Here is a 44,176-nt window from a genome sequence, read left to right as displayed (position 1 = left end):
CAAGATACGTCCGTAAGGACAATACGATTTTATATAAATCCAACCGCTATTCAGTTCCTCTCGGAACATACAAAAAAGATAAAATCATCTATTTAACAATTAATGAAGATAATCGTCTCGAGATTAGAGAAAATCATGATGGTCCAATTATAGCAGTCCACACACTTGATAATGGACGAGGAAAGCTAATTCAAGACCGGCAACATACTCGAGATAGAACCAAAGGTATACCAGAGTATATCGCTACTATTGCCTCGAAATTTAGCAATTTAGAACAGGCAACGTACTTTTTGGAAAATGTTCATCGAAATTATCCACGATACATTCGGGACCAACTTCAATTAATAAGCAGAACAATTGAAGGATTAGAAGAAACCCTAAAAAATGAGGCACTTCAGGAATGTATAAAACGAAAGTTGTTTAGTGCAAATGATTTTAGCGATGTCATTCAGTATATAAAACGACACCGCTCATTGAACACTGAACAGTCGCATCAAATTTTAACAGATACGCTTATAAAACCTTTGCACGAAATGGACAAAGCTTTGATTGAAGCAAAACCTGCAGTTCGAGATTTGGATGACTACATGAACTTTTTTAAAGGAGTACAGTAATGCATAACAATATAGTTTCTATTCAACAGCAATTAAAGTCGTTAAATTTTGCAGAGACAGCCAAAATTGTACCCGATTTAATTCAAAAAGCAGAATTAGATGATTGGACCTATCACCAATTCCTTCGGGAATTATTGGGCTATGAACAAAAACGAAGAGAAGAGAAACAAGTTGAAAAGCGCTTAAAATGGGCTGCTTTCCCTTTCCATAAAACATTAAATGAATTTGATATTGAAGAGCAGCAATCCTTAAGCCGAAGGCAATTTAAGCAATTAGGAGAGCTATCATGGCTTGATCAAATGTTTAACCTAATCCTACTTGGACCGCCAGGTGTAGGTAAAACTCACTTGGCCGTAGGGCTAGGTCTAGAGGCAATATATAAGGGCTACAAAGTTTCTTTTATCTCTATGGGAGAACTAGTACACACTTTAAAAACGGAGGAAATAACAAGGAAATCCCAAAACCGTTTAAAAAGAATTCGCGGTTCAAATTTAATCATCATTGATGACCTTATGTTTATGGCTATGGACCAAAGAGAAGCAAACTTATTCTTTCATTTAATCAATGACCTTTATAACAATGCATCAATTATTCTAACTTCAAATAAAGGTCCATCTGATTGGGGAGAACTGATAGGAGATCCAGCTATTACAACGGCAATCTTAGACCGAATTGTTCATCGTTCAGAAATTCTGTATTTAAATGGAGATAGCTATAGAATGAAACATCGTTCTTCCATTTTTGAAGAAGAAACTGTTCAAAATTAATTAGCAAAAAGTGTTCAATTTCACTTGACGCTTACAATGTATGAAAAAGGTACAAAGTTATTACTCCAGAAGGGGTTAAAAGATGAAATTAACTCTGAATTTCTGGATAGTTTAGAAATAAAGTTGAAAGAAAATAGGATTAATTTAATTCATAATGATCAATTGATAGACACAGAACTATTAGAATCTTTTGCAAAGATATTTTTAAAACATATTTGGATTTTTGCTGTTAACGAAACAGATAACTTATTTTATACATCCGACAATCCATTGGTCTTGTATGGTCATGAAGAACATCAAGGGATAGGCAGTAAAGGTGTAGAAATAATTTTTCCTATTACACCGAAATTAGCTTTAGTGATGAGAGAAGTTGAACATTTTCAAAGTGATTTGTCTTTATACAATAGATTTATTCATATTCCTGAAGATTACATAAATTTCTATAATGAACTTCAAGTATTTCAATCCTATAAGTATATTTTTTCAAAAGATGAAAGCTTTAGTTTGGCGTTAGAATTGATGGAAAAATATCCAGAACTTAAGGATATTAATAGGAATAGGTTTCTAATGGGATGATAACCATTTTAATAAACATCACGGTGAACCGTACCATAATTAGAGGCAAAAAAGGTTGAAGATAAGGTGATATTTTGTTAACGGAAGCGGATATGAATGTAGAAGAAAGATCTTCTCTATCCGTCGATACAATAAGTGAATAAGCGTGAAGGTCTTTGAAAGGTTAACTTCTGAAAAGTCAAAATTTAATTCATTTCATTGACAGTACGTGACTTTCCTACTTCTTGCTTAATAGTGACTTTGTGAACCAGGAGATGGAGCAGTTGCTTTTATTTTTCCTTTGATATGCCTGTCTGTATTCTAAAATGAACCACCAAGAGCATCTCAATAAGTTCTGATTGAATGAATACTGATTTAGAGGAATTAAGTTTTAAGGTAAATTTGTTTTTCCTATTTTCTAACTCAGTATTTTCATGAGCAATCTTTTGCAAACTACATTGTAAAATGGCAGTTGGAAATGTGTTCTGTTCAATGGCTTCACGGTATTTATCCTGAAGGACTTGTATCTCGGAAAGACGATCCTCACCTGCATTAGTTCCTGTTGAAGTTCGGTTAGAGAATCGTCCGTGGATGAATTAATTGCCTGAATTTTATTGTAGAAGTGTTCTTTTTCCTTCAAAAAACACTCAATTTTCTTTAACACAAAGTTCTCTGCTTCATAAGCCTTTACAGAGTTAGCTTTACATGCTGCAACACCTTTATTATGGAAATTAGAACAAACAGAATAACGGTACTTTATTTTGGTTCCATCTTTTCTTTTAGTTGTAGTAATGGATGGTACCATTCCTTCAGAACAGCGTAAAATACTACTTAGTAGGAATGGTTCATTTTCTTGCATACTAAATAGATAGGTACAAACTTACAGAAATATATGTTAGAAGGTGAAATGATGAAAAAGCCAATTGATTTAAATTCTTTGATAAGTAGTTATAGAGACTTACCAATAGAAAATTTTGAACTTTTGCAAGATTTTTTTAGTTTTTCTATGAAAAATGATGAAATCGACCAAATTGCTTCTTTTATCGAAAACTTATCTGTAAAAAGCAAATATCTGGGCTATTTTTTGTAGGCTATAAAATACCACAAATTGATAAAGAGTTTGATTTACTGAGGTTAGGAAAGGACTATATTTTAAATATAGAGATTAAAACTATTTTAAATATAGAGATTAAAACTATATTAAATGAAGAAAAAGCTCGAATGCAATTAGTGAAAAATAAATATTATTTATCCTCTTTAGGCAAAGAAACTAAGTTGTTTACATACGTTGCAGAAGAGAATAGGTTGTATTTATTAAATGACGATGAGCTTTTTCAACCAACAGATTTCTCTACTTTAGAACTACTTCTAGTTAGTCAAAAATTAGAGCACCATACAAATATAGATGAGTTATTCGACCCATCTGAATTTTTAGTATCTCCATTCAATGATTGCGATAGGTTTATTAGTGGATCCTATTTTTTGACCAAGCAGCAAGAACAATCTTTTTGAGTCGATTTTACTATGCTTAAGGGAACTTTTTGATATAATGATATTAAGAGTGTATACGATTGCTTTTGTTGTGAAGGATTCGGACTTTCATACTTCTTATATGCAATCGCCTTCACATTTGAAGTTTGACTTTTATCAGGCTTCCTTATCATTTTTTCAGGAGGAACTAGGCATGGCTAGAATTTTAATTGTTGATGATGCCAAGTTTATGAGAATGACGTTATCAAATATCTTAATAAAGGCGAACCATACAATCGTTGGAGAAGCAGAAAATGGAATAGAGGCGGTTGATCTTTTTGTTAAAGAAAAGCCAGACTTAGTAACGATGGATATAACAATGCCAGAAAAAAATGGACTCGAAGCACTTAAAGAGATTAAGCAAGAATATCCTGATGCAAAAATTATAATGTGCTCGGCAATGGGTCAGCAAAAAATGGTTGTCGATGCAATTGAGGCTGGTGCTAAGGATTTCATTGTAAAGCCCTTTGATGAAAGCCGTGTGATCGAAGCAGTTAAACGTGTGCTAAATTAAGAGGACATTTGAGGCTGTCTCAACAGGGGTCTAATCCTATTAATGAACAATCATATATGGACTCATCGCGGTTCAATTTATGTTGTTTTACGGATCTGACCTTTTGGTATGAGGCAGTCTTTTTAACTGTCTAAAAATCAAATAGAAATATGTGTAGGTAATTATGGAAATATCGTTTATACTAAGACTAGTTAGTTGTTGAGTAAAGGATTGATTTGTTTGTTTACAATTATTTCTTCCTTTGTTGCCATAGGAATGGCTTTGCTCGTTTTATTCGTTCGAATGAAATCAGCTAAAAAGCCTGCAACCGCAAAGAAAATTATTTTGCCGCCAATTTTTATGAGTACTGGTGCACTTATGTTTATCCATCCAATGTTTCGAGTAACTGTTGCTGAATTTTTTGAAGCTCTAATAGTAGGAATGCTCTTTTCGATCTTTTTGATTAAAACTTCGAATTTTGAAATCAGGGAGAATAACATTTATCTGAAACGCTCTAAAGCGTTTGCATTTATACTAATCGGATTGTTACTCATTCGTATTATCATGAAATCTTATTTAAGTAGTACGATAGATTTTGGAGAGTTAAGTGGTATGTTTTGGATACTTGCATTTGGGATGATTGTTCCATGGCGAATCGCGATGTATATTTCTTATAAACGAGTTAAGGAACAGCTTGATTCATCGACAAATATACCAACGATATAAATTTTTGCAGGCTCTCACACGCCCAAGTGTTCGAGATGAAGTATCTAGCGTCTTTCGCTCCGATTATCTTAGTTGCTTACACATGAAGAAGAGGCTGTCTCAAACCCTTTAAAAAAGGAACCCCTTTGAGACAGCCTCTTTTTGCTATTATAGACTAAACATATCGAGTCTAAAAGAGGGCTTTATATGCTGTGTAATCGATTTGCTTCTCTTTCAATCGCTTAATTAGAAATTTATGATCACGTTTTGGGGTTGCCATAATATATCCTCTGATCACTAAATCCAATGTTATTTTTGAGGCATTTTCATTTAACGCAAGCTCCCCAATTTTGCCGGCGATTTTTTGCCGGGCAACATCCCGAAAAAGCTCAGGAACAGGTTCTACTAGTTCCTCCAGCAATTTTTTCTCATCCTGATTCCATAAATGTCTTGTTTTGTCTAAATAATAATCCTGCCAATCTAAGTCTGATTTGCCATCTTCTTTTGGCAGTCTTTTAAGAAACTTTCGGAACATGAAAAATCCGCCGATTGCTAACATCGAGAGTAAAAAAACGGTCCAAAACAGGATAAACCATAGAAACCAGCCTTCCAGCAATTTTATCACCTCGTATGAAAAAAACTTGTACCATATTAACAGGCAGCTTGTCTCCGTCTTTCGAACAAATGGTTCTAAAAGGGGGGGACAAAACTGCCTTGTTTTTCTCGATTAATTCTTATTATACACATGGATAGTAAAGGTGAAAACTATTCTTGATGACCATAAGCATGATGTTCTTTTGCTAAGAGGAGCAATGCTTTCTTGACTGCTTCAACCTTTTTACGGTCATAGGATGAAGTCATTAATTCATTTAATTCAGCTTGAACATGGAATATTGAATGTTTATAGTAAATATCAAGTCGTATTGTCCCAGCATCTGTGGGCAGATAAACAAATTCACAAGTACGTACCATCATCGGCTCCTCCTAGAAATCCACTATTATGTACAAATGCATAAATTTTTTTGAAAAAAAAGGATATCTACTTCAATAATAGCAGATAGCACAAAGATTTTCACTCTATATAAATAAAAAAATGCCTGATTTAAAATCAGGCACCCGTTCCTTCCGATCCGTACATGGTTAAGTGTCCCGCAACAAGCGAATGATTCGGAAGGAACATTAATACTTTATACATTATCATAGAGGGTTATGCCAGGTAAAGCCCAAATATTTATTAAAAGGTAAGATATCAAACTTAACGGGTAATAATCCCGACTCAAGGAAGTCTTTTTTAAGGTTTTAAAATAATTTTTAAACAGTTATTACTCCTATTATTAAACATCTGAAAACCTTCTTCCGCTGCTTCAAGTGATATTCGATGGGAAATGATATCACGTGGATCCAATTTTTCATTGTTTAGCATTGCATAAAGAGGTTGAAAAGATGGCTTAACAGGTGCAAGCCCCATCTTTAAGGTAATATTCCTGATGTAGAAATCACCTAATGGAAATGTGTTATACCTTGTCCCGTAAATTCCGATAAGCTGAACAGTTCCACCTTTACGAACTATTTGTGAGGCTAATTCGATGGTTTGTAGAGAGCCGCCTTGTAATCTTAAAGCCGTTTCTACGATTTCTACTAGTTTCATCTTGCCGCTCATTCCAACACAATCAATTACAACGTCTGCTCCACCATTAGTTATCTCTTTAAGAATGAATGGTAGTTACTTCGTTTTGTCAAAGTGATAGGTTTCGACCTTATTGGTATTTTGGGCATGTTGTAAACGATAGTCAACACGGTCCACTACAATGACTCTTTCGGCTCCTTTTAGCCATGCAAGTTTTTGGGTGAGAAGGCCGATCGGTCCCGACCCTAGTATAATGACAGTGTCCCCAGACTTAAGGCCAGAATTTTCAATCGCCCAGTAGGCAGTGGGGAGCGCATCTGTCATTAACAACAACAAGTCATCATCAATTTCACAATTATTAGGGACTAAGATTGGGTTAAAATTAGCAAATGGTACTCGAAGCTGCTCTGCTAGACAGCCGTCAAAATCACCTAAAAGCCGAGAATATCCATAGCAAGCTCCAATCTCACCCTCTATATTGGCATTATCACATTGGCTATCCAATGAATGATGACAATAAAAACATTCACCACAACCTATGGTGTAAGGAATAATGACTTTGTCACCCTTTTTTACATGGTCAATAGCTTTGCCGACCTCTGAAACAATACCGATTGTTTCATGACCAATAATATAATCTTTTTCAAGACTTGGGATTAATCCATGATATAAATGAAGATCAGAACCGCAAATCGATGTAGATGTAACGTTGATTACAATATCATCATCTTTTTCTAGCTTAGGATTCTGAACCTCTTTTACCTTAACATGTTTAAATCCTTGATACGTAACAGCTTTCATAACATAAGCCTCCATGAAAATCAATCTGTCACTCGGAGCAAATAGTGAATAACCGCAGCCTGTTCCTACTTTGTAAAACCTGTCGTTACATCGATGTAAAAGTCATGACCCTTTCCGGAAACATGTGCCGAGGAAAGCTGATCATTTTCAAGATTAGCCTTGATCACCTTTTGACGCAGCTTGGAATCAAGCAATGCTTTTAAGCTGTTAACAGGGTCAGGATGAATTCCTTTGAATAAGGTATTAGGGATGCCCAATTCTAGTGATGGCCCAACAGCTACACCCCCATCATGTAAATAAGGGGCACTCCAGTATAGGCCATATAAGCTTGGAGTTTTATATACTCCAGAAGAATTTCCATGCGCCCATGCTTTTTTTAGTGACTGTTTTTCTTTGTCATTCATCTCTACCGCTATTGTTTCTGGGTGTTTAGGTAGCGGGACAGGTGTATTTGGTGCAAAGATTTCAGGCTTTGTAAAATAATGTTCAGTTACATGAAAACCTTTAGCACGGGAAGAGTCTGTTTTGATTTCTTCTGTACTAATAAGTTGATTATTTGTTAAATAGGTTCCTCCATGACAGGATATGCATCCAGCTTTTGCAAAAACGGATCTTCCTTTTTCAAATGTTGCCTTATCCTTTTTTAATTCTGTGGCTGGCGGTGCTAGTGTATTCATGTATGCTGACATTGCATTAACCTGCTCCCAAGCCTTATAGTTATCTGAGCTTGAGAAAAGGCCGATACTTGTCATATAAGATATTTTAGGAAAGGTTGGAGCTTTAATTAATCGATTTACACCTGGAGCATTTGGTGTCGGGTCGACCTGTGCAAAGAACTCAGATGGTTTAATGCCTGAATTTATATCATAACGATATTTTTTAGATGCAGCCCGTTGTAATAACGTTCCCATATAAACCTCTTTATTGATATGAAAGACAGGTTCACTGATTTCTGATTAAGAAAGTGCATCCATATTTTGTGAATGAGCATTATTTATCGCCGCACTTAACCCTTTAAAAGGACCGATTTGTCCTTGGCCGCTCCAGCCAAATGGATGATCGCCAAATGTATAGGAATCAGGAGTTTGAACCGGGTTATTTGCAAAATCGATGGTCGTGTCGACACTTCCTGTTGGATATTTCACTATTTCTTGATCAACAAATTGCTCCAGTAAATCTGGATCAGGAAGTTTTTCTTTTTGAGTACCAGGAATGACTTTTCCATCTTTTTTTATAAACTCTTTAATCGATTCCATTTCTGTGTGGGTAAAATAAGCGGCAGTATTGGAGCCCATTGCAAGCATCAGTCCCATATTTAAATCAGTATTTGGTGCACCTGCAATCACCTTTCCAGATTGGTTTACTGTAGCATGGCATAAGGCGCAGCTAATCCCGGCCTTTAATCTTCCTTCATCAAACACGACCTTTACACCAATCGGGATATATGTATCCTTAGCCACATCAATACCAGTATTAATTAAATCACCTTTGTTTATTTTCGTTTCACCAGCTTGAAAATTCTCTTCCGCTTTTACTTGCAGATTTGAAGTACCTTTACCATTAAGAGCTAATATGGCCTGAGTGATCCCCTTTAGTGTGACTGGCCCTTCAAATATGCCCATAATATCTGTGAAAAAAACTTCATTTCCAAACGTCTCCTTGAAAAACATTTCTTTTCCTAAATCAATTTGTGTAGATGTGCTATTGTTAGTTGATGCTGTGGAAAGGGGCAAGAGAGTTCCGTCATGCTTTTTTGAACAAGCATTTCATCGGAAGGCAGTAAGGCATATTCTAATGATAATTTACTTATTCGATATAAATACTAACAAGTACTACTGAAATAATCGCCAAGATCGTAAGTAAGCGTCTCATAATTCCTTACCTTTCTTATAGGATGATGTTATTAGTATGTTTTCCTTTGCAGCTATCATGCACATTAACTAAGATGTGTTTCTAAATTAAATCTATCCTTTCTTAGATTTTGTAAAGGACTTTTATGAATTCAGGGAGAATAAATTATATAAGGTTAAGCAATAAAGCTAAAGAAAAATCGTGAGGGGATCTTATGATTGTATATGAAGACAAGACTTCCTTTATAATGACTGAACAACATGAGCATGCATTATTAGCTGAAGGCTTTGCACAAAACTGGAAATCTGAATGTTTTCTTGGCGAAGAAAAAAGAGAGTCAGTTTTATATGCAATAGCTCAGCATGATCGTTCATGGATTGATGTCGATGTGTCACCTGTATGGAACGATAAAGTCAATAAACCTTATACCTTTATTGATTTTCCACATTCCATGAAATTGCATTTTTATGAGAAGGGAATTGATGAAATTGAAGAGAAGGACGCTTATGCGGCATTGATGTGCAGTATTCACTATACACAATTTTTTGATGGAATGAAGTTAGATAAACGAATGACCTCCTATCTTAACAAGGAATATAAGAGACAAGATCGTATATTTTCTGCTTTAAACCTTATAAAAAACGATAAAAATATGATGTTTCATTATCAACTACTTAAATTTTGTGATCATCTATCGCTATTTGTATGTATGCAAGAGGCGGGCGCTGTTGAGGAAAAGGTTCACAGTTGGTTTAAAAAGGGGATTTTACAGCCATTTTCATTTTTTAAAGAAGACATGTTTATGGTAAAATGGAAAAACGAAGTTGAAATCAGTGTTCAGCCATTTCCTTTTAGAGGCGAATTTGAGGTTTCGATTCCAATGCGAAAGGTTACGAAAGAGCTTTTGAGTCATAATGGGATACTCGAAGCGTTTCATCAAACGCCTGCGCATGAAAGAAAGGTAACAATTACTTCAAAGTAGAAATAAAATTCAAAAAATAAAACGTTTTCAATTGATTATCGGAATTTTTTTGGTATGATTATAACGAATACTATCCTAATTGGGGAAAGGAAGTACATAGATGAATAATAGAATTGCAGTTCAATTGTATACTTTACATGGAGAATGTGAGAAAGATTTTTACGGTACATTAGAAAAAGTTGCTGAATTAGGCTTTAATGGAGTAGAATTGGCGGGTTATTGGGGAAAGGATGCAAAAGATTTAAAGGCTACGCTTGATCGCCTTGGACTTAAAGCTGTTAGCAGCCATGTACCTTTAGAGAAAATGGAAGAAAATCTCGAAGGTGAATTAGAGTATTTAAAAGTTCTTGACTGTGCAAATATTGTAATCCCTTACTTAGTTGAAGAAAGACGCAGCGATTATGCAGGGTTAGTTAAGCGGTTAAATGAGATTGGTGAAAAAAGCCAAAAGGATGGAATTTCGTTAAGTTATCACAATCATGATTTTGAGCTTGAAAAAAATAATGGGAAATCAAATCTTGAGTTCCTTTTTGAAGAAACAAACCCTAAGTTTGTGAAAGCAGAATTGGATGTTTATTGGTTAACGTTGGCAGGCGAAGATCCGCTTGAATGGATGGATAAGTATTCAGACCGTATGTCATTAATCCACTTGAAGGACATGACGACAGATAGTGAAAGAACCTTTGCCGAATTAGGTACTGGTGGAGTTAATATTGAAGGTGTTTTAAGAAAGAGCAAGGAAACGCAAATTCAATGGTTTGTTGTTGAGCAAGATCGATCAAAACGCTCTCCTTTTGAAAGTATTGAAATAAGTATGAATTATTTAAAAGAGACTTTACCTAAAATCGAATAAACAATGATGCAAAGGGTCGGGTTCCAAAACAGGGACTGACCCTTTTATATAGGTTGCATCTATTGCTTGCCCTGACCGTTATTAATTTTTCGAAATGCTGAAGGGGAGATCTTTTTTTGTTCCTTAAAAACACGTGAAAACGTTTGAAAAGACTGATAACCTACCTCCAGTGCAATTTCTGTAACCGGAATCGTCGTTGATGTTAATAAACTGCATGCATGGCGAATCCGAATTTCATGTAAAAAATGAACGAAATTAAGTCCAACATGTTCTTTAAAAAGTTCACTTAAGTAAGGGACGCTAACATGAAATTGCTTTGCTAATTTTGATAGAGTAATATCTTCTTGATAATGTAAATGGATATATTGAATAATGTCCCAAATGATGCCCTTTTTTGCTGAGTGATTATTCGAAATAGAATGTATTTGCTTCCCTTTTCTGTTCCGTTCAAATAATATAAGTACTTCTGTTAATTTTGCCTTAATTACAATTTCTTTATATGGTTTGTTACCGTTATATTCTTCATACATTTCTTCTAAATTACGCTTTATTTTATAAAAATACTCATCATTTAGCTTAAGGTAAGGGTTGAGTTCACTTTCTCCTGTTTCAGATAATAAACCTTGCAGACCAATATCATGGATAAGTCCTAAATCAAATATGCAATTAAATAAAATTAGAGGTCTGTCTTTTTCGGCTACAATCTCATGAATTTGATAAGGCAATATAAACGTAAATGTACCAGCTTCCATTTCATGCTTCTTTCCATTTAACACTTCATGGCCTTGCCCCTCAATCACTAACGAAAATTCAAGATAATCATGGCGGTGGGAAGGGAAGGATGATTTTATCTCATTAATGGATAGGTGAAACGGAAAGGTGGTGTCCATATTGGGATAAGTAGATAAGTACATTGGAAAAATTGTCATATAAGCCGTTCCTCCTTTACAGAAAAAATGAGATAAATAGATGAAAAATTGATCAGTTTTTTTACTGCTTTTATTTTATCATATTTGTAAGCGTTGTTATCATTTCTTTGGAGGTTGCAACCAAAAAGGGCTTCATACTAATAAAACAATTAATAAATGGAGGTACATATGAAAAATAAAATTAGATTAGGAATGATTGGAGCAGGGGCAATTGGAAGTGTCCACTTAGAGGCATTTAATCGGTTAACAGAAGATGTTGTACTTCAAGGGATTACAGATGTTTACCAGCCTTTAGCTGAAAAACGTGCAGAAGAATTTGGAATTTCACAAGTTTTTACTAGTGCCGAGGAATTGATTCACGACTCGCAAATCGATGCTGTTATTATCGGTGTACCGAATAAATGGCATGCCCCGCTTGCGATTCATGCATTAAAAGCAGGAAAGCACGTTCTTGTAGAAAAACCAATGGGAATAGATAGTGAAGCAGCTAAGGAAATTGTGAGAGCACAACGTGAGTCCGGCAAAGTTGTAATGGTCGGACATCAAATGAGATGGCAATGGCAAATTCAGCAAGTGAAGGAACAAGTTGATAAAGGTGCATTAGGAAAAATCTATAATGCAAAAACTGGATGGTTTCGCAGAAAAGGAATTCCAGGATGGGGAAGCTGGTTTACGCAAAAATCCGAAGCAGGCGGAGGGCCATTAATTGATATCGGTGTTCATATGCTGGATTTAGCTCTTTATTTAATGGGAAATCCAAAGCCGGTATCTGTATTCGGCTCAACATATGCTGAATTTGGACCGAAGAAAAAAGGAATTGGAACATGGGGAACACCGAACTGGAATGGTCACTACGATGTGGAGGATTTGGCGACAGCTTTAATTAAAATGGAGGATGGTTCGACGCTGTCTCTAGAGGTTAGCTGGGCTGTTCATATGGATACGAGCAATGAACCGTTTATCCATTTAATGGGCTCAGAAGGTGGTGCATCACTTAGCGGCAGCCGTGCGAAAATTTTAACTGAACAATTCGATCGTGCCCTTGATATAGACCTATCTCCTACTGAAAATTATGAAGATGACCGCATCCGTTTAAGCAAGCATTTTATTGAATGCATTCATGAAGGTAAGCAGCCAATAACCTCAGCAATGTCGGGGTTAACAAATAATCTAATACTTGATGCAATCTATGAATCTTCAAAAACTGGTCGTGAAGTGATATTAGATTGGAATATTTAATTAAAATTAAGTTACGGTCTTGAATTCGGGTACCGTTCAGCTATGGTCAAGTTCCATTGTTGAATTTGCCAAGATGTTGATTTACAACCGTTACTTAATTGCTTCCAGTTCAATCACAAAAAACGTGAGTATCTGTGGACTGAGATCAACCGTTTCATAAAGCCTCGATTATAAAAATACAAAGGGTGTGAACGATATGTTAAAAGGAATTACTAAAGCGGGATTAGGGGAGATCACTGATGATAAAAAGTTCATTGAATTAGCGGCAGAATTCGGTTTTCAATCCGTTGATCTAGATGCAAAAAGCCTTATTGATAAATATGGCTTGGAAAACGCAAAGGAAATTTTACACAAAAATAATATCGTCATCGGGGCGATAGGACTGCCTGTTGAATGGCGTCAATCAACTGATCAATTTAATGCTGATCTGCCTAAGCTAGTTTCTGCAGCAAAAGCGGCGAATGAACTAGGATGTACTCGTTGCTGCACCTATATTTTGCCGTCAACTGATCTTAAGGCCGCAAGTCTGATGAGTTTAGCAGTAAAACGGTTAAGAATCTGTTCGGAAATTTTAGGGACATACGGGATTCGCTTAGGTTTAGAATATGTTGGTCCACATCATTTAAGAACTGCATGGCAAAATCCATTCATATGGACACAAGCAGAAACATTGGATTTAATCGATGCCATTGGTCTACCTAATGTTGGCTTGTTGCTTGATTCCTATCATTGGTATACAACAGGCTTATCAGGTGAGGATTTAGTAAAATTAAACGAAAATCAGATTGTTCATGTCCATATTAATGATGCTTCCGAACTACCTATTGAAGAATTAAAGGATAATGACCGTTTATATACAGGTGAGGGTGTAATCGACTTACCAGTGTTTTTACGAAGTATAAAACAAACCGGATATAAAGGTTCTGTGTCACAAGAGGTGTTAACTCAAAATATACCAATGCAATCAGCTGAAGAGCTTATGAGAAGGTCAAAGATTGGTTTTGATAAGGTGTTTGGGGAATTGTGATATCAAAAAAGCAGTGGCATACTATTTCCGCTGCTTTTTTATAGTTAATTGGGTCTTAAATTAAAAATCAGCCAGCATTTTTGCGAGTGGCCCTTTTTTATCAATGATATCGAGAATGTTATATATCGAAATAGGAAAAATTGGATAGCCAGTCGGTCGTGGTGCAATTTTAAAACGTTGAAAATAAATAACGAGCGTTTTGTCAGCAAGATAAAAGTCTTGGTTGGGACGGATAGTTTCAAATGGATGAAAGGTGTTTATGTTTCTGTTAGATATCTGTTCCTTTACTAAAGATGAGAGACGTTGCAGATAATCACTATTTGGTTTAAAGAGGTCGGATAAAGCGAAGATTTTACCTGTTCGAATATCGGCGGTGAAAGAAGAAAGATTGTCAAATGGATGTGCCAGCTTAGGGCCTGTAGCAACATTATTTAAGCTAATACTGATAATCCCGCGCAGATTATTTTTTACTTCATAATCTCCGGCTAATTCTGTAATGTATGTTTGTTGATAGCTTTTATTAAATAAATGGTTTACCTTCCTAAGAAGCGCTTTATTCAACTTGTTTTGGATCACAGGGTTTTTTGGCCATTGCACCTGGGGATAATAAATGATACCTGTCGGCGCTAAAATCATCATTGTTTGGATTGGGACTGGCAAGCGTACTTCTTCAATTAAAACACAACCCTTACCTGAATATATTTGGTAATAAGATATTCATAATCGGATTTTGTGTTCGGTTGAATGTAGAGGATTCCTGAAAATAGTTAAATCATAATATCTTAAAACTCATAAAAAAGCTGTTACGATCTAATCTATGACTCTAGCTTTTCCTTTTCATAGAATGATGGTATTCTTTATTTAAGAACGCAAGTGAGGGATGCTGTTACATCGTCATTAATGGGGTGAACCATTTTGGGGTGTGAAAACGTTCTCAATGATCTTTTAAAACGAGTGGCATGGGAGGAAATCATCGTGACAACGAAATCAAATCTAAGTCTAGTAGAAAGTTTAGAAGTTCCAACAGTTATGAAAGCAGCAGTTATGAACAAGCCTTTTGACATTGAAATTCAGGAAGTTCCCGTACCCGAGATTCAAGGTAATGAAGTGTTATTAAAAGTAATGGCTGTGGGGGTTTGCGGCTCAGATATCCATTATTATGAACACGGTAAAATTGGACGTTATGTCGTGGAAAAACCAATTATTTTGGGACATGAATGTGCCGGAATTGTTGTAGAAGTTGGAGAACATGTAACAAAAGTGAAGGTTGGAGATCGTGTAGCAATTGAGCCGGGCATTACTTGCGGACGTTGTGATTATTGTAAAGAGGGCAGATATAATCTTTGTCCAGATGTTCAATTTTTAGCGACACCGCCTGTTGATGGGGCGTTTGTACAATACATAAAACATCGTGAGGATTTTTTATTTCCAATTTCCGATGACCTCTCATATGAAGAAGCTGCATTGGTAGAACCATTCTCTGTTGGTATCCATGCTGCAAATCGAGCAAATCTGAAACCTGGATCAACTGTCGCAATTATGGGAATGGGTCCTGTTGGATTAACCGCAATATCAGCGGTAAAAGCGTTTGGTGCCACAAAAATTATCGTAACAGACCTTGAAGATAATCGTTTAGAGGCGGCAAAAAAGCTTGGTGCGACACATGTGATCAATGTGTTGGAGCAGGACCCTAATGAAGTTATTAGGGATATTACCGATGGCAAAGGGGTAGACGTTGCTTTTGAGACAGCTGGAAATCCTAAAGCATTGCAGTCAGCACTTAAAGCTGTAAAACGAGGAGGAAAAATGGCCATCGTAGGTCTTCCTCCGCAAGATGAGATTGCTATAAATGTCCCACTTATCGCTGATAATGAATTGGATATTTTTGGAATCTTTAGATATTCTAACACTTACCCTCAGGGTATAGAATTTTTGCAATCAAAAAATGTGGATGTAAAGAGTCTAATAACAGATAAATTTTCGCTAGAAGAAACGAAGGAAGCAATGGAAAGAGCTCGCCTAAACAAAAAAGCAAGTTTAAAGGTGATGGTTTATCCAAATGGAGTACTTTAACAGAAAGTTCTCCAAACGATTGTTTATATTTTGACTATCCGTGCTTTGCACTGTGATCCTAGCCCTACCGAAAATAGAATGCCTTCTATTCTCGGCATGGCTTATTTTCAAGAACCAGAACTTGTGATTTTTTAAAGTTTAAGAAAGAAATTTTCAACTTAGTTTTGGTGTCTAGCTCCAGGCGCCATCGGCTCTAGGGTCTAGTCATACAGGTAAAGAACACCTTCTATTCCTGTTCGCCTTATGCTTGTCGCCGAATGCTAAGCGCCTTGCGATTTTCTTATTGACCATCTGCACCATTTTGTGTCACTTTACGGACGTGATCATCTTCAAAATTATTATTACGTAATTTTTCAACTTTGTCATTGATTATTTGTTTTTGATCAACCTCTTGAGACGGTGTTTGTTTATCCTTCGGCATGTTAAAAACCTCCTTTAATCAACATTAGTAACTTGCTTAGTTTTCCTATATCCAATAAAAATATGATATTTACTAAAAAATTTTCTCATTCAATTATTGCTGAATTACAAATAGGGGTATATTACCATCCCTTTCACAGACTCTTTTTTGTTACTATTTTATAGACTAAAGGTTAGTGAAAGGATTGAACAAGATGAAGAACCGCTTTCTCCTCCTAACAATTCCATTCATAATAATTTATTGGAGGATTTTTATCAGGAATATTCTATTCTAATTTCAAAATAGAGCATTTGAATATGGAACAGGCTCCTAAATCAGCTAAACAACCAAAGCAAAAGCAATTACCTAACATTCAACAGACACAACCAAACGTATTGATTGGCTATGTTCAAGATTTTCGCGATCCTTCCGCAATTGATTATTCAAAATTGTCACATATTATCTTTTCATTTGCTCATCCAGAAAAAGATGGCAGTGTTTTAATGAACGGTGAAAGTGCTTTATTCTAATTTTGAAAAAGGCAAGCTGCTATATTCTTATGGACAAAAAACGGGGTTTTTATTAGATGCATTAAGTAAGCTTTCGGTAAAGCAGTCTCTTGTTTATCGGCCATATTATGAAATTGAACATACACATCCTAATTGTGGCATTGATGTTGTTGTAGATTGGTGTAAACATCCCCCAAAGGTATTTGAAGAATATCGATCAAAATTAACATGGATTGCAGAACAATTGGTAGCATTTCAACAATTTGTACCGCAGTTAAAAGCATTACCACACCAACTGATACATGGAGATTTAAATGAATCTAATGTATTATGTATAAACGGGACCATCCATGCGATTTTAGATTTTGAATTTGTAACAAACGATGTACGTGTAATGGAAGCAGCAGTTTGTTTATCAGAAATAATAATCAAAGAACAAAACGAATCACAGCTTTGGGAGAAAATTCGTTCATTTATTTCGGGATTTTCAACTGTCATTACGTTAACAAAGCTTGAAATAGAGGCACTGCCTATATTAATTCAATTAAGAAGATTAGATGTTCTTGTTCATTTTTTAGGAAGATATATGGATGGAATTGATAAAGAAGAGATCCTTAAAGAGCAAATTGATAAAACAGCCGCAAATCCTCATTGGATGCGCGATGGCGGAGAAAAGCTAATTCGTTTATGGAGAAGGATAGACAAAGGTTTAGGAAACTAAAAAAGACAAATTCTTTATTAGTTTCCTCTTTTGTTTACTTATTATTCATTTCTTCCCTTATTCGCTCTTCTTCCTCCAACACACAAATACGAGTAATTTGCTCATTAAGCATATGATGTAAATAATCTGTTTCCTCACAAATGATGTCGTCCTTGTCTTTCATCGTTATTAAATCTCCTCTTGTTTTAACAATTATTTTGCTTTAAAAACCTTACATGTATACATCAAGAATTGACTCCTAGTATGTACTCGATTTTGTTAAAATAAGGGTAAAGCAAATAAGCCACCATCATGATGTGTTCATGAAAGTGGTTTATTAAAGAAATGAGTTTATCATAATGTTTATAATGTACATAGGTTTTCAGAGCCTGCTTGGGAACAAAGGATATGTTTTAATTCTTTTTCAGTAGCTTCATAAAATTGGCGGCCATCAGGCATTTTGTATAAATTCTTATGTAGGAGGGCATCGATGATTTCACTTTTGGTGTTATTTTTTTGTTTTGTGATTTCTGACATGATTATCACTCCTTACTGTAAGCGTTTACAAATAATATTTTAAACAATTTCAATAGAATTGTCAAATAGTGAAACGCTCATTATTGTATGTTTAACATGAAACATTAAAAATGAAAGCAATCAATGGAGGTGTTATGTCTGGATGAATGAAGATTATAAAACATACGGGTTTCGTTTTCTTGACACGGTAAACGGTCCATTTTGTCAGTTATTTGCAGTGGGACATGAATATGTGAATGACCATAAGTATTATTGGGATGGATTAACAAGGATTGATGGACCATTATTCTTGTTTCAATATACGATTTCGGGATTTGGGTGTGTCGAAATGAACGGTGAAACATTTCAAGTTGGTCCAGGTACGTGATAATGATGAGTGGACATTGTCATTATTAACAAACAAGGACGTGCTTGCTATGCATCGAAACAGTCATAGCAATAGGCTGGTTTATCGTGAAAATGACAAAATCGTTTGGGCAGCAAAGGATGAACGTTATACGTATGCTGCACTGTTTAATGCGGGAAATGAAACGAGAACTGTCAGCGTGACACTTGAGCAATTGGGATTATCCTCTTCTAAAAATGCAATTGATATATGGAACCGTACAGACGAAGGGAGAATTGAACAAGTTTTTGAAGCGGCTATTCCTGCACATGGTGTGAAGCTGGTAAAGCTTTCTTAATAAAGCAGTTTTATTTTCATTAGAAGAACGAGCTCTTTGGCAGCTGGATAAAAAATTTGTTAGTTATCTTCGTTTTATAAAGAGGAGTTTTTCAGCGAAGAAAGAATCTTATAAAAATGAAAACGTTAACGAAGGGGTTGTAATATTGAATTCATTGCAAAATAAACTAAACCAGCTGCTAAAAAGTTTCGTTGAAAAGGGGCCGGCAGGATGTGCATTGTCAGTTACCCATCATGGTAAAACAATTGTTGAAGACTTCGTTGGTCTTGCAGATATTGAAACGCAAAAATCGATCGCTCCGGATACGATTTATCGCATCTATTCAATGACAAAGGTAGTAACTTGTACTGCAGCACTTATGCTTTATGAAAAAGGACTTTTTTTACTGAATGATCCTCTAGAAGAATATTTACCGGAGTTTAAAAACCCTCACGTATATCGGGAGAATGAAAAGGGAGATATTGTTACTGTCCCTGCATCAAGATCAATAACAGTAAAAGATCTCTTTACCATGACATCTGGGATAACCTATCCGGGAGAGTCGAATGAAACGGAACGGCAAGTTGCCAAAGCCATGCATGCTATGCAACAGCAAGAGGATCACGGTAAGAAAATGACGGCCCGCGGAATGTCAAAAGCATTAGCATCCATTCCTTTAGCGTTCGATCCCGGAACAAGGTGGCATTACGGTTTGAATCATGATGTGTTAGGGGCGTTTATTGAAGTACTTTCAGGAAAATCGTTCGGACAATTTTTACATGATGAAATTTTTGAACCTCTTTCGATGAAGGACACGTTCTTTAGAATTCCTAGCGATAAAAAACATCGTCTTTGCAGCGTATACAACCGGAATGAAGAGGGACTATTAACAAAAAATACTGCCATGGATGCACATATTCAACAAGATGCAGCATTTGAAAGCGGTGGTGGCGGATTACTGTCAACATTAGGTGATTATAGTACTTTCGCACATATGCTTGCTAACGGCGGTGAGTTAAATGGGGAGCGCATCATTGGAAGTAGAACAATTAAGCTTATGGCTTCGAATCATTTAACTGAAGAAAACGCGAAGAATTATAGTTGGAACTATCTCGGCGGATATGGTTATGGATTAGGTGTAAGAGTCATGGTAAATCCGGCATTAGGTGGAGCCAATAGCTCAATCGGGGAATTTGGCTGGTCTGGACTACTTGGAACTTGGGTATTAATTGATCCGAAGGAAAAACTTTCAGCAGTCTATATGCAGCAAATGATGCCTAACTTTGAGGCATATCATCAGCCGCGATTACGATCAGTAATTTATGGCGGCCTAGAATAAATAGGAAACAATTTGATAAATGCACACGAATAATTTGATAGTATTCGTGTACATTTATCATTTGCTGAGCTGTTTCTTTTTACTCTTTTATTCCGATGACTTGAATTCTTTTATAATCAGCAAGCCAATGACCATTTACATACATACGGTTTTTTAATTGCTTCTCAATTTTTTTCATCATCATGTCTATCTGATCTTGGTCAATCTCCTCAAAAAAAGCATCGCAAAACATGTTGATCCAACCTCTTAATCCCTCTCTATCATTTAAGGGAGTAGGCCGATCATAAAGCTGAGCATATACTACGGTAAATCCGGCTTTCTCCATTATCGTTGTATATTCGCTAATACTTGGAAAATACCAAGGGAATTTGTCTTGTTGATAATCAAAACCTGCATTTTCTAATTGATTGATGATTTCATCAGTAATCATTTTAACATTCCCTTTTCCGCCAAATTCTGCAACAAATCGTCCTTTCTGTTTTAAGCTGCTATAAATATTTGTGACGGCTGCCTTAGGCGGCTTTATCCAATGAAGAGCTGCATTTGAAAAAACTGCATCAAATTGCTGGTTGAAAGCTAGATTTGTTGCATCTCTTATTTCAAAATGAATATCTGGGTATTTGCTTCTAGCTTGTGCAATCATATTTTCAGATTTATCGACCCCAACAACATCTGAACCATAATCAACGATTTTTTGGGCTAAATCTCCTGTTCCACATCCAAGGTCAAGAATTTTTTCTTTTGGCTTTGGAGCTAATAAATCAAGAAGATCCTCACCATATTTTGAGACAAAGGAATGTTTACCATCATATAAATCCGCATTCCACTGATCCTTTTTGCTATAGGTTTTTTCCATGTTTACTCTCTCCCTCTTAATTTTGTTTGAAAAGAAAAAATCTGTATATTTCTGTTAATTAGATTATAATTGAAACGATAAATAATAAAAATTAACGAATTTAAGCAAGATTGATAACGAAGTGTTATTAGAGGAGATCGTAATGGAGATAAAATGGCTCAAAACATTTATTGTCGCAGCAAGCTATGAAAATTTTCGAAAAACAGCAGAAGAACTTTTTCTAACAAGCCTGCGATCACAAAACATATTCAAAGACTTGAAGAAAGCATAAGTAGTAAGTTGTTTGAAAGAAATGGAAAATCAATTATTCTCACGCCAGCCGGTTATCGATTTTTACCAATAGCAAGGGAAATTGTAAAGAAATATGAAGAGGGATTAGAAACATTTGAATCTTGGAAACAAGGCTATCAACAAAAGGTCATCATTGCAGCAGCCCCGCAAATTGCATCGTCGATCCTGCCTGCAATATTGCGGAGATTTATGGAAAAATATCCTGGGATTGAAGTGTTAATAAACATAATTCCTTCTTTTGAAATTGGTGAAGAAATTAGTAGTGGGAGAGCTGATATAGGACTTTCTAGAATAAGGACGATCCACCCAAATGTACATTGCAAAACTATCCATGAAGATTCAGTCATTTTAGTTGGGCCTGCAAACGAAAATATCACGGACAATAACGAAAGTAATGTATTACAAAAATACAGGCTAATCACCCATAATCACCCTGAATATTGGGACGGTCTTTTAAAGATAATTAAAAATAGCTATCCGTTCGTTCGAACAATGAAAGTTAATCAAATTGAAATTACGAAACGATTTATTGAACAAGGGCTGGGCATTTCGTATTTACCGACTACAATGATCAAGGAAGAACTAATGTTAAAAAAATTAGTGGAAATTAAAGCAGATAAAATTAATCTTCCTACTTCTTCAACTTATTTGATCACGAAACTGCAAACCAATGAAGTTCTTACTTTTAGCGAATTTTTAGAAGAAGAGATGGCAGCTTTATAACGCGAACCTCCTTTTCAGAAAACAAGGGTGCACAATAATGTGTACCCTTTCCTCATTAACAATCCATTCCTTCATTTTGTAATGGATCTGTACGTATTCATTAATTGATCTAATCTTTGACTTGCATGTATAAGTTGAGGATGCAAAAGATTTTCATTGCATTCCCGGTAAAGATTAAGTAATTGAGTAGACATCTCTTCAATTTCAATAAGTAAAAGGTCGTTAATCTCCACTTGACCACCCTCCTCCAAAGATAATCACTTTCTATTTTTTTAAAATAAATGCTTGCAAATAGTATGCCAAATTGACTTGAAGGAAAAATGACTTATCTGAACTTCAAATATAGTGTAATGCTTTCGTTCCTTCTCTATTTTCTGGATAAAAAAGTAGACAAAACGAGACATCTATCTCATTTTGTCTAAAAGATAAAAAGTAAATTCTATAAAATTCACTTTTGCTAGTGGTACACAACTTTGGCACGGTTTTTGCATTGATAAATGTGTAGAGCATTCTATGTTAAATGCCTCACAGTAAAAATGTAAACGATTTACTAAAAACAGGAGGGGAAAAATCATGGAAAAAACAAGGGAAAAAGTAAGCAGTATGATCACAAAAGAAAAAGTAGAGTGGATCTATCAAAAAATGCTGGAGATTCGCTATTTTGAGGATGAGGTCCACAATATATTTGCAAAAGGAGTTTTGCCTGGATTTGTCCACCTTTATGCAGGTGAGGAAGCGATAGCAGTTGGTTGTTGTGCACATTTAAATGAAAGGGATTATATTACTAGTACACATCGCGGTCATGGACATTGTATAGCAAAGGGTTGTGACTTAAATGGCATGATGGCTGAGTTGTTTGGTAAGGCAACAGGACTTTGTAAAGGAAAGGGGGGATCCATGCATATTGCTGATTTAGATAAAGGAATGCTTGGGGCAAATGGAATTGTTGGCGGAGGCTTTCCGCTCGCAGCAGGGGCAGCCTTAACTGCGAAATATAAGAAAACAAATGCTGTAGCTGTATGCTTCTTTGGCGATGGTGCAAATAACGAAGGGACCTTCCACGAAGGAATAAATTTAGCAGCGATTTGGAAGCTCCCAGTTGTTTTCGTTGCCGAGAATAACGGCTATGGTGAAGCAACGCCATTTGAATATGCTTCGGCATGTAAACAAATTTCAGACCGTGCAAGCGCTTATAATATTCCTGGTGTTCGGATAGATGGAAAAGATGTAATGGCTGTTTATAAAGCGGCAGGAGAAGCGATCGATCGGGCCAGACGTGGAGAAGGTCCAACATTAATTGAGTGTATGACGTATAGAAATTACGGACATTTTGAGGGAGATGCTCAAAAATATAAGACCGATGAGGATAAAGCGCAGCATCGTGATGAACGAGATGCGATAAAGCTTTTTAAGGAGTTTGCTATTGAAAATCAGCTTCTTACTATTAATGAGATTGAAAACTATGAGAATAAGGTAAAAGAAGCTGTGCAAAATGCGGTTACATTTGCTGAAGAAAGTGATTACCCTGACCCATCTGAATTGTTAACAGATGTTTATGTATCTTATTAATGATAAATCTACTAAATAAACAGGAGGAATTCGTATGGGAAGAATAATCAGTGTATCAAATGCAATTAATGAAGCGATAAAGCTAGCAATGCGTAAGGATGAGAATGTCATTTTATTAGGTGAAGATGTTGCAGGAGGAGCTGCAGTGGATCATCTACAAGATGATGAAGCATGGGGTGGTGTACTAGGCGTGACGAAGGGATTAGTTCAAGAATTTGGAAGGGACCGTATTCTTGATACACCAATTGCCGAAGCGGGATATATGGGGGCTGCAATGGCTGCAGCGGCAACTGGTTTACGTCCAATTGCAGAATTAATGTTTAATGACTTTATTGGAAGTTGCTTGGACCAAGTGCTTAATCAAGGTGCCAAGTTTCGTTATATGTTTGGCGGAAAAGCTCAAGTTCCAGTGACCATCCGTACTACCCATGGTGCAGGATTCCGTGCCGCTGCACAGCATTCGCAAAGCTTGTATGCATTATTCACAAGCATGCCAGGGATTAAAGTGGTTGTTCCTTCTACGGCCTATGATGCAAAAGGCTTATTGCTTGCTGCTATTGAAGATAATGATCCAGTTATCTATTTTGAGGACAAAACATTATACAATACGACAGGTGAAGTACCTGAAGGCTATTACACAATACCATTAGGAAAAGCAGATGTGAAAAGAGAAGGTTCAGATGTAACAATCGTTGCTATCGGCAAACAAGTTCATACCGCTCTTACTGCTGCAGAGCAACTGGCGAAAAAAGGAATTGAGTTGGAGGTAGTTGACCCTAGAAGCTTGTCACCGCTAGATTCAGAGACAATTTTAAATTCTGTCGAGAAAACAAACCGACTTATTGTCATTGATGAGGCAAATCCTCGATGCAGTATAGCAACAGATATCGCAGCAATGGTGGCTGATGAGGGTTTTGATTTGCTAGATGCACCAATAAAGCGAATTACTGCTCCGCATACGCCGGTTCCCTTTTCACCTCCATTAGAAGATCTTTACCTGCCAACACCGGAAAAAATCATTGCTGTAGTCTCAGAAATGCTCGGAGATAAATCGCTGCAAATCGTTTAAAGAAGAAGGAGGAATGCCCATATGGCAGTAGAAGTTGTGATGCCTAAGCTCGGGATGTCTATGAAAGAGGGAACTGTTAGCTATTGGAATAAACATGTTGGGGATGTTGTTAACAAAGGGGAGTTACTTGCAGGAATTAGCTCTGAAAAAATTGAAACAGACCTTGAGGCACCAGTCGATGGAACTCTTTTAGAAATAGCAGTTCAAGAGGGAAATGGCGTTCCTCCCGGGACTCCGATCTGCTTCATTGGTAACCCGGATGAAAAGCTTGCTACACTTGTAACCCCGCAAACAGAAGCAGCTGAAAATATGGGAACAAACGTTGAGGAGGAAACTACTTCTATACAGGATACAAGCAATGAAAAGCAGTCAATAAAAGCTTCACCTATTGCGAAAAAAATGGCTGAAAAAGCGGGATTGAATCTTGAACAAATAAAAGGTTCAGGACCAAATGGAAGAATCACAAAAGAAGATGTTCTCCATGCTATAGAGGAAAGAAAAAAACAAAAGCTTGAACAGGAACAACCCGTCAACACTCATGACCCAAGGAGTGTAAATAAAACAACGATTTCAGGAATGCGGAAGGTGATTGCGACACGAATGCAGGAAAGCCTTTTACATTCAGCACAACTAACAATCAATATGAAGGCAGATGTAACGGATCTTATCCATTTACAAAAGTCACTTCGCGAGGAACTTCAAGACGAAAGTAAACTATCATTAAATGATTTTATTTCACGTGCTGTGGTTCTAACCTTGATGAAGCATAAAAACATGAACAGTGCGCTTATTAATGATGCCATTGAAAGCTTTGAGCATGTTCATCTTGGTATCGCAGTGGCGCTGGAAAACGGCTTAGTAGTACCAGTTGTTCGTCATGCTGAAACATGTTCTTTACTTGAGCTTTCAAAGACAATTAAAACCCTTGCAAAACAGGCAAGAGCAGGTCAGTTGACTACAGAACAAATTTCAGGTTCTACCTTTACGATTACGAACTTAGGTTCTTATGGGGTAGAACATTTTACACCAATCTTAAATACACCAGAGACAGGAATTTTAGGGGTTGGAGCTGTAACAGAAACACCCGTATTTGTTGGAGAGGAACTACAAAGAAGAAGTATTCTGCCTCTTAGTCTAACATTTGACCATCGGGTACTTGATGGTGCACCTGCTGCAGAGTTTTTAAAATCAATCAAACAACTGCTTGAAAAACCTTATCAAATTCTTTTATCTCAATCTTAACGGGCTGTAAAAACCCAAACTTCAAGATTCAAGGTAGCTAATAAGAAAAGTGGAGGATAACTGCCAGTAAAGATCAGATATGTTCGCAAGCCTTCAGGGGGGACGCCGACTAACCTTCGCCATGTCCTTTGGCAATGTCGGCACTTATATATTTTGTACTCAAGGAAAATCCCCACTGATAGCATTCTCATTTTATAAGGGTGGTGAAATCGCTTGTCAAAGCTTGTCATTATTGGAGGAGGTCCTGCTGGGTATGTAGCGGCAATTGTCGCTGCCCAGCAGGGTAAACAGGTAATCTTAGTAGAACAAAAAAGTTTAGGTGGTACTTGTTTAAATGAGGGGTGTATGCCTACCAAATCTCTTTTAGAAAGTGCGGATATTTATGGGAAGGTAAAAAAAGCCAATAAATTTGGGGTGCAGCTTGATAACAGGAGTGTCTCAATTAATTGGACACAAGTATTATCATATAAAAATAACATTGTAAATAATCTCGTAAATGGAATTGGCTACTTAATGAAAAAAAATAAAATAAATGTGATAAATGGTTCAGCTTCATTTCTTACAAGCCATCGACTTTTAATCGATAAAGGTGTTTCACAGGAAGAAATCGATGCAGATAATATTATTATTGCCACTGGCTCAGAACCGATCCAGCTTCCTTTTGCTCCTTTTGATGGAGAATGGATCATAGATAGTCGTCAAGCACTTGATTTGCCTTCAGTCCCAGAATCAATCATTATTATTGGCGGCGGGGTAATTGGCTGCGAATTTGCAAGCATTTTTAGCCGGATGGGAACAAAAGTTACGATTATTGAGATGGCAAACCAGCTCCTGCCTGCAGAGGATCCGGATATTGTTTCATTTTTAACACAGGAGCTTGAAAAAGAAGGTGTCACAATATATACAGATACAGCATTAAAGCATGTTAATAGAAATTTAAAAGAAGTGACAATTCGACAAGGAGAAGAAAATAGGACTTTTGGTGGGGATTATGTGCTTGTATCGGTAGGAAGAAAACCGCGTGTGAACGAGCTTGGACTCGAAAAGATCGGCGTTTCTTTTTGTGAAAAAGGAATTCATGTAAATGAATATATGCAAACCTCTTATTCTCATATCTATGCGTGTGGTGATGTTATAGGAGGAATACAGCTTGCACATGTTGCTTTTCATGAAGGAACAGTTGCTGCTAATCATGCTTGTGGTCACGAGACTAGTGTAAATTATCAAGCAGTGCCGCGCTGTATTTATACAGCACCTGAAATAGCGAGTGTTGGTTTAACAGAAAAGGAAGCGAGAAATCAATTTCATGACTTGAAAATCGGAGAATTTCCTTTTGCAGCAAACGGTAAAGCACTTATACTTAATGAGCAGAACGGAAAAGTCAAGATCATCATTGAACCAGAATATCAATCGATTATTGGGGTATCCATTATTGGTCCTCGTGCTACAGAGTTAATTGGACAAGCGACATTAATGTTACATACCGAGTTAACAGTTGATGTTCTAGAAAACTTTGTAGCTGCACATCCATCTTTGGGTGAAGCTGTTCATGAAGCGATTCTTGGTTCGGTTGGCCATACCGTTCATTTCTAGGAAACTCCCATACTTTTAATATGTAACATGAGAGCAGGAAAATGCCCAAGCATGTAAGTATTATCAGGGCATTTTACCATGCTTTATTTGTTCGAAAAGTTTATAGAAGAAAGAAAGATCACTAACTATATTCAGTTAGGTAAATTTACTGAAGTCCTATTATTTAAAATAATAAGATGATACGGAGTTGATGTTCATGAAAGCTGCAAAATGGTATGGAGTTCGAGATATTCGGATTGAAGAAGTAGAAGAACCAATGATTCAGTCTGGTATGGTAAAAATTCGTGTGAAATGGTGCGGTATTTGCGGTACAGATTTACATGAATATCTTGCAGGTCCCATCTTTCTACCCACCCAGCCTCATCCTTTAACAGGAGAGGAAGTCCCGGTTATATTAGGTCATGAATTCTCTGGTATAGTGACTGAAATAGGCGATGGTGTAACAAGAGTTAAGGTTGGCGATAAGGTAACAGTAGAGCCCATTTTCGCCTGTGGTATGTGTAAGGCTTGTAAAGCGGGAACATATAATGTCTGTGAACAATTGGGGTTTTTAGGATTAGCTGGCGGTGGAGGCGGCTTTTCAGAATTTGTCACAGTAAACGAAGAAATGGTTCATATTTTGCCAGATTATATGACATATGAACAAGGTGCATTGGTTGAGCCTACAGCTGTTGCTGTTCATGCAGTTAGGGAAAGTGCCTTAAAAGCAGGTGATTCTTGCGTTGTTTTTGGTGCAGGACCGATAGGATTACTGATTATTCAGGCAGCAGTTTCAGCAGGTGCTAGTAAAATAATTGCTGTTGAAATTTCTGAAGAAAGACAAAAACTTGCAAAAAATGTTGGAGCACATTTTGTTATTAACCCTATTAAGGAAAACGTAATAGAAGCTGTTAATGAGTTAACCAATGGCGGGGCAGATGTTTGCTTTGAGGTAACGGGTGTGGATGTTTGTTTAAACGATGCGATTGAATGTGCAAAAACGAGGGGACAGGTACTTATTGTAAGTATATGGGAAAAAGAGTCAAGTATTTCACCAAATAGTCTTGTCTTAAAAGAACGGCAATTGAAAGGGATCTTGGGTTATCGAAATGTATTCCCAATGACGATTCGATTAATAGCTGAAGGGAGATTACCTGTTGAAGAGGTTATAACCGAAAAAATAGTTTTACAGAATATAATAGAAGGCGGGTTTGAAGAATTAATCAAAAACAAAAACCATATTAAAATTCTTGTTTCCCCAACATGATTTTGGAGCTATTATAGCATTACGTAATAGAATTACCTGTACAATCTTGAAGATTGATAAAAATGAAAAATCAGTTGTAAGTGCTTACATATATCGTTATAATAAACTTATTAACGAATACCGATAGCTGAATCAAATTGTACAGGTAATTAATGACAACAATTGTTAAAGTATAAACCCTCATTGTTTTAACACTTTAAATGAACATCCACCTAACTTAACTCCTATAATATACATCCTTGTAACATATACTTTTGAAACAAATCTATTTTTAGGATTCTCATTATGAAGAAAATAATAGAGGAGAGATTTTAAATGATGGACACTGTACTCCCATTAAACACGTGGAAACGGTTTGTTAATGAAGGTACACTTGATTCATCACGTATTTCTAAGCAAATTAGCGAATCCTGGTACCGTTGTAAGAAAGCTGATGTCAATCCATATCAACATGAAGGGACAACTATTCTTTCGAAGGAAGAGTTTGAAACACAAAAGGAAAAAAATAAATCTCTTTTGAATGTCGCACAGCCTCACATTCATCGTTTATATGATTCTATTACATCCTTAGGAATGATGGCTCTTATTATAGATCCGGATGGTTATGTATTATCGGTTTCCGGTAATAAAGAGATACTCCATAGGGCGAGTGCCATTAATTTTGTCGAAGGGATCCGCTGGACGGAGAATGAAGTTGGGACGAATGCGATTGGAACTGTTCTGCAAATTGGAGAACCAATCATGATAACTGGTTCAGAGCATTACACAATCGCTTCGCATTATTGGAGCTGTGCTGCTGCGCCCATCCGGGATGCTGGTGGGAAATTGCTGGGAGTTATTGATGTTTCTTGTCCAGTTGAGCGCTCCCATCCGTTTATGCTTGGAATGGTAACTTCTGTTGCATATGCGATTGAACGTGAATTAAGTTTCAATGTACATAAAGATGAATATGAATTAATGCAAAAATCAATTAAATATACGGAAACCAACGAACTAGTTATTATTTGTAATAATCAACATGAAATAGTGTTTGCAAGTAATTCATTGCGGGAAAGATTTATGACTTTCATAGGTACTAATCTTGAGGATTTACAGGAATTCGGCCTGACCATTCAATTAGACATACCGATTTATTCTGATTATAGACATGCTCATTTGATCGGCCGGGCCATTTATTTAAAAGATCAGTTAACAACGAGGGCCAACTCTTTTTTCATTCCTAGTGTTGAAATAGAAAAGTTTCATTTTAAAGGTGAAACAGGAACAAGCAATGCTTTTCAAAAAGCACTTGTTGAAATGAAGCTTGTAGCCAAAACAGATGCGAGTGTTTGTATTTATGGGGAAACGGGAACAGGCAAGGAACTTTGTGCACGATCAATTCATGAAAATAGTTCAAGAAAAAATGGACCTTTTGTTGCGGTGAATTGTGGAGCCATCCATAAAGAATTAATGGCAAGTGAGCTATTTGGTTATGTAGAAGGAGCTTTTACAGGTGCGCGTCGGCAAGGGTATAAAGGTAAATTTGAACAAGCGAACAATGGAACGATTTTTTTAGATGAAATTGGTGAAATTTCAGAATCCATGCAAGTGTCTTTATTAAGAGTCCTTCAAGAGCGGACAATAACACCTATTGGCGGTACAAAGGAAATTCCTCTAAATATTAGGGTAATTGCAGCTACTAATCGCGATCTTTACCAAATGGTTTGTGAAGGAACCTTCCGGGAGGACTTGTATTACAGACTTCATGTCTATCCAATTACTGTACCAGCGTTACGAGATAGAAAAGAAGATATTCCATACCTAATTCGATATTTTTGTCAAAAACATGCTTGGGATTTCGAGATTCCAGAGGAAATTCACCTTGCAATGATGAAACACGATTGGCCAGGGAATATACGAGAGCTATTAAATGTCATTGAGAGAATAAATATTTTAGTTAAAGGAGGAGTAAAGCAAACCGAACAATTACAGCATTTTTTACCTTCTTTATTTGAAAGTAAGCAAAAAAATCTTATTTTTGATCGTAACTCTCCAAGTTCACTAATAAATTCGAATTCAGAAAAATTAACCCTACGTGAAAAAATCCAAAAAGAACAGATGATTCAGGCATTGCAGAAAACAAATGGAAATGTAACATTAGCAGCTGAATACTTAAACATTCCAAGAAGTACATTTTATAAGCGGGTACGAAAATTTAATCTTTGATAATATAAGTAGAGGAAAGTTTCTTCTACTTTTTTTGCGAATTTTTTCTCAAATTTTTTATTAATTTTCATTGACCAATTCCAATAAGTTCACTATAATCAAAAACAAAAGGAAATAAATAAACAAAAAGGGTAGTAAAAGAACAAAAGAAAAGAAATTTTTGAACTAAAACGGAATTACTTTCAGGGAAAAGAGAAAAGAAAAGCTATGTTATATGTAATTTGAAAACGTTTAATTGGGCATGTTTTAAGTAAGCACTCAATTTATTATTCAGTTGGAGGGAATATACATGATTCAAAAAGAAGTTTTTATTCAAAGAACAGAAGTCATCGATCATATTGATAAGCTGATGGATAATCTTTCTCAAATAAAAGATAATACAGGTGAATTTCTATTAAACTTCGATGGTTTGGTTGTTGATGATAAGAGCTGGAACGTTTGGAACTGGCCACAAGGTGTTGGGTTATACGGAATTTTTAAATATTGGAAGCTAACAAATAACCAAAAGGCTATTAAGATTATTACAGATTGGTTTAAAGCTAGATTTGAAGAAGGAGTCCCACCTAAAAATGTAAATACAATGGCTCCGCTATTAACTTTAGCTTTTTTATATGAAGAAACGAAGGATCAGACATTTGTGCCTTATTTAGAAGATTGGGCAGAGTGGGTTATGTATGATATGCCGCGTACAAAGGAAGATGGTCTTCAGCATATGACATATGGTCCTGAAAATAAAAACCAGCTTTGGGATGATACATTGATGATGACTGTGCTTCCCCTAGCGAAAATTGGAAGGCTTTTCAACAAACCGGAATATATAGAAGAAGCTAAGAAACAATTTTTAATTCATATTAAATATTTAAGTGATCGTAAAACAGGATTATGGTTCCATGGATGGACCTTTGAAGAAAATCACAATTATGCTGAAGCATTATGGGGAAGAGGAAACTGCTGGATAACCATTGCCATACCAGAAATTATTGAAATTTTGGATTTAAAAGAAGGGGATTTCTTTAGAGAGTTTCTAATTGATACATTAAATAGACAGATTGAAGCGTTAGCAGCTTATCAAGATGAGAGCGGATTATGGCATACCTTAATCAACGATAAATCATCTTATTTGGAAGCATCAGCAACAGCAGGTTTTGCCTATGGAATCTTAAAATCTGTCCATAAACGATATGTTAGTCAAGAATACAAGGAAGTAGCATACAAAGCCATTCAAGGAATTTTAAAAGAAATTAATGATGAGGGTGCCCTGCAAAAGGTGTCTGTAGGTACAGGTATGGGTGACAGTTTAGATTTCTATAAAGAAATAAAAATTACCACTATGCCGTACGGACAATCGCTAGCTGTGCTTTGTTTGTCTGAATTTTTACATTATTATATTTAATTTCATTATTAAGTTGATTTTTTTGATTTGCAGGTCCGTTACCTAGTAAATTTATTTACTAAAACCATTTGACATTAAAATAATTAACCCCTCGTGAAATACACGAGGGGTTAATTATTTTAAAAAGTTAATGTAAAACAATAAGTAATAATATAGTTTAAATTATAAAAAATGAAACAAAATAATGAAAGAAGAGTAGAGGAGGCTGATTTGTTTTGAAGAAAGAATCGATTCGTAGGATCGAAAATCATATTGTAGCAGCAATAATTGCCATCGTGATCGTTTATCTCATTTGTTCGATTGTTTATGGATATGATGTACCTGGAGGAATATTATCTCCATTAATTGATATTATTTCTTGAAGAGTTCATTTTTGCAAAAAAATAATATAAAAAATTTCATGCAAACGATTGCGCTTAATCAGTAATTATGATACTTTATTTACAGGAAAAGAAAACCCTTTAAAAGTAAAGAGCACACTTCATTTAACTATAAATGCAAACGGTTGCTCATCTTTAATATTATTTATTTTAGGAGGCTCAGCTCTATGAAAATCACATCATTTGATTTTTGGCAAAAGTTTGGAAAAGCTTTATTAGTAGTTGTTGCAGTTATGCCTGCAGCTGGAATTATGATTTCTCTTGGAAAGTTAGTAGGAATGGTCGATGTTGATTTGTCTATTGTGCAAACGATTGCACTTGTGATGGAAGAAATCGGTTGGGCGATTATTGGTAACTTACATGTTTTATTCGCAGTAGCTATAGGTGGATCATGGGCGAAGGAACGTGCTGGAGGAGCTTTTGCCGCATTAATTGCCTTTGTGTTAATTAATCGGATTACTGGGGCTATTTTTGGTGTGAATAGTGACATGTTGAGTGATCAATCAGCAACAGTAACTTCTTTATTCGGCAGCGAATTAGTTGTTAAGGATTATTTTACATCGATACTAGGTGCTCCAGCATTAAATATGGGCGTATTTGTGGGCATTATTTCCGGTTTTTTAGGTGCTAATATCTTTAATAAATACTATAACTACAGTAAACTGCCACAATCACTTGCTTTTTTTAACGGAAAACGCTTTGTTCCATTTGTTGTGATTGTTGGATCTGTTATTACAGCGATCATTTTGGCGATCATCTGGCCATTTGTTCAAGGATTATTAAATGATTTTGGAAAATGGATTGCATCGTCTCGAGATACTGCTCCTGTTATCGCCCCATTTATATTTGGTGCGTTAGAGCGGTTATTGCTTCCATTTGGTTTACATCATATGTTGACGGTTCCAATGAATTATACGGAGCTTGGAGGAACCTACACGATCTTAACAGGTCCAAGTGCCGGTCAGACGGTTGCAGGTCAAGATCCCTTATGGCTTGCATGGATTGCGGATTTAAATAATTTCCTTGCCGCTGGTGATATCGAAGGTTATAAAGCTTTATTAAATGATGTAACACCTGCCCGCTTTAAAGTTGGACAGATGATCTTATCTTGTGCCGCATTAATCGGGATCGCATTAGCGATGTATCGGAATGTTGATAAAGAAAAGCGAACAAAATACAAATCGATGTTCTTATCTGCAGGATTAGCTGTATTTTTAACAGGGGTAACGGAACCAATTGAGTTTATGTTTATGTTTGCAGCACCAGTTCTTTATGTTGCTTATGCGGTCATGACAGGATTTTCCTTTGCCATAGTAGATATAATTGATATACGAGTTCATTCCTTTGGTATCATTGAATTATTGACAAGAACACCTATGATTATCAAAGCTGGTTTGTGGCTGGATCTGGTTAATTTTATTATAGCATGTCTTGTATTTTTCGGTTTAAACTTTACTGTTGCCAACTTTATGATTAAAAAATTCAAAATGCCGACACCAGGACGTTTAGGAAATTATATTGAAGAAGAAAATAGTGACCTAGCTCATGTAAACGAAAACAACGATAAAAACAAAACAGATGATTCTCTTGCAACAGCGATCATCGGCTTATTAGGCGGAAAAGATAATATTGAAGATGTTGATGCATGTATGACTAGACTTCGTGTCACAATTAAAGATGTAGAAGCGGTTGCTTCTGAACAAGAATGGAAGAAAAACGGTGCATTAGGATTAATTATTAAAGATAAAGGTGTACAAGCCATTTACGGGCCAAAGGCTGATGTCCTCAAATCAGATATTCAAGATCGTTTGGAGCGTAACCAATGAAACTTTTAACATTAAATTGTCATTCATGGCAAGAGGAAAATCAGCTGGACAAAATAAAATGTTTAGCTAAAACAATTAAGGAAATATCTTATGATGTCATTGCTCTTCAGGAAGTAAGTCAGTTAATTGGTGAAGAAAAATGTGAAGGAAAGGTTAAAAAAGATAACTTTATTGCGGTTCTTTTACATCATCTTAAGGAAATTGGCGTAACAAATTATGAGTATGTCTGGGATTTTTCTCACATCGGTTATGAAAAATATGAAGAAGGCTTGGCATTATTAACAAAGCATCAAATTGAAGAAGAGGTTTCGTTTTTTATCAGTCAATCAGAAGACACGAATTACTGGAAAACGAGGAAAATTGTTGGGGCAAAAATTCGCTATAACAATGAGCTGATCTCCTTTTATTCCTGCCATCTAGGGTGGTGGCGGGATGAAGAAGAACCATTTCAAAGCCAAGTAGATTCATTGCTTTCCCAAGTTCAAAAGGATCGCAAGTTTTATTTAATGGGTGACTTTAATAATCCTGCCAATGTAAAAAATGAGGGGTATGATTATTTACTAAATAAAGGATTATATGATACTTATCAATTAGCGAATATAAAGGATAACGGGATAACTGTCAAAGGAAAAATTGCGGGATGGGATGTAAATAAACAAGATTTGCGCATTGATTATATTTTTACGAATATGCCTATTGCTGTGAACAAATCTACTGTTATTTTTAATGGGGAAAATAAGCCTGTCATTTCTGATCATTTTGGAGTGGAGGTTGTGATTAACGAAGAAGGGTGACGATTTAGTCACCCTTTTTTTAAAAGATAAAGTATAAATTTTTACTTAGTTTTAGTGTCTAGCTCCAGGCGCCATCGGCGAAGCACAGGACGTGCCAGTGCAGTTAAGAGATAAGGCCGCCCTAGTTTTTAACTGCCTCTAGGGTCTAGTCAAATAGGAATAGAAGGTAAAGAACACCTTCTATTCCTTTTCGCCTTATGCTTGTCGGCGAATGCTAAGCGTCTTGCGCTTTTCTTACCATACATCCGGCTTAACAACCATAAACCATAGCATGGCCATTAATAATAAGATATAGATCCAAATCGTTCGGTTGAGTTTTGCTGTTAATTTTTCTCTTAATTGGTCCTTTTCTTGAAACTTTCTAAGTGTCGGTGAAAAGGCACGGGCCAAAAAGAACAAGGAACAAAACAAAATTATAAGTGTCATGATAATCCAGGGAGTACCCCAAGTCCAGGGGCCAAAAATAACAAGTAATATTCCTGATCCAACCAATACATGTCCTGAATGCTTTGATAGACTGACAGCATATCGAAATGTATTTAAGTATGTATCTAACTCAGCTTCTCGTGCTTCATTAAGTTTTTGTACTAAAGGCAAAAGGATAAAAAAAGGACCGATTGATACGATGACACTTACTACATGAATAAAGATGAGTATTCGGTAGAAAAAATAGTCCATTTCTGTTGCTAGTTATTCTTGAATAGGACTGAACTCATGGACCCAAACTTTCATATGGGGAAGCCAAGGCATTCCTGGATGATAGGATAAGATCGCTTGCTTATATTCTTCTACTGTTTCATATCCTTCCTGTTTTGCATGGTCATCGGTTAATTCACCTAAGCTCTGTGAATAAACGCGATCTACTTTGAATTTTTTGCCCTCTAATACCATGATCTCGCCGACATCAGCATATCTTCCATTTCGTCGCGTTGCCGTTTTCTCTCCTTTGAGGACTTTTTTTACATCTTCCTTCAATGTTACTAGGCGGTCAACTGAGCATGTTTTTGGCGGTAATGTATGTTGTTCTTCTTGTTTCGTCATATAATATACTCCTTCGTTTATCATTTCTATCTAACTATATCATAACTTTCCCTTCGCTTAGTATCCCTGGTAGAAAAATAAAGCTGAATGATACTTGCGAAATTGACTAAGATCGTTAAGATTATAGTAGTGATAGTAAGCTAAAAATAAAAAGGAATGAAAAATGATGATCAAAATAGTAAAATCTCTTTATATTTTCCTTGGCTTTTTCTTTTTTGGACTTGGTCTATTAGGAATTATTCTTCCGCTATTGCCTACAACTCCATTTCTATTATTAGCCTCATTTTTCTTTGTCAAAGGCTCGGAAAAATTTGAGATCTGGTTTAAAGGTACCGATGTCTATAAAAACCATCTAGAGGGTTTTGTCAAAAACAAAGCAATGACGCTAAAACAGAAACTAACCATACTTATCTTTGCTGATTGTATGATCGCCATCCCATTTTTTTTGGTAGATAGCATACTGATCAGAGTAATCTTACTTATAATAGTAGGATATAAATACTATTATTTTATCTGGAAAATAAAAACGGTAACGTAAGTAATTCCATTAACGTTACGCTAGCTTCGATATGTTTGACTCAAATAGGTAGTTGGTGATACCCCGGTTACTTTCTTGAATACTCTGCTAAAATAAAAGGGGTTTGAGAACCCTAATGCATGACTAACCTCTGATATATTAACAGATTCCTTTTTTAACATCTTTATCGCTTTTTCAATTAATAGCTCATCCTGGAATTGTGTAATACTTTTCCCTGTCTCTTTTCGAAATAAGGTTGATAAATAGGCATAATTCATTCCGAGCTCATCTACAATTTCCTTACTTGTTAATTTTGTAGCAGCTGAGCGGCTAAAAAGTTCAATCATTTTGCCGACAATCCTGCTTTGTTTTGTCTGTTTCATCTCTTTTAATCGATTCATATATAAATCAATAAAAAATTGATAGGTCATGAGACTTAAATAGAGTGGGCGAAGCGGGTGCGGGGAAATAAAATCCTCATTAAGCTTCTTAAGCTGCAGTTCGGTATACTCTGGGTTTATTACAGACCCTTGCTTAGGTAATTTTAGATGTGAATGATAGGTTTCTTCTAAGATCAAAGATGATTGCTGGTAATGAGAGAATTCCGGCGAATCCTCCAAGCCCATCTCATCTAATGTGTCGTGAAAATGAATATAGTACCATTCTGTGCCTGGTGAATATAAGGAGGTACCCCAATGCGGTACATTTTTTCTAAGAAAAAGATATTCTCCGCCGGTTAATGTATATTCCGTTCCGGCCTCTATCACTTGTATATTGCCTTTTTTTACATAAACAAACACATTTATCGTTTCCATATGACGATCTGGATGACCGCTTGTTCCATTGTCATCCCACATATGACCGATTTCTCTTATAAGAGGAAGACTGTATGACAATAAATTGACCTCATTCATTTATCCAACACACCCTCTACTCAAGTTTTCTATATTTTATCACAGAAAAACCAAAAAAAAGATATGGAATTAGTTGTATTGTGAATTCCGTTTTCTCCATCGCCTTGTAATAATAAGGATATGACAACATGTGTTGGATTCAAGGAGGAAATGAATATGGAAAATGTTCGATTACTAGATGGCATGTTTAAACAATCACAAGAAAAAGGAAAGGAATATCTTCTTTATCTTGATGTTGATCGATTATTGGCACCTTGCTATGAGGCTGCTGGGAAAACACCAAAAAAACCCCGTTATGGCGGTTGGGAAAAAACAGGTATTAGTGGTCATTCAATTGGTCATTGGCTTTCGGCAGCAGCAACGATGTATTCAATAACAAATGAGCAGAAACTGAAGGAGAAACTTGATTATGCAGTAAAAGAGCTATCACTTATCCAGGCCTTTGATGGTGAAGGGTATGTAAGCGGGTTTTCAAGAGTCTGTTTCGATAAGGTTTTCACCGGGGATTTTGAGGTAGAAAATTTTAGCCTTGGCGGAGGATGGGTCCCATGGTACAGCATTCATAAAATTTATGCGGGTCTTATCGATACGTATCAGCTGACAGGAAATGAACAAGCACTAGACGTTGTAATGAAGCTAGCCGACTGGGCGAAAAAAGGTACAGACCAATTAACAGATGAGCAGTTTCAAAGGATGCTTATCTGTGAACACGGCGGTATGAATGAGGCGATGGCAGATCTCTATCTTATTACTAACAATCGCAACTACTTGGATCTTGCCATTCGTTTCTGTCATAAGGCTGTGTTAGATCCTCTTGCAGAAGGAATAGATGATCTGCAAGGAAAGCATGCAAATACACAAATCCCGAAAGTAATCGGTGCTGCAAAGCTTTATATGATCACCGGTGACGAAACATATAAGCAAATGTCAGAGTATTTTTGGACACAGGTCACAAAGCATCGATCGTATGTAATCGGCGGTAATAGTATAAACGAGCATTTCGGCCCTGAAAATACGGAAGAGCTTGGCATTCAAACAACCGAAACGTGTAATACCTATAATATGCTGAAGTTAACGGAATTACTATTCCAATGGTCACAAAAAGCAGAATACACTGATTACTATGAAAAAGCGCTTTATAATCATATTCTAGCTTCACAAGATCCTGATTCGGGAATGAAAACATATTTTGTCTCAACACAACCTGGGCATTTCAAAGTATATTGTACGCCAGATGAGTCTTTCTGGTGTTGTACTGGGACAGGAATGGAAAATCCGGCAAGATATAATCGGCATATTTATTATGTAAATCAAGATGATTTATATGTAAATCTCTTTATCTCATCAGAAATTCATGTAAAAAATAAAAATTTGAAGCTAACGCAGGTAACAAACTTTCCAGAATCTAATAAAACAAAACTATTATTTAATAGTGGTACAAAAGAAAACGTAAAGCTCCATATAAGGGTACCAGGTTGGGCGTCAGGACCAATGACTGTCCTTGTAAATGATCAAAAGCAATACCAGTCCCAAAAACGTGGTTATATAACCATTGAAGGTCAATGGGGCGAAGGTGATATCATTGATATCGAGATACCGATGAGTTTGCACCTTTCAAGAAGTAAAAATGATCCTAGAAAGGCTGCTATTCTTTATGGACCGATTGTGTTGGCAGGGGCTTTAGGCAGAGAAAAATTCCCTGAAACAGATATCATTTCTGATCATGTTAAGCTGAATGACCATCCCTTAATAAACGTTCCAGACCTTATTACTAATGAAAAGGAAGTTTCAAAGTGGATTACACCAATTGCAGGAGAAAAGCTAGCCTTTCGAACAGCTGAAATCGGACAGCCTGGAAATGTAAGCGTCACTCTCATTCCTTTTTATGACCTGCATCATCAGCGCTATACGATCTATTGGAATATCATGGATGAAACAGATTATCAGTCTTTCGTTGACAAAGAACAAGAGGAAGCGAAAAAACTAAGAGAAATAACGGTTGATGTTGTTCACCCAAATGAACAGCAACCAGAGGTCGATCATGAAATTAAGTCGAAAAATTCTAGGACTGGTTTTTTAAACCTCTTCAATTCTGGCTGGAGAGATTGTAAAAATGATGGTTATTTCAGTTATGAAATGGCTGTACATCCGGATAATCAGATGTACCTGCTTGTTAGTTACTGCGGGAATGATACTATTTTGCATGAAGACGGAAAAGCGTATCAGCGTGAATTTGATATTTTAATAGATGGGTCACAAATTACTCATCAAACTCTGAAAAGAAACGATCCAGGTAAGCTTTTTGATGTTTGCTACGATATCCCTCTTACATTAACAAAAGGAAAAGAAAAGGTGGAAGTGAAATTTGCTTCGGAAGATGGAAAAATTGCAGGAGGGGTTTATCGGGTTAGAATCTTAAAAGACAAAAGTGTTATTTCGAAATAATATATACCTCTAATAAGGGCCTAGCAAAAATATTGTTAGGCTTTTTTTACACGAATGAGTTTAACTAGAGGTTATAATAAAAAACCTCTCAGATCCCAATTTTCGGGTAACTGACAGGTTCAAGCCCATTCTAATTAAATTTTCATTACTCCACCAGTGTTTGCAGAAGTAACGAGCTTAGAGTAACGTGCTAAGTAACCTTTTTTTACTTTAGGTTCAAAGCCTTTCCAGTTCGCTTTACGTTTTGCAAATTCTTCATCAGAAATTTCAAGTGTGATCGTACGATTATTTAAATCAAGTTCGATGATATCGCCATTTTCTACAAATGCAATCGGACCGCCTTCTGCAGCTTCTGGTGAAATATGGCCGATTGAAATGCCTCTTGATGCACCTGAGAAACGTCCGTCAGTAATTAAACCTACTTTTGCTCCAAGACCTCTACCAACGATTTGTGATGTAGGGGCAAGCATTTCAGGCATTCCTGGTCCGCCTTTAGGACCTTCATAACGGATCACAACAACATCGCCTTCTTTTACTTTACCAGTAATAATTCCTGAAAGTGCCTCTTCTTGCGAATCAAAGCAAATTGCAGGACCTCTATGGTAGCCGCCAACAGCAGGGTCAACCGCACCAACTTTTATCACCGCACCATCTGGAGCTAAGTTTCCAAATAAAACGGCAAGACCGCCTTGCTCAGAATGTGGATTGTCTAATGGACGGATGACATTCTTGTCCAAAATATCTGCTCCTGCAACATTTTCACGTAATGTTTTGCCTGAAACAGTTAAGCAATCGCCATTAATAGCACCAGGCTTTTTAAGGACCTCATTAATGATTGCACTTACTCCACCTGCGTTATGAACATCCTCAATATGGTAATCTGATGCAGGAGCAATTTTTGCCAGATGTGGTACTCGGCTTGCAATATCATTGATACGTTCTAATGAATAATCAATTTCTGCTTCATGTGCTAATGCAAGTGTGTGCAATACAGTATTGGTCGAACCACCCATAGCCATATCTAATGCAAAAGCATTATCAATCGCATCAATCGTAACGATATCACGTGGTTTAATATCTTTTTTAATAAGTTCCATTAACTGTGTAGCAGAGCGTTTAACAAATTCTCTACGTTCAGGAGAAACAGCTAAAATGGTTCCATTTCCCGGAAGTGCAAGGCCAAGACCTTCAGCTAGACAGTTCATTGAGTTTGCTGTAAACATACCTGAACACGAACCACATGTTGGACATGCAAATTGCTCAATTTCTTGAAGTTTTTCTTCTGTTATTTTACCTGATTGGTAGGCTCCAACACCTTCAAATACTGAATTTAAGTTAAGCGGATTACCATCTTTATCTGTACCAGCTTTCATTGGTCCACCACTAACGAAAATCGTTGGAATATTTACACGAAGAGCCGCCATTAACATACCTGGTGTAATTTTGTCACAGTTTGGAATACAAACCATGCCATCAAACCAATGGGCAGAAACAACTGTTTCAACTGAGTCAGCGATGATTTCACGACTTGGTAATGAATAGCGCATTCCAATATGGCCCATCGCAATCCCGTCATCAACACCGATTGTATTCATTTCAAATGGAACACCGCCAGCTTCACGGATTGCGTCTTTTACGATTTTACCGAATTCTTGTAAATGTACATGCCCTGGAACTATATCAATATATGAATTGACGACCGCGATAAACGGTTTGCCGAAATCTTCATCTTTTACACCGGCTGCACGAAGCAAGCTTCTGTGTGGGGCACGGTCAATTCCTTGTTTAATCATATTACTACGTTGTTCAGCCAAGTTTAATCCCTCCAAATAAACAGTCCATTAAAAAATTCTTCTGAAAATTTTAATATTTCATATTGTAACATTATTTTTATTATTATCATAGTTTTAAATCACAATTCTTTTCTGTAAAAATAATAGGAATACTTTTTGAAAGTGAATTTTTGAATTGGAAAACATAATATTTTTAATTTGGTCATAAATAAAACAAAATATTATAGAGAACAATAGAAAAAACAGGAAGGGGGGACTAGTTTATGGCAAACGGTCCATTCGAAGATACTTTTAAACCTTTAAAAAGGAAGGAAGAAGTTTTAGAAATCAGCTCAACTGGATATGGATTGGAGTCTGTTTCGGAAGAAAATGCAGAAAAACAGAAACAAAATCAAGAGAACAAAGGAAACTCTTCTGAATGCGGCGGGCTTTAAGTAGGATGACATTCTAAAAAATTTGTTCCTGATATGAAAGTAGTCTTTCATTATTAAAGAAAAAGGCTATTTTCATTAATTAATTTTTCCACAGCTGGAAGATCTGCAGGCGCCCATCTTAATGAATCTAAATTTTCTCTTTTTAGCCATATTAGCTTAGCGTGTTCAGTTTGAAGCGGAATTCCCTCTGTGATCTTACATGTAATGCACAATAAATGAACCTTGAATGTATCGTACTCGTATATATTCTCATGAAAAAGAGTCTCTCCAGTCACTTGGCAACCCAATTCTTCATTTATTTCTCTTTTAATCGCCTGAAAGATATCTTCATCTTTCTCAACCTTTCCACCAGGGAATTCCCACATATTTGGTAAAGACATTTGAGAGGATCTAAGAGCACAAAGTATTTCATTTTCATCATTCTCAATGATTGCTGCTACTACCTTTATCGTTTTTTTCATTGCTATCTTCTCCACTTAAATGACTTAGTTTTATTCTATTATCTTTACTTTACAAAAAGCAAATGTAGTAAAGTATTTTAAAGAAAATTAACTATACTATTGTAATAAGAATATTACTTAAGTCCATTGTACATACTTCCTTATTAAAGAAAACTTTCTGACTAAAAACATAGTTCTGTATAGTTATAGATTTTCCTTTATTTTTTCAATAAATTAGTCAATCTCATGTATACTTTTGGTAAGAGTTCAACAATATTTAAGGAGCCATTCCTGTAATGAAGAAATTTGAGGATTGAAACAAAAAGAGCCCTCTTGGTATAGTACGAGGTGTCCGCAGCTGATCAGCACTAAGGACCCTTAATTAAGTAACCAAGGAGGACTCAAAATGAATTATACACAAAATCACAAAATCTCTCAAATTACACCTTCAACTCTCATTGTCGGCATTGATATAGCCAAAGACAAACACGTAGCACGTGCCCAAGATGATCGAGGCATCGAGTTCGGGAAACGCTTGATCTTTGAAAATCGAATGCATGGCTTTCAAAAACTAGTGAATTGGGCAGAAGATCTTCGGAAGGAAAATGCCAAGGATCACGTCATTCTTGGCGTAGAACCAACTGGTCATTACTGGTTTAGTCTAGCTTACTTTTTAGTAGCCAAAGGATACGATTTCGTGGTCGTAAACCCAATGCACGTTAAGAAACACACATGATTTGTTTACTCACACCCCAGGATGAAAATATACATCCTGGGTTTTTGTTTTTTCCTCTGTGTCCATACTGATAAAACTATGGAAAGTTATGTTTACATGCGCTTTAATGGTGGTTTAACCCTGTATAAGAAACTGTATGGAATTTGCCTTGTGTACACCCCTTTGTTGACTCTTCTGTTTTTGGAAGGTGATCACGTACAGAAAAATGCTGTTTTTTCAAGCTTATTCCTCTTTCCATAGACTTAATATTGGAGTTGATCATTTATGGACACTTTATTAACACATTGTGCTGGAATGGATGTTCATCAAAAGGAAATAGTAGTTTGTGCTCTCACTGGTACAAACGATGACGTCATTCAAAAAGAAACAAAAACTTTTTCTACGCTAACTAAAAGTTTATTTGACTTATTAAAGTGGTTAGAAGAAAAAGAAATTACACACATTGCCATGGAAAGCACCGGAATCTATTGGAAACC

General features: G+C 36.2%; 49 protein-coding genes and 3 pseudogenes. 34 read left to right on the top strand and 18 right to left on the bottom strand.

Going from position 1 to position 44,176, the window contains the following annotated elements; all coding sequences use genetic code 11:
* The 3 genes and pseudogenes from Q1B07_RS19005 to Q1B07_RS18995 form a co-directional block, all read left to right on the top strand.
* Positions 1-614 (top strand): annotated as a pseudogene (locus Q1B07_RS19005) (IS21 family transposase); the annotation flags it as partial.
* Complete coding sequence (gene istB / locus Q1B07_RS19000) at positions 614-1,381, top strand: IS21-like element helper ATPase IstB (RefSeq protein ID WP_299092393.1); 768 nt, start codon at positions 614-616, stop codon at positions 1,379-1,381. The pseudogene Q1B07_RS19005 and the gene istB, both read left to right, overlap by 1 nt.
* Positions 1,382-1,405: 24 nt before the next feature.
* The gene (locus Q1B07_RS18995; RefSeq protein WP_299093063.1) at positions 1,406-1,957 is read left to right on the top strand and encodes a DUF4238 domain-containing protein; all 552 of its coding nucleotides are present in this window, start codon (positions 1,406-1,408) and stop codon (positions 1,955-1,957) included.
* Between the two features lie 397 nt (positions 1,958-2,354).
* Here the strand turns inward: Q1B07_RS18995 and Q1B07_RS27075 are convergent, their stop codons facing one another.
* A complete protein-coding gene (locus Q1B07_RS27075; protein WP_366945231.1) occupies positions 2,355-2,795 on the bottom strand; it encodes a zinc ribbon domain-containing protein in 441 nt (146 codons plus the stop codon).
* 48 nt (positions 2,796-2,843) lie between these two features.
* On the opposite strand from Q1B07_RS27075, the gene Q1B07_RS18990 reads away from it, so the two are divergent.
* The 4 genes from Q1B07_RS18990 (at position 2,844) to Q1B07_RS18975 (ending at position 4,685) form a co-directional block, all read left to right on the top strand.
* Positions 2,844-3,026, top strand: coding sequence for a hypothetical protein (locus Q1B07_RS18990; protein ID WP_299833285.1), 183 nt, complete (start codon positions 2,844-2,846; stop codon positions 3,024-3,026).
* A 131-nt stretch (positions 3,027-3,157) separates the two neighbouring features.
* The gene (locus Q1B07_RS18985; protein WP_299093066.1) at positions 3,158-3,448 is read left to right on the top strand and encodes a hypothetical protein; all 291 of its coding nucleotides are present in this window, start codon (positions 3,158-3,160) and stop codon (positions 3,446-3,448) included.
* 172 nt (positions 3,449-3,620) lie between these two features.
* A complete protein-coding gene (locus Q1B07_RS18980; protein WP_299093067.1) occupies positions 3,621-3,980 on the top strand; it encodes a response regulator in 360 nt (119 codons plus the stop codon).
* 219 nt (positions 3,981-4,199) lie between these two features.
* Entirely contained in the window at positions 4,200-4,685 is a 486-nt protein-coding gene (locus Q1B07_RS18975) for a CcdC family protein (RefSeq protein ID WP_299093068.1), read from the top strand.
* Between the two features lie 169 nt (positions 4,686-4,854).
* Here Q1B07_RS18975 and Q1B07_RS18970 read toward each other — a convergent pair whose 3' ends face one another.
* The 5 genes and pseudogenes from Q1B07_RS18970 to Q1B07_RS18950 form a co-directional block, all read right to left on the bottom strand.
* The gene (locus Q1B07_RS18970) at positions 4,855-5,280 is read right to left on the bottom strand and encodes a DUF2621 domain-containing protein (protein WP_299093069.1); all 426 of its coding nucleotides are present in this window, start codon (positions 5,278-5,280) and stop codon (positions 4,855-4,857) included.
* A gap of 149 nt (positions 5,281-5,429) precedes the next feature.
* Positions 5,430-5,639: a hypothetical protein gene (locus Q1B07_RS18965; RefSeq protein WP_299093070.1), complete on the bottom strand. Its 210-nt coding sequence runs from the start codon at positions 5,637-5,639 to the stop codon at positions 5,430-5,432.
* 316 nt (positions 5,640-5,955) lie between these two features.
* Positions 5,956-7,092, bottom strand: a pseudogene (locus Q1B07_RS18960) (alcohol dehydrogenase catalytic domain-containing protein).
* Positions 7,093-7,157: 65 nt separating this feature from the next.
* Positions 7,158-8,003, bottom strand: a complete 846-nt coding sequence (locus tag Q1B07_RS18955) for a di-heme oxidoredictase family protein (protein ID WP_299093071.1) — start codon at positions 8,001-8,003, stop codon at positions 7,158-7,160.
* Positions 8,004-8,048: 45 nt separating this feature from the next.
* A complete protein-coding gene (locus Q1B07_RS18950; protein WP_299093072.1) occupies positions 8,049-8,762 on the bottom strand; it encodes a hypothetical protein in 714 nt (237 codons plus the stop codon).
* Positions 8,763-9,157: 395 nt separating this feature from the next.
* Here Q1B07_RS18950 and Q1B07_RS18945 point away from each other — a divergent pair, with 395 nt between their 5' ends.
* Together Q1B07_RS18945 and Q1B07_RS18940 are read left to right on the top strand one after the other, a co-directional pair.
* Positions 9,158-9,925: a DUF3891 family protein gene (locus Q1B07_RS18945; protein WP_299093074.1), complete on the top strand. Its 768-nt coding sequence runs from the start codon at positions 9,158-9,160 to the stop codon at positions 9,923-9,925.
* A 100-nt stretch (positions 9,926-10,025) separates the two neighbouring features.
* Positions 10,026-10,778: a sugar phosphate isomerase/epimerase gene (locus Q1B07_RS18940; protein WP_299093075.1), complete on the top strand. Its 753-nt coding sequence runs from the start codon at positions 10,026-10,028 to the stop codon at positions 10,776-10,778.
* Positions 10,779-10,837: 59 nt separating this feature from the next.
* On the opposite strand, the gene Q1B07_RS18935 is transcribed toward Q1B07_RS18940, so the two are convergent.
* Positions 10,838-11,707, bottom strand: a complete 870-nt coding sequence (locus Q1B07_RS18935) for an AraC family transcriptional regulator (RefSeq protein WP_299093076.1) — start codon at positions 11,705-11,707, stop codon at positions 10,838-10,840.
* 168 nt (positions 11,708-11,875) lie between these two features.
* Here Q1B07_RS18935 and Q1B07_RS18930 point away from each other — a divergent pair, with 168 nt between their 5' ends.
* Together Q1B07_RS18930 and Q1B07_RS18925 are read left to right on the top strand one after the other, a co-directional pair.
* The gene (locus tag Q1B07_RS18930; RefSeq protein WP_299093077.1) at positions 11,876-12,946 is read left to right on the top strand and encodes a Gfo/Idh/MocA family oxidoreductase; all 1,071 of its coding nucleotides are present in this window, start codon (positions 11,876-11,878) and stop codon (positions 12,944-12,946) included.
* A gap of 196 nt (positions 12,947-13,142) precedes the next feature.
* Positions 13,143-13,973 carry a sugar phosphate isomerase/epimerase gene (locus Q1B07_RS18925; protein ID WP_299093079.1) on the top strand — a complete coding sequence of 277 codons (831 nt, stop codon included), beginning with the start codon at positions 13,143-13,145 and terminating at the stop codon, positions 13,971-13,973.
* 60 nt (positions 13,974-14,033) lie between these two features.
* On the opposite strand, the gene Q1B07_RS18920 is transcribed toward Q1B07_RS18925, so the two are convergent.
* Positions 14,034-14,633, bottom strand: a complete 600-nt coding sequence (locus Q1B07_RS18920) for a DUF3298 and DUF4163 domain-containing protein (protein WP_299093081.1) — start codon at positions 14,631-14,633, stop codon at positions 14,034-14,036.
* Positions 14,634-15,002: 369 nt separating this feature from the next.
* Here Q1B07_RS18920 and Q1B07_RS18915 point away from each other — a divergent pair, with 369 nt between their 5' ends.
* Positions 15,003-16,046 (top strand): NAD(P)-dependent alcohol dehydrogenase, encoded by a 1,044-nt coding sequence (locus Q1B07_RS18915; RefSeq protein ID WP_299093117.1) that lies wholly within the window; start codon positions 15,003-15,005, stop codon positions 16,044-16,046.
* 280 nt (positions 16,047-16,326) lie between these two features.
* On the opposite strand, the gene Q1B07_RS18910 is transcribed toward Q1B07_RS18915, so the two are convergent.
* Positions 16,327-16,467 (bottom strand): hypothetical protein, encoded by a 141-nt coding sequence (locus Q1B07_RS18910; protein WP_299093082.1) that lies wholly within the window; start codon positions 16,465-16,467, stop codon positions 16,327-16,329.
* Positions 16,468-16,763: 296 nt separating this feature from the next.
* Here Q1B07_RS18910 and Q1B07_RS18905 point away from each other — a divergent pair, with 296 nt between their 5' ends.
* Complete coding sequence (locus Q1B07_RS18905) at positions 16,764-16,976, top strand: hypothetical protein (RefSeq protein WP_299093084.1); 213 nt, start codon at positions 16,764-16,766, stop codon at positions 16,974-16,976.
* The gene (locus Q1B07_RS18900; protein ID WP_299093086.1) at positions 16,957-17,676 is read left to right on the top strand and encodes a phosphotransferase; all 720 of its coding nucleotides are present in this window, start codon (positions 16,957-16,959) and stop codon (positions 17,674-17,676) included. Before Q1B07_RS18905 ends, Q1B07_RS18900 begins: the two co-directional genes overlap by 20 nt.
* 34 nt (positions 17,677-17,710) lie before the next feature.
* On the opposite strand, the gene Q1B07_RS18895 is transcribed toward Q1B07_RS18900, so the two are convergent.
* On the bottom strand, positions 17,711-17,839 hold the full coding sequence (locus Q1B07_RS18895; RefSeq protein WP_299093087.1) for a hypothetical protein: 129 nt from the start codon (positions 17,837-17,839) through the stop codon (positions 17,711-17,713).
* Between the two features lie 179 nt (positions 17,840-18,018).
* Positions 18,019-18,192 (bottom strand): hypothetical protein, encoded by a 174-nt coding sequence (locus Q1B07_RS18890; protein ID WP_299093088.1) that lies wholly within the window; start codon positions 18,190-18,192, stop codon positions 18,019-18,021.
* A 142-nt stretch (positions 18,193-18,334) separates the two neighbouring features.
* Here Q1B07_RS18890 and Q1B07_RS18885 point away from each other — a divergent pair, with 142 nt between their 5' ends.
* The 3 genes from Q1B07_RS18885 to Q1B07_RS18875 all read left to right on the top strand — a co-directional run bounded on the left by Q1B07_RS18885 (position 18,335) and on the right by Q1B07_RS18875 (position 20,193).
* A complete protein-coding gene (locus Q1B07_RS18885) occupies positions 18,335-18,559 on the top strand; it encodes a hypothetical protein (RefSeq protein ID WP_299093089.1) in 225 nt (74 codons plus the stop codon).
* Entirely contained in the window at positions 18,528-18,875 is a 348-nt protein-coding gene (locus Q1B07_RS18880; protein ID WP_299093091.1) for a hypothetical protein, read from the top strand. Before Q1B07_RS18885 ends, Q1B07_RS18880 begins: the two co-directional genes overlap by 32 nt.
* 145 nt (positions 18,876-19,020) lie before the next feature.
* Positions 19,021-20,193 carry a serine hydrolase gene (locus Q1B07_RS18875; protein WP_299093092.1) on the top strand — a complete coding sequence of 391 codons (1,173 nt, stop codon included), beginning with the start codon at positions 19,021-19,023 and terminating at the stop codon, positions 20,191-20,193.
* 79 nt (positions 20,194-20,272) lie between these two features.
* On the opposite strand, the gene Q1B07_RS18870 is transcribed toward Q1B07_RS18875, so the two are convergent.
* Positions 20,273-21,049, bottom strand: coding sequence for a class I SAM-dependent methyltransferase (locus Q1B07_RS18870; protein WP_299093093.1), 777 nt, complete (start codon positions 21,047-21,049; stop codon positions 20,273-20,275).
* Positions 21,050-21,191: 142 nt separating this feature from the next.
* On the opposite strand from Q1B07_RS18870, the gene Q1B07_RS18865 reads away from it, so the two are divergent.
* Positions 21,192-21,320: a hypothetical protein gene (locus tag Q1B07_RS18865; protein ID WP_299093094.1), complete on the top strand. Its 129-nt coding sequence runs from the start codon at positions 21,192-21,194 to the stop codon at positions 21,318-21,320.
* A complete protein-coding gene (locus tag Q1B07_RS18860) occupies positions 21,284-22,063 on the top strand; it encodes a LysR family transcriptional regulator (protein ID WP_366945232.1) in 780 nt (259 codons plus the stop codon). Before Q1B07_RS18865 ends, Q1B07_RS18860 begins: the two co-directional genes overlap by 37 nt.
* A 71-nt stretch (positions 22,064-22,134) precedes the next feature.
* On the opposite strand, the gene Q1B07_RS18855 is transcribed toward Q1B07_RS18860, so the two are convergent.
* Complete coding sequence (locus Q1B07_RS18855) at positions 22,135-22,296, bottom strand: Spo0E family sporulation regulatory protein-aspartic acid phosphatase (protein ID WP_299093095.1); 162 nt, start codon at positions 22,294-22,296, stop codon at positions 22,135-22,137.
* Between the two features lie 340 nt (positions 22,297-22,636).
* On the opposite strand from Q1B07_RS18855, the gene Q1B07_RS18850 reads away from it, so the two are divergent.
* The 10 genes from Q1B07_RS18850 (at position 22,637) to Q1B07_RS18805 (ending at position 35,380) form a co-directional block, all read left to right on the top strand.
* The gene (locus Q1B07_RS18850) at positions 22,637-23,632 is read left to right on the top strand and encodes a thiamine pyrophosphate-dependent dehydrogenase E1 component subunit alpha (RefSeq protein WP_299093096.1); all 996 of its coding nucleotides are present in this window, start codon (positions 22,637-22,639) and stop codon (positions 23,630-23,632) included.
* Positions 23,633-23,666: 34 nt separating this feature from the next.
* Positions 23,667-24,701, top strand: a complete 1,035-nt coding sequence (locus tag Q1B07_RS18845; RefSeq protein WP_299093097.1) for an alpha-ketoacid dehydrogenase subunit beta — start codon at positions 23,667-23,669, stop codon at positions 24,699-24,701.
* Positions 24,702-24,722: 21 nt separating this feature from the next.
* Complete coding sequence (locus Q1B07_RS18840) at positions 24,723-25,943, top strand: dihydrolipoamide acetyltransferase family protein (RefSeq protein WP_299093098.1); 1,221 nt, start codon at positions 24,723-24,725, stop codon at positions 25,941-25,943.
* A 213-nt stretch (positions 25,944-26,156) separates the two neighbouring features.
* A complete protein-coding gene (gene lpdA / locus Q1B07_RS18835; RefSeq protein WP_299093100.1) occupies positions 26,157-27,536 on the top strand; it encodes a dihydrolipoyl dehydrogenase in 1,380 nt (459 codons plus the stop codon).
* A gap of 196 nt (positions 27,537-27,732) precedes the next feature.
* Positions 27,733-28,782, top strand: coding sequence for a 2,3-butanediol dehydrogenase (locus Q1B07_RS18830; protein WP_299093101.1), 1,050 nt, complete (start codon positions 27,733-27,735; stop codon positions 28,780-28,782).
* A gap of 318 nt (positions 28,783-29,100) precedes the next feature.
* On the top strand, positions 29,101-30,987 hold the full coding sequence (locus Q1B07_RS18825; protein WP_299093120.1) for a sigma-54-dependent Fis family transcriptional regulator: 1,887 nt from the start codon (positions 29,101-29,103) through the stop codon (positions 30,985-30,987).
* Between the two features lie 289 nt (positions 30,988-31,276).
* Positions 31,277-32,380 (top strand): glycoside hydrolase family 88 protein, encoded by a 1,104-nt coding sequence (locus Q1B07_RS18820; RefSeq protein WP_299093102.1) that lies wholly within the window; start codon positions 31,277-31,279, stop codon positions 32,378-32,380.
* 215 nt (positions 32,381-32,595) lie between these two features.
* Positions 32,596-32,742 carry a hypothetical protein gene (locus Q1B07_RS18815; protein WP_299093103.1) on the top strand — a complete coding sequence of 49 codons (147 nt, stop codon included), beginning with the start codon at positions 32,596-32,598 and terminating at the stop codon, positions 32,740-32,742.
* Between the two features lie 185 nt (positions 32,743-32,927).
* Positions 32,928-34,586, top strand: coding sequence for a PTS transporter subunit IIBC (locus tag Q1B07_RS18810; protein ID WP_299093105.1), 1,659 nt, complete (start codon positions 32,928-32,930; stop codon positions 34,584-34,586).
* Entirely contained in the window at positions 34,583-35,380 is a 798-nt protein-coding gene (locus tag Q1B07_RS18805; RefSeq protein WP_299093107.1) for an endonuclease/exonuclease/phosphatase family protein, read from the top strand. The genes Q1B07_RS18810 and Q1B07_RS18805 overlap by 4 nt, the downstream gene beginning before the upstream one ends.
* Before the next feature lie 234 nt (positions 35,381-35,614).
* On the opposite strand, the gene Q1B07_RS18800 is transcribed toward Q1B07_RS18805, so the two are convergent.
* Both Q1B07_RS18800 and Q1B07_RS18795 read right to left on the bottom strand, forming a co-directional pair.
* Positions 35,615-36,058: a hypothetical protein gene (locus tag Q1B07_RS18800; protein WP_299093108.1), complete on the bottom strand. Its 444-nt coding sequence runs from the start codon at positions 36,056-36,058 to the stop codon at positions 35,615-35,617.
* A 12-nt stretch (positions 36,059-36,070) separates the two neighbouring features.
* Positions 36,071-36,421, bottom strand: coding sequence for an ASCH domain-containing protein (locus Q1B07_RS18795; protein ID WP_299093109.1), 351 nt, complete (start codon positions 36,419-36,421; stop codon positions 36,071-36,073).
* A gap of 163 nt (positions 36,422-36,584) precedes the next feature.
* Here Q1B07_RS18795 and Q1B07_RS18790 point away from each other — a divergent pair, with 163 nt between their 5' ends.
* Positions 36,585-36,959 (top strand): DUF454 family protein, encoded by a 375-nt coding sequence (locus tag Q1B07_RS18790; protein WP_299833270.1) that lies wholly within the window; start codon positions 36,585-36,587, stop codon positions 36,957-36,959.
* Between the two features lie 20 nt (positions 36,960-36,979).
* On the opposite strand, the gene Q1B07_RS18785 is transcribed toward Q1B07_RS18790, so the two are convergent.
* The gene (locus tag Q1B07_RS18785; protein WP_299093111.1) at positions 36,980-37,852 is read right to left on the bottom strand and encodes an AraC family transcriptional regulator; all 873 of its coding nucleotides are present in this window, start codon (positions 37,850-37,852) and stop codon (positions 36,980-36,982) included.
* 156 nt (positions 37,853-38,008) lie between these two features.
* Between Q1B07_RS18785 and Q1B07_RS18780 the strand changes: the two genes are divergently transcribed.
* Positions 38,009-40,297, top strand: coding sequence for a glycoside hydrolase family 127 protein (locus Q1B07_RS18780; protein WP_299093112.1), 2,289 nt, complete (start codon positions 38,009-38,011; stop codon positions 40,295-40,297).
* Positions 40,298-40,431: 134 nt separating this feature from the next.
* On the opposite strand, the gene ilvD is transcribed toward Q1B07_RS18780, so the two are convergent.
* Positions 40,432-42,111 carry a dihydroxy-acid dehydratase gene (gene ilvD, locus Q1B07_RS18775; RefSeq protein ID WP_299093114.1) on the bottom strand — a complete coding sequence of 560 codons (1,680 nt, stop codon included), beginning with the start codon at positions 42,109-42,111 and terminating at the stop codon, positions 40,432-40,434.
* Positions 42,112-42,353: 242 nt separating this feature from the next.
* Here ilvD and Q1B07_RS18770 point away from each other — a divergent pair, with 242 nt between their 5' ends.
* The gene (locus tag Q1B07_RS18770) at positions 42,354-42,524 is read left to right on the top strand and encodes a hypothetical protein (protein ID WP_299093115.1); all 171 of its coding nucleotides are present in this window, start codon (positions 42,354-42,356) and stop codon (positions 42,522-42,524) included.
* A 53-nt stretch (positions 42,525-42,577) separates the two neighbouring features.
* Here Q1B07_RS18770 and Q1B07_RS18765 read toward each other — a convergent pair whose 3' ends face one another.
* A complete protein-coding gene (locus Q1B07_RS18765) occupies positions 42,578-42,985 on the bottom strand; it encodes a (deoxy)nucleoside triphosphate pyrophosphohydrolase (RefSeq protein ID WP_299093116.1) in 408 nt (135 codons plus the stop codon).
* A 385-nt stretch (positions 42,986-43,370) separates the two neighbouring features.
* Between Q1B07_RS18765 and Q1B07_RS18760 the strand changes: the two are divergent.
* A pseudogene (locus Q1B07_RS18760) lies at positions 43,371-43,691 on the top strand (transposase); the annotation flags it as partial.
* A 273-nt stretch (positions 43,692-43,964) separates the two neighbouring features.
* Positions 43,965-44,176, top strand: a 212-nt coding sequence (locus Q1B07_RS18755) for a transposase (protein ID WP_299833269.1), incomplete at its 3' end; no start/stop codon positions are given.

This window comes from uncultured Metabacillus sp. (genome assembly GCF_947503125.1).
GTDB lineage: Bacteria > Bacillota > Bacilli > Bacillales > Bacillaceae > Metabacillus.
Note: the sequence above shows the minus strand (reverse complement) of the source record. Positions and strands in the feature narration are given on the sequence as shown.

What these genes read in the sequence shown, in the direction of transcription:
- istB (WP_299092393.1), top strand. Translation starts at nt 614, where the DNA reads ATGCATAACAATATAGTTTCTATTCAACAGCAATTAAAGTCGTTAAAT.
- Q1B07_RS27075 (WP_366945231.1), bottom strand. Translation starts at nt 2,795, where the DNA reads ATGCAAGAAAATGAACCATTCCTACTAAGTAGTATTTTACGCTGTTCT.
- Q1B07_RS18990 (WP_299833285.1), top strand. Translation starts at nt 2,844, where the DNA reads ATGATGAAAAAGCCAATTGATTTAAATTCTTTGATAAGTAGTTATAGA.
- Q1B07_RS18985 (WP_299093066.1), top strand. Translation starts at nt 3,158, where the DNA reads ATGCAATTAGTGAAAAATAAATATTATTTATCCTCTTTAGGCAAAGAA.
- Q1B07_RS18980 (WP_299093067.1), top strand. Translation starts at nt 3,621, where the DNA reads ATGGCTAGAATTTTAATTGTTGATGATGCCAAGTTTATGAGAATGACG.
- Q1B07_RS18965 (WP_299093070.1), bottom strand. Translation starts at nt 5,639, where the DNA reads ATGATGGTACGTACTTGTGAATTTGTTTATCTGCCCACAGATGCTGGG.
- Q1B07_RS18955 (WP_299093071.1), bottom strand. Translation starts at nt 8,003, where the DNA reads ATGGGAACGTTATTACAACGGGCTGCATCTAAAAAATATCGTTATGAT.
- Q1B07_RS18950 (WP_299093072.1), bottom strand. Translation starts at nt 8,762, where the DNA reads ATGTTTTTCAAGGAGACGTTTGGAAATGAAGTTTTTTTCACAGATATT.
- Q1B07_RS18945 (WP_299093074.1), top strand. Translation starts at nt 9,158, where the DNA reads ATGATTGTATATGAAGACAAGACTTCCTTTATAATGACTGAACAACAT.
- Q1B07_RS18940 (WP_299093075.1), top strand. Translation starts at nt 10,026, where the DNA reads ATGAATAATAGAATTGCAGTTCAATTGTATACTTTACATGGAGAATGT.
- Q1B07_RS18935 (WP_299093076.1), bottom strand. Translation starts at nt 11,707, where the DNA reads ATGACAATTTTTCCAATGTACTTATCTACTTATCCCAATATGGACACC.
- Q1B07_RS18930 (WP_299093077.1), top strand. Translation starts at nt 11,876, where the DNA reads ATGAAAAATAAAATTAGATTAGGAATGATTGGAGCAGGGGCAATTGGA.
- Q1B07_RS18925 (WP_299093079.1), top strand. Translation starts at nt 13,143, where the DNA reads ATGTTAAAAGGAATTACTAAAGCGGGATTAGGGGAGATCACTGATGAT.
- Q1B07_RS18915 (WP_299093117.1), top strand. Translation starts at nt 15,003, where the DNA reads ATGAAAGCAGCAGTTATGAACAAGCCTTTTGACATTGAAATTCAGGAA.
- Q1B07_RS18910 (WP_299093082.1), bottom strand. Translation starts at nt 16,467, where the DNA reads ATGCCGAAGGATAAACAAACACCGTCTCAAGAGGTTGATCAAAAACAA.
- Q1B07_RS18905 (WP_299093084.1), top strand. Translation starts at nt 16,764, where the DNA reads ATGGAACAGGCTCCTAAATCAGCTAAACAACCAAAGCAAAAGCAATTA.
- Q1B07_RS18895 (WP_299093087.1), bottom strand. Translation starts at nt 17,839, where the DNA reads ATGAAAGACAAGGACGACATCATTTGTGAGGAAACAGATTATTTACAT.
- Q1B07_RS18890 (WP_299093088.1), bottom strand. Translation starts at nt 18,192, where the DNA reads ATGTCAGAAATCACAAAACAAAAAAATAACACCAAAAGTGAAATCATC.
- Q1B07_RS18885 (WP_299093089.1), top strand. Translation starts at nt 18,335, where the DNA reads ATGAATGAAGATTATAAAACATACGGGTTTCGTTTTCTTGACACGGTA.
- Q1B07_RS18870 (WP_299093093.1), bottom strand. Translation starts at nt 21,049, where the DNA reads ATGGAAAAAACCTATAGCAAAAAGGATCAGTGGAATGCGGATTTATAT.
- Q1B07_RS18865 (WP_299093094.1), top strand. Translation starts at nt 21,192, where the DNA reads ATGGAGATAAAATGGCTCAAAACATTTATTGTCGCAGCAAGCTATGAA.
- Q1B07_RS18850 (WP_299093096.1), top strand. Translation starts at nt 22,637, where the DNA reads ATGGAAAAAACAAGGGAAAAAGTAAGCAGTATGATCACAAAAGAAAAA.
- Q1B07_RS18845 (WP_299093097.1), top strand. Translation starts at nt 23,667, where the DNA reads ATGGGAAGAATAATCAGTGTATCAAATGCAATTAATGAAGCGATAAAG.
- Q1B07_RS18840 (WP_299093098.1), top strand. Translation starts at nt 24,723, where the DNA reads ATGGCAGTAGAAGTTGTGATGCCTAAGCTCGGGATGTCTATGAAAGAG.
- Q1B07_RS18830 (WP_299093101.1), top strand. Translation starts at nt 27,733, where the DNA reads ATGAAAGCTGCAAAATGGTATGGAGTTCGAGATATTCGGATTGAAGAA.
- Q1B07_RS18825 (WP_299093120.1), top strand. Translation starts at nt 29,101, where the DNA reads ATGGACACTGTACTCCCATTAAACACGTGGAAACGGTTTGTTAATGAA.
- Q1B07_RS18820 (WP_299093102.1), top strand. Translation starts at nt 31,277, where the DNA reads ATGATTCAAAAAGAAGTTTTTATTCAAAGAACAGAAGTCATCGATCAT.
- Q1B07_RS18810 (WP_299093105.1), top strand. Translation starts at nt 32,928, where the DNA reads ATGAAAATCACATCATTTGATTTTTGGCAAAAGTTTGGAAAAGCTTTA.
- Q1B07_RS18805 (WP_299093107.1), top strand. Translation starts at nt 34,583, where the DNA reads ATGAAACTTTTAACATTAAATTGTCATTCATGGCAAGAGGAAAATCAG.
- Q1B07_RS18800 (WP_299093108.1), bottom strand. Translation starts at nt 36,058, where the DNA reads ATGGACTATTTTTTCTACCGAATACTCATCTTTATTCATGTAGTAAGT.
- Q1B07_RS18795 (WP_299093109.1), bottom strand. Translation starts at nt 36,421, where the DNA reads ATGACGAAACAAGAAGAACAACATACATTACCGCCAAAAACATGCTCA.
- Q1B07_RS18790 (WP_299833270.1), top strand. Translation starts at nt 36,585, where the DNA reads ATGATGATCAAAATAGTAAAATCTCTTTATATTTTCCTTGGCTTTTTC.
- Q1B07_RS18785 (WP_299093111.1), bottom strand. Translation starts at nt 37,852, where the DNA reads ATGAATGAGGTCAATTTATTGTCATACAGTCTTCCTCTTATAAGAGAA.
- Q1B07_RS18780 (WP_299093112.1), top strand. Translation starts at nt 38,009, where the DNA reads ATGGAAAATGTTCGATTACTAGATGGCATGTTTAAACAATCACAAGAA.
- Q1B07_RS18770 (WP_299093115.1), top strand. Translation starts at nt 42,354, where the DNA reads ATGGCAAACGGTCCATTCGAAGATACTTTTAAACCTTTAAAAAGGAAG.
- Q1B07_RS18765 (WP_299093116.1), bottom strand. Translation starts at nt 42,985, where the DNA reads ATGAAAAAAACGATAAAGGTAGTAGCAGCAATCATTGAGAATGATGAA.